Annotated in this window: 50 protein-coding genes and 2 pseudogenes (1 of these 52 running past the window's edge); 27 read left to right on the top strand and 25 right to left on the bottom strand. The window is 58.7% G+C overall.

What is annotated here, in order from left to right; genetic code table 11:
* The 5 genes in view from AC1DIH_RS26695 to AC1DIH_RS26675 are tightly spaced (at most 51 nt apart) and all read right to left on the bottom strand, a layout consistent with a single transcriptional unit that may run on beyond the window.
* On the bottom strand, positions 1 to 1,278 hold the 5' portion of the coding sequence (locus tag AC1DIH_RS26695) for a DUF2300 domain-containing protein (RefSeq protein ID WP_477773870.1). Its footprint begins 354 nt before the window's first position; only the first 1,278 of its 1,632 coding nucleotides appear in the window; its start codon is at positions 1,276 to 1,278; the stop codon falls past the left edge of the window.
* Between the two features lies 1 nt (position 1,279).
* The gene (locus AC1DIH_RS26690; protein WP_477773869.1) at positions 1,280 to 5,851 is read right to left on the bottom strand and encodes an alpha-2-macroglobulin family protein; all 4,572 of its coding nucleotides are present in this window, start codon (positions 5,849 to 5,851) and stop codon (positions 1,280 to 1,282) included.
* On the bottom strand, positions 5,848 to 6,498 hold the full coding sequence (locus AC1DIH_RS26685; RefSeq protein ID WP_477773879.1) for a DUF1175 domain-containing protein: 651 nt from the start codon (positions 6,496 to 6,498) through the stop codon (positions 5,848 to 5,850). Before AC1DIH_RS26685 ends, AC1DIH_RS26690 begins: the two co-directional genes overlap by 4 nt.
* On the bottom strand, positions 6,483 to 8,207 hold the full coding sequence (locus AC1DIH_RS26680; protein WP_477773868.1) for a DUF2138 domain-containing protein: 1,725 nt from the start codon (positions 8,205 to 8,207) through the stop codon (positions 6,483 to 6,485). The genes AC1DIH_RS26685 and AC1DIH_RS26680 overlap by 16 nt, the downstream gene beginning before the upstream one ends.
* A 51-nt stretch (positions 8,208 to 8,258) precedes the next feature.
* Positions 8,259 to 9,050 carry a YfaP family protein gene (locus AC1DIH_RS26675; RefSeq protein ID WP_427541695.1) on the bottom strand — a complete coding sequence of 264 codons (792 nt, stop codon included), beginning with the start codon at positions 9,048 to 9,050 and terminating at the stop codon, positions 8,259 to 8,261.
* Positions 9,051 to 9,392: 342 nt separating this feature from the next.
* Between AC1DIH_RS26675 and AC1DIH_RS26670 the strand changes: the two genes are divergently transcribed.
* The 4 genes from AC1DIH_RS26670 (at position 9,393) to AC1DIH_RS26655 (ending at position 14,551) form a co-directional block, all read left to right on the top strand.
* Positions 9,393 to 9,635: an exodeoxyribonuclease VII small subunit gene (locus tag AC1DIH_RS26670; RefSeq protein WP_027617730.1), complete on the top strand. Its 243-nt coding sequence runs from the start codon at positions 9,393 to 9,395 to the stop codon at positions 9,633 to 9,635.
* Positions 9,632 to 10,519, top strand: a complete 888-nt coding sequence (gene ispA, locus AC1DIH_RS26665; RefSeq protein WP_103318313.1) for a (2E,6E)-farnesyl diphosphate synthase — start codon at positions 9,632 to 9,634, stop codon at positions 10,517 to 10,519. The genes AC1DIH_RS26670 and ispA overlap by 4 nt, the downstream gene beginning before the upstream one ends.
* A 110-nt stretch (positions 10,520 to 10,629) precedes the next feature.
* On the top strand, positions 10,630 to 12,528 hold the full coding sequence (gene dxs / locus AC1DIH_RS26660; RefSeq protein WP_477773867.1) for a 1-deoxy-D-xylulose-5-phosphate synthase: 1,899 nt from the start codon (positions 10,630 to 10,632) through the stop codon (positions 12,526 to 12,528).
* Positions 12,529 to 12,667: 139 nt separating this feature from the next.
* Positions 12,668 to 14,551 carry a TonB-dependent receptor domain-containing protein gene (locus AC1DIH_RS26655; protein ID WP_477773866.1) on the top strand — a complete coding sequence of 628 codons (1,884 nt, stop codon included), beginning with the start codon at positions 12,668 to 12,670 and terminating at the stop codon, positions 14,549 to 14,551.
* A 151-nt stretch (positions 14,552 to 14,702) separates the two neighbouring features.
* On the opposite strand, the gene AC1DIH_RS26650 is transcribed toward AC1DIH_RS26655, so the two are convergent.
* The 12 genes from AC1DIH_RS26650 to nrdR all read right to left on the bottom strand — a co-directional run bounded on the left by AC1DIH_RS26650 (position 14,703) and on the right by nrdR (position 23,422).
* Positions 14,703 to 15,500 (bottom strand): cobalamin-binding protein, encoded by a 798-nt coding sequence (locus AC1DIH_RS26650; protein WP_477773865.1) that lies wholly within the window; start codon positions 15,498 to 15,500, stop codon positions 14,703 to 14,705.
* Positions 15,500 to 15,919: an MFS transporter gene (locus AC1DIH_RS26645; RefSeq protein ID WP_477773864.1), complete on the bottom strand. Its 420-nt coding sequence runs from the start codon at positions 15,917 to 15,919 to the stop codon at positions 15,500 to 15,502. The genes AC1DIH_RS26650 and AC1DIH_RS26645 overlap by 1 nt, the downstream gene beginning before the upstream one ends.
* Positions 15,916 to 16,533: a GTP cyclohydrolase II gene (ribA, locus tag AC1DIH_RS26640; RefSeq protein WP_019693842.1), complete on the bottom strand. Its 618-nt coding sequence runs from the start codon at positions 16,531 to 16,533 to the stop codon at positions 15,916 to 15,918. The genes AC1DIH_RS26645 and ribA overlap by 4 nt, the downstream gene beginning before the upstream one ends.
* A gap of 111 nt (positions 16,534 to 16,644) precedes the next feature.
* Complete coding sequence (locus AC1DIH_RS26635; protein WP_477773863.1) at positions 16,645 to 17,400, bottom strand: substrate-binding periplasmic protein; 756 nt, start codon at positions 17,398 to 17,400, stop codon at positions 16,645 to 16,647.
* A gap of 39 nt (positions 17,401 to 17,439) precedes the next feature.
* Positions 17,440 to 17,943: a phosphatidylglycerophosphatase A family protein gene (locus AC1DIH_RS26630; protein WP_477773862.1), complete on the bottom strand. Its 504-nt coding sequence runs from the start codon at positions 17,941 to 17,943 to the stop codon at positions 17,440 to 17,442.
* Entirely contained in the window at positions 17,940 to 18,905 is a 966-nt protein-coding gene (thiL, locus tag AC1DIH_RS26625; protein ID WP_477773861.1) for a thiamine-phosphate kinase, read from the bottom strand. The genes AC1DIH_RS26630 and thiL overlap by 4 nt, the downstream gene beginning before the upstream one ends.
* Positions 18,906 to 18,928: 23 nt before the next feature.
* Positions 18,929 to 19,429 carry a transcription antitermination factor NusB gene (nusB, locus tag AC1DIH_RS26620; RefSeq protein ID WP_477768674.1) on the bottom strand — a complete coding sequence of 167 codons (501 nt, stop codon included), beginning with the start codon at positions 19,427 to 19,429 and terminating at the stop codon, positions 18,929 to 18,931.
* Positions 19,426 to 19,902 (bottom strand): 6,7-dimethyl-8-ribityllumazine synthase, encoded by a 477-nt coding sequence (ribH, locus tag AC1DIH_RS26615; RefSeq protein WP_003228649.1) that lies wholly within the window; start codon positions 19,900 to 19,902, stop codon positions 19,426 to 19,428. The genes nusB and ribH overlap by 4 nt, the downstream gene beginning before the upstream one ends.
* Before the next feature lie 91 nt (positions 19,903 to 19,993).
* Positions 19,994 to 21,085: a bifunctional 3,4-dihydroxy-2-butanone-4-phosphate synthase/GTP cyclohydrolase II gene (gene ribBA, locus AC1DIH_RS26610; RefSeq protein ID WP_054594246.1), complete on the bottom strand. Its 1,092-nt coding sequence runs from the start codon at positions 21,083 to 21,085 to the stop codon at positions 19,994 to 19,996.
* Between the two features lie 31 nt (positions 21,086 to 21,116).
* Entirely contained in the window at positions 21,117 to 21,779 is a 663-nt protein-coding gene (locus AC1DIH_RS26605) for a riboflavin synthase (protein ID WP_477773860.1), read from the bottom strand.
* 48 nt (positions 21,780 to 21,827) lie between these two features.
* Positions 21,828 to 22,961, bottom strand: coding sequence for a bifunctional diaminohydroxyphosphoribosylaminopyrimidine deaminase/5-amino-6-(5-phosphoribosylamino)uracil reductase RibD (ribD, locus tag AC1DIH_RS26600; protein ID WP_477773859.1), 1,134 nt, complete (start codon positions 22,959 to 22,961; stop codon positions 21,828 to 21,830).
* Positions 22,958 to 23,422 (bottom strand): transcriptional regulator NrdR, encoded by a 465-nt coding sequence (gene nrdR / locus AC1DIH_RS26595; protein ID WP_054594249.1) that lies wholly within the window; start codon positions 23,420 to 23,422, stop codon positions 22,958 to 22,960. The genes ribD and nrdR overlap by 4 nt, the downstream gene beginning before the upstream one ends.
* A gap of 128 nt (positions 23,423 to 23,550) precedes the next feature.
* Here nrdR and AC1DIH_RS26590 point away from each other — a divergent pair, with 128 nt between their 5' ends.
* The 3 genes from AC1DIH_RS26590 (at position 23,551) to trxA (ending at position 25,725) form a co-directional block, all read left to right on the top strand.
* The gene (locus tag AC1DIH_RS26590; RefSeq protein WP_477773878.1) at positions 23,551 to 24,015 is read left to right on the top strand and encodes a hypothetical protein; all 465 of its coding nucleotides are present in this window, start codon (positions 23,551 to 23,553) and stop codon (positions 24,013 to 24,015) included.
* The gene (locus AC1DIH_RS26585) at positions 24,012 to 24,668 is read left to right on the top strand and encodes a class I SAM-dependent methyltransferase (protein WP_477773858.1); all 657 of its coding nucleotides are present in this window, start codon (positions 24,012 to 24,014) and stop codon (positions 24,666 to 24,668) included. The genes AC1DIH_RS26590 and AC1DIH_RS26585 overlap by 4 nt, the downstream gene beginning before the upstream one ends.
* A 184-nt stretch (positions 24,669 to 24,852) precedes the next feature.
* Positions 24,853 to 25,725 (top strand): thioredoxin, encoded by an 873-nt coding sequence (gene trxA / locus AC1DIH_RS26580; protein WP_477773857.1) that lies wholly within the window; start codon positions 24,853 to 24,855, stop codon positions 25,723 to 25,725.
* On the opposite strand, the gene AC1DIH_RS26575 is transcribed toward trxA, so the two are convergent.
* A complete protein-coding gene (locus AC1DIH_RS26575) occupies positions 25,722 to 26,081 on the bottom strand; it encodes a hypothetical protein (RefSeq protein WP_477773856.1) in 360 nt (119 codons plus the stop codon). The two genes, trxA and AC1DIH_RS26575, sit on opposite strands and share 4 nt — an antisense overlap.
* A gap of 133 nt (positions 26,082 to 26,214) precedes the next feature.
* Between AC1DIH_RS26575 and AC1DIH_RS26570 the strand changes: the two genes are divergently transcribed.
* The 5 genes and pseudogenes from AC1DIH_RS26570 to AC1DIH_RS26550 all read left to right on the top strand — a co-directional run.
* A complete protein-coding gene (locus AC1DIH_RS26570; protein ID WP_427528527.1) occupies positions 26,215 to 26,826 on the top strand; it encodes a DUF2796 domain-containing protein in 612 nt (203 codons plus the stop codon).
* Positions 26,827 to 26,959: 133 nt separating this feature from the next.
* Positions 26,960 to 27,670, top strand: coding sequence for an ABC transporter ATP-binding protein (locus tag AC1DIH_RS26565; protein WP_427528525.1), 711 nt, complete (start codon positions 26,960 to 26,962; stop codon positions 27,668 to 27,670).
* A gap of 1 nt (position 27,671) precedes the next feature.
* Positions 27,672 to 28,937: an ABC transporter permease gene (locus AC1DIH_RS26560; RefSeq protein WP_477773855.1), complete on the top strand. Its 1,266-nt coding sequence runs from the start codon at positions 27,672 to 27,674 to the stop codon at positions 28,935 to 28,937.
* Positions 28,938 to 28,948: 11 nt separating this feature from the next.
* Entirely contained in the window at positions 28,949 to 29,467 is a 519-nt protein-coding gene (locus AC1DIH_RS26555) for a DUF3299 domain-containing protein (RefSeq protein WP_427528521.1), read from the top strand.
* 230 nt (positions 29,468 to 29,697) lie between these two features.
* Positions 29,698 to 30,291: pseudogene (locus tag AC1DIH_RS26550) on the top strand (OmpW/AlkL family protein); the annotation flags it as partial.
* A 113-nt stretch (positions 30,292 to 30,404) separates the two neighbouring features.
* On the opposite strand, the gene AC1DIH_RS26545 reads toward AC1DIH_RS26550, so the two are convergent.
* The gene (locus AC1DIH_RS26545; protein WP_477773854.1) at positions 30,405 to 31,334 is read right to left on the bottom strand and encodes an NAD-dependent epimerase/dehydratase family protein; all 930 of its coding nucleotides are present in this window, start codon (positions 31,332 to 31,334) and stop codon (positions 30,405 to 30,407) included.
* Positions 31,327 to 32,211: a sugar nucleotide-binding protein gene (locus AC1DIH_RS26540; RefSeq protein ID WP_054594260.1), complete on the bottom strand. Its 885-nt coding sequence runs from the start codon at positions 32,209 to 32,211 to the stop codon at positions 31,327 to 31,329. Before AC1DIH_RS26540 ends, AC1DIH_RS26545 begins: the two co-directional genes overlap by 8 nt.
* A 327-nt stretch (positions 32,212 to 32,538) precedes the next feature.
* On the opposite strand from AC1DIH_RS26540, the gene AC1DIH_RS26535 reads away from it, so the two are divergent.
* Together AC1DIH_RS26535 and AC1DIH_RS26530 are read left to right on the top strand one after the other, a co-directional pair.
* Complete coding sequence (locus AC1DIH_RS26535; RefSeq protein ID WP_477773853.1) at positions 32,539 to 36,855, top strand: DEAD/DEAH box helicase; 4,317 nt, start codon at positions 32,539 to 32,541, stop codon at positions 36,853 to 36,855.
* A 127-nt stretch (positions 36,856 to 36,982) separates the two neighbouring features.
* Positions 36,983 to 38,194 (top strand): MFS transporter, encoded by a 1,212-nt coding sequence (locus AC1DIH_RS26530; protein ID WP_477773852.1) that lies wholly within the window; start codon positions 36,983 to 36,985, stop codon positions 38,192 to 38,194.
* 63 nt (positions 38,195 to 38,257) lie between these two features.
* Here AC1DIH_RS26530 and AC1DIH_RS26525 read toward each other — a convergent pair whose 3' ends face one another.
* On the bottom strand, positions 38,258 to 39,247 hold the full coding sequence (locus AC1DIH_RS26525; RefSeq protein ID WP_477773851.1) for a GlxA family transcriptional regulator: 990 nt from the start codon (positions 39,245 to 39,247) through the stop codon (positions 38,258 to 38,260).
* A 98-nt stretch (positions 39,248 to 39,345) separates the two neighbouring features.
* Between AC1DIH_RS26525 and AC1DIH_RS26520 the strand changes: the two genes are divergently transcribed.
* The 9 genes from AC1DIH_RS26520 (at position 39,346) to AC1DIH_RS26480 (ending at position 45,378) form a co-directional block, all read left to right on the top strand.
* Positions 39,346 to 39,900, top strand: coding sequence for a cysteine hydrolase family protein (locus AC1DIH_RS26520; protein ID WP_477773850.1), 555 nt, complete (start codon positions 39,346 to 39,348; stop codon positions 39,898 to 39,900).
* A gap of 165 nt (positions 39,901 to 40,065) precedes the next feature.
* Positions 40,066 to 40,743 (top strand): YjfI family protein, encoded by a 678-nt coding sequence (locus AC1DIH_RS26515; protein WP_019693866.1) that lies wholly within the window; start codon positions 40,066 to 40,068, stop codon positions 40,741 to 40,743.
* Positions 40,744 to 40,762: 19 nt separating this feature from the next.
* The gene (locus AC1DIH_RS26510; protein ID WP_477773849.1) at positions 40,763 to 41,464 is read left to right on the top strand and encodes a PspA/IM30 family protein; all 702 of its coding nucleotides are present in this window, start codon (positions 40,763 to 40,765) and stop codon (positions 41,462 to 41,464) included.
* 69 nt (positions 41,465 to 41,533) lie between these two features.
* Positions 41,534 to 42,097, top strand: a complete 564-nt coding sequence (locus tag AC1DIH_RS26505) for a rhomboid family intramembrane serine protease (RefSeq protein ID WP_477773848.1) — start codon at positions 41,534 to 41,536, stop codon at positions 42,095 to 42,097.
* A gap of 73 nt (positions 42,098 to 42,170) precedes the next feature.
* On the top strand, positions 42,171 to 42,383 hold the full coding sequence (locus tag AC1DIH_RS26500) for a hypothetical protein (protein ID WP_477773847.1): 213 nt from the start codon (positions 42,171 to 42,173) through the stop codon (positions 42,381 to 42,383).
* Positions 42,370 to 43,020 carry a DUF2491 family protein gene (locus tag AC1DIH_RS26495; protein WP_477773846.1) on the top strand — a complete coding sequence of 217 codons (651 nt, stop codon included), beginning with the start codon at positions 42,370 to 42,372 and terminating at the stop codon, positions 43,018 to 43,020. Before AC1DIH_RS26500 ends, AC1DIH_RS26495 begins: the two co-directional genes overlap by 14 nt.
* Before the next feature lie 13 nt (positions 43,021 to 43,033).
* On the top strand, positions 43,034 to 43,462 hold the full coding sequence (locus AC1DIH_RS26490; protein ID WP_054594270.1) for a DUF350 domain-containing protein: 429 nt from the start codon (positions 43,034 to 43,036) through the stop codon (positions 43,460 to 43,462).
* A 19-nt stretch (positions 43,463 to 43,481) separates the two neighbouring features.
* Complete coding sequence (locus tag AC1DIH_RS26485) at positions 43,482 to 44,210, top strand: DUF1190 domain-containing protein (protein WP_477773845.1); 729 nt, start codon at positions 43,482 to 43,484, stop codon at positions 44,208 to 44,210.
* Between the two features lie 10 nt (positions 44,211 to 44,220).
* Positions 44,221 to 45,378 carry a glutathionylspermidine synthase family protein gene (locus AC1DIH_RS26480; RefSeq protein WP_477773844.1) on the top strand — a complete coding sequence of 386 codons (1,158 nt, stop codon included), beginning with the start codon at positions 44,221 to 44,223 and terminating at the stop codon, positions 45,376 to 45,378.
* Positions 45,379 to 45,687: 309 nt separating this feature from the next.
* Here AC1DIH_RS26480 and AC1DIH_RS26475 read toward each other — a convergent pair whose 3' ends face one another.
* Both AC1DIH_RS26475 and AC1DIH_RS26470 read right to left on the bottom strand, forming a co-directional pair.
* Positions 45,688 to 46,443, bottom strand: a complete 756-nt coding sequence (locus tag AC1DIH_RS26475) for a restriction endonuclease (protein WP_477773843.1) — start codon at positions 46,441 to 46,443, stop codon at positions 45,688 to 45,690.
* Positions 46,443 to 47,249: a hypothetical protein gene (locus AC1DIH_RS26470; RefSeq protein WP_477773842.1), complete on the bottom strand. Its 807-nt coding sequence runs from the start codon at positions 47,247 to 47,249 to the stop codon at positions 46,443 to 46,445. Before AC1DIH_RS26470 ends, AC1DIH_RS26475 begins: the two co-directional genes overlap by 1 nt.
* Positions 47,250 to 48,041: 792 nt before the next feature.
* Between AC1DIH_RS26470 and AC1DIH_RS26465 the strand changes: the two genes are divergently transcribed.
* On the top strand, positions 48,042 to 50,408 hold the full coding sequence (locus AC1DIH_RS26465; protein WP_477773841.1) for an AAA family ATPase: 2,367 nt from the start codon (positions 48,042 to 48,044) through the stop codon (positions 50,406 to 50,408).
* Between the two features lie 11 nt (positions 50,409 to 50,419).
* Positions 50,420 to 52,300, top strand: coding sequence for a UvrD-helicase domain-containing protein (locus AC1DIH_RS26460; RefSeq protein WP_477773840.1), 1,881 nt, complete (start codon positions 50,420 to 50,422; stop codon positions 52,298 to 52,300).
* A gap of 586 nt (positions 52,301 to 52,886) precedes the next feature.
* Here AC1DIH_RS26460 and AC1DIH_RS26455 read toward each other — a convergent pair.
* On the bottom strand, positions 52,887 to 54,512 hold the full coding sequence (locus tag AC1DIH_RS26455) for an anti-phage dCTP deaminase (RefSeq protein ID WP_477773839.1): 1,626 nt from the start codon (positions 54,510 to 54,512) through the stop codon (positions 52,887 to 52,889).
* 544 nt (positions 54,513 to 55,056) lie between these two features.
* Here AC1DIH_RS26455 and istA point away from each other — a divergent pair.
* Together istA and istB are read left to right on the top strand one after the other, a co-directional pair.
* Complete coding sequence (gene istA / locus AC1DIH_RS26450) at positions 55,057 to 56,556, top strand: IS21 family transposase (protein WP_194939964.1); 1,500 nt, start codon at positions 55,057 to 55,059, stop codon at positions 56,554 to 56,556.
* Complete coding sequence (gene istB, locus AC1DIH_RS26445; RefSeq protein WP_130209155.1) at positions 56,549 to 57,352, top strand: IS21-like element helper ATPase IstB; 804 nt, start codon at positions 56,549 to 56,551, stop codon at positions 57,350 to 57,352. Before istA ends, istB begins: the two co-directional genes overlap by 8 nt.
* A gap of 169 nt (positions 57,353 to 57,521) precedes the next feature.
* Here the strand turns inward: istB and AC1DIH_RS26440 are convergent.
* Positions 57,522 to 57,671 (bottom strand): annotated as a pseudogene (locus tag AC1DIH_RS26440) (Mu transposase domain-containing protein); the annotation flags it as partial.

Genomic DNA, 57,671 nt, shown 5'->3' with positions numbered 1-57,671 from the left:
GATCGCGTCGTAGCGCTGGCCGGCACTGGCTTGTTCGACGGTTTGCTGCCAGGAGAGTTTGTCTGTGCCGGGCTGATCGGAGTGGTAGGTGACGGTGCTGCCGGCAAGCACCAGGTCGCTGGTCCAGGCGGCAATGTTGCGCGAGTCCGCCGCGGCCGGGCGTGGGGCGACGCGCTGACGGCTGCTGCTGTCGTCGATGCTCAGGCAGTCACCGCTGCGGGTGGCATTTTGCAGCAGGTAGGTGCGGATCGCGACGGCCAGGGCTTTGGCAGCTTCGGCGGGCTCGGGCCGGGCTTCGCGCTGGAGGACGCGAGCGACATATTCTTCGCGGTCCAGGCGGGCGACCAGCTTTTGTGAAGGGCCGTCCTTCAATAGAAACAGCTCGCCATCGCTGTGGATGTCGAGTTGGTTTCCGTTGAGGAACTCGACGCGGTAGTCGCCCTGCAAGGGGCCGGGGGGCGCCACGCGATCACCTGAGAGCACGCGTTGCAGTGGATAGCGGGAGAACAGGCTGACTTCGACGCATCGCCCCGCTTGCGCAGGCCAAGTGGACGGCAACACACTGGACAGCGCCTCTGCGTAGTTGCGCAGGACCCTCTGGCTGGTGCCCCGCCCGCCGGCCCAGATCGGTGTTCCGTCCGCCAGCCATCCGGCGAACCCGCCCTGACGCGACGATGGGTCCTGATCCCCCAGCCAGCTCCAGGTTTTCACTCGCAGGCGGCCACCGAGTTCACCCACGGCATTGCCATCAGCAGCGTTCAACACCACATCCAGCAACACTCGACGAGCCTGATCCTGCGCCGGCATCAGCGCCAGGGCCTTTAACAACTCAGCCACCGAAACCCGGGTTTGCGGCTGCAACGACGGCAAATCCAGCAACCACTCCGGCGCCTGACGCGCCTGCCAATATTCCCGCCAACCGGCGTCAGTAATACCCAACCGCTTCGGCTCGAAATACAGCCCGCAGGATTTCGCCAACGCCTGATCCCGCCCAATGCTCGCGCCAGCGGTGCAGCAATACACTTCTTCCTTCGACTGCCCGCGACACTCATAAACCGGCTCACGAGCGCCGGTATCGACCAGCCACCCGTAAACGAACAGCTTCCACACACTTCCCAGCGGCGTCTGCAATGTCTGCGGCAACGGCTCGCGCGCCATCACCTGAGTTCGGCTCAACTGCAGCAACTCACCCTTCAACGCCAGGCGCAGCGGCTCGTCCTGCGCCGTGGCCAGCGCAGGGATCAGACACAACAGCCACCAGACCAGAGGCCGGATCATGTCATTTAACCGTGATCTGGCCGAGGGCCGGCTTCTGTTCCAGGGCCTGGTGCTGTGGCGCATAGACCTGGGTAAAGCGTACCGGCGGCAGGTTGAACTGACCTTTTTGCGAGAAACGCACCAGATGACGCAAGCGCAACTCACCGCTCAGGGCATCGACCGGAATCGCGTAGGCCAATTGTCCCGGTTCAAAACGGGCCTTTTCCAGCGTGCTCGGCTCGCTGCCGGCCTTGCCCACGAGCTTGATGCCCCAGGTCGTACGCTCTACATCCGCACCGGGTGGCAGCGGCACTTCGAGCATGCCGTAGCGCAGTGGCTTCGCGGCGTTGCTGGCGATGATCACTTCGTCCAGGTACAGGCTGTCACTGGACAATGGCTGGGCGCCGACCGCTTCCAGCTTGAAGTTGAAGGCTTCGTCACCCGGCACCAGCCGCGACAGGCGACGAGTGATGGTCACGGCCATCGGATCGAATGCCGGTTGCTTGCTCTGGAAGCTCAACGCGGCCCGCAGCGGACGCTCCTGGGCGCCGGTCAGGGACAACACGCCAGGCACTTGCGCGCCTTGCCACTGCCAGTAGATTTCGCCGGTAGCGCCCTGCCCTTGCTTCCAGCCTTCACCCGGTGTCAATGCAACAGCGGGGGAAGCCTGTTCGATGCTGCGTTGCAACCAGGTCAGCGCCAAAGCACGCTCCAGGGTCGATTGCTGCGGCAACAGCCGTTGCAACAACGCTGTCGCGTGTGCCTGATCGAAGGGTTGCAGCGACAGGTTCAAGGCTTCGACAAATGGCTGGGAGCTGGCGGCCAAACGTTGCCGGGCATCCGCCAGCTGCCGATTGAAAGCGTCCGGCAGATTGACCTTCGCCTGTACAGCCATCGATGCGGTCAGCACGCGAGCACTGGCCAGACCCAGCGCCGAGTCCGGATCGCTCATGACGATGCTGTCCTGCCCCTCGTCCATCAGGTTTGCAGCATTGCCCTCGCCCGCTTTCGCCAGATCGTCCATCAAACCGGTGAGCAACGTATTCACCGGCAATTGCATCTGCCTGGCGAACGACACAATCAGCGCTCGCTGCAACAGCGGCGTGTCCTTCGCCTGTTTTGCGTAGATCTCCAGCACCTGCTGCCAGTGCTCCGGCGGCAGGCTCAGATCCAGCGCCTTGCTGGCGTACCAGTCGGCGTAATAAGCGTAAGCGGTGAGGAACGCATCCGGCTCGCCATCCTGGCCCCACCAGGTGAAGCACGCGGAAGGCCCGGCCATTTGCACCAGCCGCAGACGGCTGTTCTGCATGATCAGCCGCAAGCGGTCGCGAATCCGCGGGTTCGACGACAAGGTCGGGTAAGCGATGCTCAGCGGCAGCAAACGACTGGCGGTCTGCTCGACGCCCCCGTACGGGTAGCTCAACAGGTCGTCGAGGGCCGAACGGAACAGCGCTTGCGGGCTGTCATCCAGCCGCAGGCGGATGTCGCTGGCATCCGCCGGCAGGGTCAGCGGTGTATCGCCGCCGAGCACATCCAGACTTTGGCTTTGAGTCACTTGCCAACCTTCGCCGGTCGCGGTCAAGCGCACGGCCAGGGCGTCTGCGGTTTTGCCATCCTGCACCAGCTCGGCGGTCCACTCGCCACTGGCTAATGCGAAGGCGGGTAGCGCGATGTAGTTGATGCCGTTGTTCAGGGTCACCGGCACACGCTGATCAACGCCGCCGTAATGGCTCACCAGCTCGGCCTTGACCGGTTTCTCGGACTGGCTGAAAGCGAACACCCCGAGATCCGGTTTGTCGCCGCTGCGGAATTTGCCGGGCCCGCTCCATTTCAGGTACAGCGGTTTGTTCGAGCGCACGAATTGCTTCTTCTGACCGACCTGACCGTCATCGGCAATGGCCCGGGCGGTGATGCGCCAGCGGGTCAGGGAGTCGGGCATCTTGAAGGTGAAGCGGGTCTTGCCGTTGGCGTCGGTCATCAACTCGGGCTGCCACGCCGCCGTGTCGACGTCTTCGCGGCGTGGCCGCTCCAGCACTTTCACTCCGCGCTCGCTACGGTTGGCCTTGCCTGGCGCGCCAGGGCTGCCCGGCAAGGCCACGTCGTAGCTGATGAACGACAGGCTGGCGCTGGTGCGCACGTTGTTGCGCCGTGGGTGGTAGAAGAACTGGTCGATGGTCGGCGCGACTTCCGGTTGCAACGCGTAAATCATTTCATCCACCACGCTGACCGTCAGGTGCGCCGGAACCGGCTTGCCGGCGAACCGGGTGCTCAGGTCCACCGACACGGTGTCGCCCGGCTGGTAGCTGTCCTTGTCGGTGGCAATGGTCACGTCGATCTGCGGCGCGACGACTTTGATGCCGATGTTCTGGAAGCTGTACTGGCCGCCCTTGGTGTAAAGCACGGAGAAGGTCAGGTTCGGGGCGAACGTGTCCTTCACCGCAATCCTCGCGCGGTACTGCGTGGGGCTGAGTTTTTCCATTTTCAGCCAGTCGCCGCCCTTGGACAGCAATGCCGTGGCCTCGACTTTGTCGCGTTCCAGAGACAACAGCGCATCACTGACCGGCTCGGGGAAAGTGATCAGTGCCAGCGCTTCATCGCCCGCCTGGTACTCGGGTTTGTCGAGAACGATTTCCACAGTGCCTGGTACGGCTTTGACCCCGTCGCCGGTGACCGAATGGCCGGTGCCGCCCAGCGCACGACCGTGGTCATCCTTCAACGTCAGGTTATAGGTGCCAGGGCGATCGAACGTCAGTGCAAAACCTTTATCCGCGGCCGCGAGAGTACCCTCGCCCTTGCCCTGGTCTTCCAGGCGCACCCAGCTGTAGCTGCTGGGGCTCAGCGCTTTGCCCCGCTCGCTGCCACCCTCGTTGACGTAGCTGAATGTAACTTTGTCGCCTACCGCACTGAAGCGCTGCGGCGCGCTCAAGCGGAAACTTGCGGCGCCGCGGTCGATGAGGATTTCCTTGGTGGTCTTGACCCGATACGCCGCGCCGTCGCTGGCGAACACCGTGAGCATGTAGCGACTTGGTTTCTCGGCGGCCGGCAGGTCGAGTGTGGCGTTGCCCTTGGCATCGGTGGTCAGTTCGGTGCTGGTCAGCTCCACCGGGAATTGCCCGAGGTATTGCAGCTCGTTATCGACCATCGACAGTTGCTGGGCGCGCAGGCTCAGGCTCAACTTGGCGTTGGCCACGGGCTTGCCGTCCGGGTACAGCAGCACGAGGCTACCCTTGACCGGTTCGCCGGTGCGGTAATCCTGTTTGGCCAGATTCAGGGAAATTTCGAAGTGCGGCTTGATGTATTCAGCAACGCGAAAGGCACTGCTGTAGGCCTGATCCTTGTAGCTGAAGCGCAGCTCATAACCACCGGCCACAGCGTTTTCCGGCAACTGGAAGCGGCCCTGGGTACCAGCCTTGGAATCCAGCTTCAACGCCAACGATTGCAGCGCGGTGCCAGTGGCATCCAGCACGCTGACGTTGACGTCGGCAGCCGCTGGCAGCACCGAATCCCGGGCGTTCTTGAACTCGCGACCAACGATTTTCAGCGACACCCAATCCCCCGGCCGATAGAGCGGACGGTCGGTGAATGCATAGAGTTTGGTGTCGTAGATCTCACTGTCGTAATAGAAGTTCTCGGAGACAAACACCCCGCCCTCTTCGTCCTCGCCGATCACGAAGGAACGCTCCGGGCTGGCGTGTTTCAGACGCAGTAAACCATCGGCATCCGTGGCGCCACTGCTCATGACGCCCAGGCCATCGGTCCACAACACATTGACCTTGGGCACCGAACTGCCTTCATGTTTGCGTGCGGCCCAGACCAGTAGTTCATCGCCAGCAATCTTGCTCACGGCCACGGTGTTGGAGACGAACACCATAGTGGTTGCACGGTACTTGCCGATCAGCGCCTCCACCAGATACAACCCCGGCTTCAGGTTACCCAGCGGGATGTACACGTTACCCGGCGCGACACTGATGAACTCGCTGGAAGAACCCGCCAGGTTCACACCCGCAGGCGGCTGGATCGGCTTGGCCTCCCACAGCGGATAACGAAATTGGCTGACCACCGGCAAACCCGGAATCAAGGCAAATTGCGGCTGCGCGTCGTAAGGCGTTCGCGCGACGATGGCAGTGCCCATTTTCAGTTCCGGCACTTCCTCGGTGACCTGTTTGCGAGACTCGTAAGAAAACGCTCGCTGCATCACCCGACGGGATTTGCGGTACCAGCTGTCCCACAGGTAGGCGAGGGTGTTTGACAGGCCCTCACCCTTGAACTGGCCGTCGCTGACCACGCGATGCAGGTTCTTCTGACGCTTGAGGAAATCCAGCGGCTTGTCGATCCGATAGACCCGAATGTCCGCGCCACCGTACGGCTCCATGCGGTATCGGCGATAGTCGCGGCCCGGCGCTTCGAGGCGAACCATCGCCTGCTCGTCACTGGCAAAACTGCTGTCGGCCAACAGGAAAAAACTTTCACCGGCCACCGCCGTGTAGCCACTGGGCTCGACGGAATCGTCGGCATTGACCGTGGCCAAAGGGGCCAGCAAGGCCAACAACAGGGGCAGTCTTGAACAAATGCGCAACATGCGGGCACCGATCATTGGGAGAGAAAGTTCAGTCGATAGACGCCGATGAAGTTGGGGTTGGCTGCGTCGGGAATCCATCGGGTGTCCTTCCATGTCATGAGTTGCTGCAGGCTTGCGGAGCGCATGCCGTTATCGGTAGGGGTGGTGGTGCCGGTGTGATAGGCGATGTAGCGGCCCATCCAGATCATCAGGTGCTGGTCGTCGCCCTGATCGAAAAACATCAGATCGCCAGGCCGGGCCTGGGCCAGGTCGCGGCCCACCAGACGGCTGTTGAACTGGATCAGCTTGATGGCATTGACGTAAGGCCCGACCTTGCCACCGCCCTGCTGCCATTGCTGGGCGAGGCCGCGCTGGGCGTCGCTCAATGGCAGTTCCGGCGGCAGGTAGCGGTTGGACAGGCCATTGCTACGTAGCCATTTGTCATCGTGGACTTTCAGCGCTTCGTTGGCAGCGAAACGTACCAGCCCGGCGCAGTCCTGCTGATACCAGCGCGGGCTCGGGCCCTGGGTCAGTTGTTCCTGGGCGATGCGCACGAACCAGGCGCGAAAGACCTGGGATTGCTGCGGGTCAAGCGGCGCGGCTTCGCTGGCAAATGCCCGCGTGCCGAGCAGCAGCGCCAGCAGGCCAAGGCCTCGGATGAGTGCCGTCACAGGGCTTTCCATTCCAGCGGCAGCCATTGCCAGTGGCCATCGGGCTCGCTGCCTTTGGGCAACGTCAGGGCGTATTTGCCGTAGCCGCCGAGCGTGCGCAGTTTCGGAATCAGGTAGGTTTGCGCGGCGTTGTAGAAAACCGGCTCCATGTCTTGCGGCAGGCTATCCAGGGTTTCCCGCTGCATCAGCTGTGCCATGGAATCCGGGCCCAAGTAGAGCGGCGTCAGCTGATCTTTCGGCAACACGTCGGCCAGTGGCGGGAAACGTTTGTCGAGGGTGCCGAGGGCCTTGTCCACCAGTGTGTCGTCGAGGGAGAACAACAGCGTCGAGCCGTGGCGCGCCAGGCTCACCCGCAGGAACGCCTTGGCGGCGATTGCGGCAGGCTGCTCGGCTGACTTCGCCGGGTATTGGCCAAAGTTGGAGCTGACCTGGCGCTGCCACCGATGGGTTTCGCCTTCCTGTTTCTCTACCACCGCAAAGGCGTGCTCGGCAACGTTGCGTTCATAAGCGCCCACCATCGAGCCAAACAGCTTGCCCAGATCGCCATCGAGCTTGGCGCTGTCCTTGTCATTCAGGCTGGCGACCAGCAACGGCGTGTACAACCGTGAGTCGGCGTACCAGCAGAGGCCGGCGGCACCGGCCACATGATCGGTCAGGGCCTGGGCCACCGCTTCGTCGGCACCGAGTTTCACCAGCAGCGGTTTTTGTTGTTCGGCGGCCAGCGGCAGGGCCACGCAGGCGCTGGCGCCTATCGGCATGGCTTGCCAGATCGGTTTGAAATCGAAGTCCGGCTGGTTATCCAGTTCATCCATGGCCAGGAAACTGTGCCAGCCCTTGTCGTCCATGTCGAAACGCAGCCCGGCGAAGTTGGGGATGAAGCGCTGGTAACCCATGGCCAATACGCTGGAACTGACCGAGAGCCGTTGTTTGACCTCCGGGGCTTTAGGTTGCAGCCCAAAGGCTTCGGGGAAGAGTTTTTCGCCACCCAGCAGTGCTTCCAGCGCCTGGGTCGAGACCATGCCGTGCTCGTCGGTCGGACCATGGCCCATGTCATACAGCTTGCGCGGGTTGGACAGCACCACCAGTTTGTCGCCGTGAGAAGCAAACACCAGGGCTTTGCCGGCGTTGTAGGTGAGTTGATAAACCGGCACCACATCGCCGGCGACGTTCATCTCGCCGAGCTGGCTCAACTGCGAATCATCCAGCGCCACTTTAGCCAACGGCTCCAGCACCTTGGCCAGGCCACCGCGATCCATCACCAACAGGAAGTCCTTCAGGCGACCATCCGCCCCACGCCACAGCGCCACGTCTGCGGGCTGATCGAATAGCTGTTCGATCAGGCTGTCCTGCAACTTGAGGTCATGCTCGTAAATGATCCGGCGCAGACTGCCGATCAACCCGAGACGATCGGCATGGGCTTCATAATAGAAGACGAAATCTTCGGTCAGGGTTTCCTTGAGAAATGGCACCGTCAGCAAGTCCTTGGGCAACTGGCTCAAGGAACGGGTTTCCAGCAGACCGTCCGGCCGGCTCATGCCCAGTTTGTCACTGGCCAACTGCGCAGGCGGCGCCTTGGGCTTGTGCATGAACCACCCCAACCCGCCCGCCACGCCGACCACCAGGCACAGCCCGATCAGCAGCGCCGGCCAACGACGCGAGGTGTTGGCCGCAGGTGCGCCGGCGGCCGGGGAATCGGCCGATGAAATCGTGTTATCGCTCATGTTCACGCTCATGTTCCCAAAGCTCGGCAATTCATCCATGGTGCGGGATGTTCAATAGTTGAAAGTCTTGACCAGCAACAGATCACCGATGGCCCGCAAGGGCACGATGAACGTCTCGCGTTTTTCGTCGACGGTGTTTTCGTTGAGCACCAGATTGATCTGCGAGGTGATCACCTCGTTCTGGTTGCTGGACTCATCGAAGTTATAGCCGCCGCTGCCGAAGTTGCCCCAATAGTTCACGTAAACCAGATAGGTGCCATGCATCGGTGCAGTCATGGTGAACATTTCCGGGCCGGGGCCATCGACACCATCCGGGTCGAGGCCGCCGCCGTTGGTCAACGTCGTGTGGGCGAAAAATGCATGCTGGCCGTCGGGAGTAATGATGTGCAGATCGAGTTCGGCCTTCGGATCGTCCCAACCCAGCACCACGCGAATCCGCGCCGGGGTGCGCAGGTTATTCGCTTCATAGAACTGCACGCGCTTGAGCGACTTGCCTTCGGAACTGCGGACTTCGACGCTGTTGGAACCGGCGCCGAACGCATACGGGCGGGTGAAACGCCCGTTGTCATCGGTGTACAGATTCAGGGGATTGCCGTTGACCGCGAGGGTGTGAGGCCCGCGCAGCGTGCCAATGGCCTTGAGCTGGCCTTCGATCATCGTGCGATTGCGCTGCACGCCCCGATCGATGGGCGGTGTGGGATAGGCGACTTGAGGGTTTTCACTGCGGTCCAGCAGGCCGTTATAGCGCCAGCCGCCCACCGGTTCCGACACTTCGGCCGTGGGCCCTGCCCAGGCAGCCGATGCGCAGACCAGTGCGATCAGCAGTGAAAGAAAACAACGCATGTGACGCCTCCTGCCATGCATAACGAAACCTTGCGCCCGATCCTCGGCGCGTTACAGATCAAAAAACTGTGTTTCGTCAGAAAGACCCGTGGCTATTGGGTCGTAGAAAGCGCGAAGGTTAGCGATATGGACGACTTTTAACAATCAGATACAACTAAATTTGCGGCGAGGATCACGCCTGCGGCTGGACGACGGACCGAATAGTGGATCGATCGTCAGCAGGTTCTGACATCAACATGGTTTTTACCCCGCAACGGCTGCGCCAAATACCCCGCCCATTTGCCCCTCTCCCCCCTATCTGCTAGTGTCGCGCCGGTTTAACGTCTACCGGAAATCGCCGCCATGGCCCGCAAAAAAGCTGCACTGGATTTCGAACAATCCCTCGCCGACCTGCAAACGCTGGTCGAGCGCCTGGAGAACGGCGAGCTGTCGCTGGAAGACTCGTTGACCGCTTTCGAGCAAGGCATCGGTCTGACCCGTGATTGCCAGGCTGCGCTGGCGCAGGCCGAGCAGAAGGTTCAGGTGCTGCTTGAGCGTGATGGCGAGCTGTCCGAGGCTCCCTTTGACGCGGAACAGCCAGAATGATCGCGGCGTATTCGGCCAGCAGTCAGGCCCGGGTCAACGCGGCACTCGAAACCCTGTTCACCGCGCCGAGCCCTGAACTCGCACGTTTATATGAAGCCATGCGCTACAGCGTGATGAATGGCGGCAAACGCGTTCGTCCGTTGCTGGCCTATGCAGCCTGCGAAGCGCTGGGCGGTGAAGCTGAGCACGCCAACGGCGCGGCTTGTGCGGTGGAGCTGATCCACGCGTACTCGCTGGTGCACGACGATTTGCCGGCGATGGACGACGACGATCTGCGTCGCGGCCAACCGACCACTCACAAGAAATTCGATGAAGCCTGCGCGATTCTCGCCGGTGACGGCCTGCAAAGCCTGGCATTCAGCGCTTTGCTCGACCCGCGCCTGAATTCAGCCGATGCCGAAATCCGCCTGCAAATGGTCAGCGCCCTGGCGTTGGCGGCGGGCCCGGCCGGGATGGTCGGCGGTCAGGCCATCGACCTGGGGTCGGTCGGCTTGAAGCTTGATCAAAAAGCCCTCGAATACATGCACCGACACAAGACCGGCGCGCTGATCGAAGCCAGCGTCAAGCTTGGCGCCCTGGCCAGTGGCCGCGCCGAGAAAGACCAACTGAAATCCTTGCAGACCTATGCCCAGGCCATCGGCCTGGCGTTTCAGGTGCAGGACGACATYCTCGATGTCGAAAGCGATACCGAAACCCTCGGCAAGCGCCAGGGCGCGGATATTGCCCGGGACAAACCGACTTACCCGGCGCTGCTCGGCCTCGATGCAGCCAAGGCTTATGCCCTGGAGCTGCGCGATCAGGCCCTGCACGCACTGCGACCGTTTGACGCGTCGGCCGAGCCGCTGCGTGATCTGGCGCGCTATATCGTCGAACGCCGCAACTGATCCGGCGCCCGTTGCCCACCGTAAATCGGCCAAGTTCCGAGCTCTGCGTGGGCAGCGTGCGATGCATCAGGTAAACTGCCGCCTCTTTTATACCTATAACGATTCGCCTGATGCCCACGACGTTTCATGAGATTCCCCGCAAGCGCCCGACCACGCCCCTGCTCGACCGTGCCAACACGCCGGACGGCCTGCGCCGGTTAGGCGAAGCCGAGCTGGAAACCCTGGCGAATGAGTTGCGCCTGGAATTGCTCTACACGGTCGGTCAGACCGGCGGGCATTTCGGTGCCGGCCTGGGTGTTATCGAGCTGACTATCGCGTTGCATTACGTTTTCGACACCCCGGACGACCGGCTGGTGTGGGACGTAGGTCATCAGGCCTATCCGCACAAGATCCTCACCGGTCGCCGCGAACGCATGGCCACCCTGCGCCAGAAGGACGGCCTTGCGGCCTTCCCGCGTCGTTCCGAGAGCGAGTACGACACCTTTGGCGTCGGCCACTCCAGCACCTCGATCAGCGCAGCGCTGGGCATGGCGATTGCCGCCCGCCTGCAAAACAGCGATCGCAAGGCGATCGCAGTGATCGGCGACGGCGCACTGACCGCGGGCATGGCGTTCGAAGCGCTGAACCATGCGCCAGAAGTCGACGCCAACATGCTGGTGATCCTCAACGACAACGACATGTCGATCTCGCGCAACGTCGGCGGGCTGTCGAATTACCTGGCGAAAATCCTCTCCAGCCGCACTTACGCCAGCATGCGTGAAGGCAGCAAGAAGGTCCTGTCGCGCCTGCCCGGCGCCTGGGAAATCGCCCGTCGTACCGAAGAATACGCAAAAGGCATGCTGGTTCCCGGCACCCTGTTCGAAGAACTCGGCTGGAACTACATCGGCCCGATCGACGGCCACGACCTGCCGACCCTGATCGCCACCCTGCGCAACATGCGTGACCTCAAGGGCCCGCAGTTCCTGCACGTGGTGACCAAAAAAGGCAAAGGCTTCGCTCCGGCGGAAGTCGACCCGATCGGTTACCACGCGATCACCAAGCTCGAACCGTTGGACGCTCCAGCTGCCGCGCCGAAAAAAGCCGGCGGGCCGAAGTACTCCGGCGTATTTGGCGAGTGGCTGTGCGACATGGCCGCGGCTGACCCGCGCCTGGTCGGCATCACCCCGGCGATGAAAGAAGGCTCCGACCTGGTGGCCTTCAGCGAGCGTTTCCCGCTGCGCTATTTCGACGTGGCGATTGCCGAGCAACACGCAGTCACTTTCGCGGCCGGCATGGCCTGCGAAGGCGCCAAACCGGTGGTGGCGATCTATTCGACGTTCCTGCAACGCGGTTACGACCAACTGATCCRTGACGTCGCGGTGCAAAACCTCGACGTGTTGTTCGCCATCGACCGTGCAGGCCTGGTGGGTGAAGAYGGCCCGACTCACGCCGGCAGTTTCGACCTGTCGTTCCTGCGCTGCATCCCCGGCATGGTGGTGATGACCCCGAGCGACGAAAACGAATTGCGCAAGATGCTCAGCACCGGCCATCTGTACAACGGCCCGGCGGCAGTGCGTTACCCGCGCGGCACCGGCCCGAATGCTCCAATCGAGAAGAACCTCGAACCGATCGAAATCGGCAAGGGCGTGATTCGTCGCCAGGGCAGCACCGTTGCCCTGCTGGTGTTCGGCGTGCAACTGGCCGAAGCCCTGAAAGTCGCTGAAAAAATCGATGCGACCGTGGTCGACATGCGCTTCGTCAAACCGCTGGATGAAGCGTTGGTACGCGAGATCGCCGGCAGCCATGAGTTGCTGGTGACCATCGAAGAAAACGCCATCATGGGTGGTGCCGGTGGCGCGGTCAGCGAGTTCCTCGCCCGCGAGAACATCCTCAAGTCGATGCTGCACCTGGGCCTGCCGGACGTCTACGTCGAGCACGCCAAGCCAGCGCAAATGCTCGCCGAATGCGGTCTGGATGAAGCGGGTATCGAAGCGTCCATCCGCGAGCGTCTGCAACTGCTGGGCCTCTAAACGCAGGCCCCTGTGGGAGCGAGCCTGCTCGCGATAGCGGACTGACAGTCGACTCTAATGTTGACTGACACACCGTAATCGCGAGCAGGCTCGCTCCCACATTTGATTTGTGTTCGCTCAAAATGCCAATGGACTGCCCATGAAGTTCCCCCGCCTCGCCCTGACGCTGTCCCTTTTGCCTGCCGGTCAGCTTTTCGCCGACACCTTCGAGCGCGAGCAAGCCCTGAAACTGCCCGACGTACTGATCAGCGCCAACCGCCAGGTCGAAGCGCGCAACGACAGCAGCGCCGCCAACACGGTGTTTACCCGTGACGACATCGACCGCCTGCAACCGAGCAGCGTGACCGACCTGCTGAGCCGGGTGCCGGGCGTACAAGTCGCGCAAAGCGGTGGCCGTGGCAGCCTGCCCGGGATCTATATTCGCGGCACCAACTCAGCGCAAACGCTGGTATTGGTCGACGGCCAACGCATCGGCAACTCGACGTCCGGCGACAGTAATCTGCAGCACCTGAATATCCAGCAGATCGAGCGTGTGGAAGTGCTGCGGGGTTCACGCTCGGTGATTTACGGCAGCGACGCGATTGGCGGAGTGATTCAGATCTTTACCCGTCGCGGCGCCGAGTCAGGCCTGCAACCGCGCGTGCACATGGGTTTTGGCAGTCACCAGACCTGGGAGCGCAGCCTGGGCGTGTCCGGGGGCGACGCGCAAACCCGTTTCAACCTTGGTGCCAGCCTTGATGACACGACTGGGATCAATCGCACTCATACGTCCTACCCCAGCGATGACGACCATGATGCCTATCGCAACCAGTCCGTCAGCCTGAGCCTTAGCCATGCCGTCAATGACGATATCGAGGCCGGCCTGAACATCCTCGATAACCGTGGCAAAAACGAATTCGACAACCCGTTCGGTCGCTACGACATCAGCTCCGGCAACAGCGTCCAGCAAAAGCCCTACAACGATTTCACCGTGAGCAGCGTCAGCAGTTTTGTCGACGCACGCATCAACGATGCGTGGAAGTCCCGCGTGGAGCTGGGCCACAGCGAAAACCGCGAAGAAACCTTCGACAAACTCAGCGACGATCACAGCGTGTTCAACACTTACCGCAACTCGCTGAACTGGCAAAACGACCTGACGCTGAACCCGCAGAACAGCCTGATTCTCGGCGGCGATTGGTACGAAGACCGGGTCAACAGCAGCACAGCGTTTGCCGAAGACAGTCGCTGGAACCGCGCGGCGTTTATCCAGCATCGCTTCCAGGCTGAAAGTTTCTCCACCGAACTGGGTCTGCGTCGCGATCAGAACCAACAGTTTGGCGGCCAAAACAGTTGGAGCGGCACCTTCACCCTGCCATTGAACCCGGACAACGACGTGCTGCTGAGCTACAGCGAAGGCTTCCGCGCGCCGACTTTCAACGACCTCTACTACCCGGACTTCAGCAACCCGCACTTGAAACCCGAAACCTCGAAAAGCTACGAGGTGCAGTGGCGCAGTCAGTTGAGCGAAACCAGTCGACTGGAAACCTCGCTGTACCGCACCGACCTTGAAGACGCGATCATCTTCGGCAGCCATTCACGCCCGGAAAACATCGCGTCGGCGCGGATCAACGGTTTCGAGGCCGCCCTCAAGCAGGAGTGGTTCGGCTGGCAGAGCAACCTCGGCGTTGCGATCATCGACCCACGGGATCAAGACAGCGGCCACACCCTGGCCCGCCGTGCACGACGGACCTTGAGCCTGGATCTGGACCGTCAGTTTGATCGGCTCGGCCTCGGCGCCAGCTGGCAAGCGGTGAGTGGCAGCTATGACGACAAGGACAACCGTCAGCCGCTGGGCGGTTACGCCCTGCTCGGGTTACGCAGCCGTTGGGCGGCGAGTCACGAGGTCACGCTGGAAATGAAAGTCGATAACCTGCTGAACAAGAACTACAGCCGCGCGCTCTACGAGCATGACGGTAGCCAGTACGGGTATCGGGAAGAAGGCCGGGCGTTGATGTTTGGCGTGACGTGGATGCCGCAGCTCTAAAGACCGCCTCGGTCATTTGTGGCGAGGGGGCTTGCCCCCGTTGGGCTGCGAAGCAGCCCCAAATTCAGCAACCGGTTCTAATCAGGCACACCGCATCAACTGGATTACGGCTGCTACGCACCCGAACGGGGGCAAGCCCCCTCGCCACAGGTTAACGCTGTGGCGCGATCAACCGGCACAACTTGGCCGTCGCTTCGATCATCTGCCCGCTAGGCCGCTCCAGGCCTTTATCCGCCACCAACAGCAATTGCCCCTGAGCCACCGCGGTCATCTGCGGCCAGGCTTTCCAGGCGTCGAGCTGCGCCTGGCTGCTGGCGAGGATCACCTGGGGATTACGCGAAAGCACTGACTCCACACTGACCTGCGGCGCCGGCAAGGTCATGTCGGCGAACACGTTGCGCGCACCGCACACTTCAAGCGCATCGCTGATGATCTGCCCGCCGCCCACGGTGTAAAGCGGCTGATCCCAGACCTGATAAAACACCCGAAGCGGTTCTTTGCGCTGATAGCGCTGGCGTAAATCGTCGAGCTGCTTGCGCAAATCAACCGCAAGCATGTGCCCACGTTCAGGTCGGCCGAGCTGCTCGGCGATCGCTTCGATTTGGCGGGTCAGTTGTTTGAGGTTATGCGGTTCGGCGACGTAGGTCGGGATCCCCAATCGGCTCAGTTGTTCACGCTGCGCGGGGCCAACACTGCCAGGCCAGAGCAACAGCAAATCCGGCTTGAGACTGAGTAGGCGCTCCATATCCAACTGACCGTAACGGCCAACAGAAGGAATGGAGTTGAGTTCTGCAGGACGCTCGCCAGCATCGAGCACGCCCACCAGCAGGTCGGCCGAGCCCAGTTCAACGACGATTTCCGAGAGTGACGGCGCGAGGCTGACCACCCGCTCTACCGCGACCGCCGAGCCACTGACGGCCAGCAGCAGAACCGCCAGCCAACGGCACATCAGCCGAGTTGACGCGGAATACGGTAAAGGTAGAACAGCACCGTGGTCGACAGCGCCAGCAGGACCAAAGGTACCGCTTCGAGGCCGACGAATACCGCTAGAGCACCGATCCAGGCCGGCAAGGCCGCGACAAGCAGTGCAATCCGGCGTTTAGCCGCCAGGGCAACCCAGGCAGCAGGTTCTTCCGGGGTATCGAGGGCTTTCTGGGTGGCGATCAAGGCGTGTTTGTAGCCGCCGAAAAACCGCAGGCTGACAAACATCGAGGCCACCCCGGCAATGAAAAACGGCATCGCCAGCACCGGCAAAAACGCCTCGCTCTGACCGAACACGCCGTTGATCACCAGCAGCGGCAGCAAGGCCAGCGCCAGGTATTGCCACCAGTTGACGGACAGTCGCCGCCGGACCTGGCCGCGAGTCACGCCCGGTCTGCCTCGCCCTGATGCTCGTTGCCCATCATGTGGTCGAGCTTGCTGGCCTTGGTCGCCAGGTAGAGTTTGTTGTGCGGATTGTGGCCGGTGTGCAGCGGCACGCGCTCGGCAACCACGATACCCATGTCGGTCAAGGCCTTGACCTTGCGCGGGTTGTTGGTCATCAGGCGCAGGGATTTCACGCCCAGGTGCTCGAGCATCGGCAGGCACATGGCGTAGTCGCGCTGGTCGGCAGCAAAGCCCAGACGCTCGTTGGCTTCAACGGTGTCGGCGCCGCCATCTTGCAATTCATACGCGCGGATCTTGTTCAGCAGGCCAATGCCACGGCCTTCCTGACGCAGGTAAAGCAACACGCCGCGACCTTCGCGGGCGATCGCCTGCAACGCCGCCTCGAGTTGCGAACCGCAGTCGCAACGCTGACTGAACAAGGCGTCGCCGGTCAGGCATTCGGAGTGCAACCGGCCGAGTACCGGGGCACCGTCGGCGACATCACCCAGGCTCAGTACGACGTGCTCGCGGCCGGTGGCCTCATCGAGAAAGCCATGCATGGTGAATTGCGCAAAAGGCGTTGGCAGCTTGGAAGCGGCGACAAAAACGACAGGCACCGGTGTGCTCCTGATCTGTATGTACTGGAGATTCGCAGAGGCGGCATTGTAACAGCAGGTTCCTACAGACGCTTAGGCTGAATTATCGGCCATAACGATCAAAAAGTTTGATCACTGCCCTGCCGGCTTGGCACTCTCATCAAAGGGGTAAGGTTGTTTCCAATGCTCGAAAATCGGTTTCAACTGGCCGGTTTTGACCAGCAACGCCATGCGCTGGTCGTACAGCGCCATCAGGGCACGGGCCCGTGGTGTATCGGCGAAACCAAGGTACAACGGCAGTTCGGTCAAGTGTGTGCGCCGGTACAGGGACGGAGCCTCAGCTTCTGCGAGCACTTCATTGATTTCCGTCAGCGCGTCGATATAGAAGTCCGCCCGAGCCTGTTTGAGCATCGGCAAGATTCCGCTGCGGCGTTCGATCTGGTTATAGCGGTGGATGTTCGGCAGGTAACTTTCGTAGCGATAGCCACGAACCCAGGCCAGTCGGTACGTCCCCAGAGTCTCCAGAGTCGGTGCCGGGTCGCTCGCAAGGCCCAGGGCATAGATATGATCAGTATCGAAATTCCAATGGGGATACAGCACCTGATCGGCCTCATTGGAATAGGAGCCAACCAGCGCGTCCACTTCACGACGCTGCACCAGCCCCACCGAACGGGTGTAAGGCACGGTGCGAATATCCAGTGTCACTCCGGCCGGCTCGAACACGGCGCGCAAAATGTCCCAGGCCAGGCCATGGCCATCGGCGGCGGTGTAGTCATCCCAGTCCTCGCTGGCCAGATGAATCACGGCCGGTGTCGTCGGCACATCCGCCGCACGGGCGAGCGAACAGAACACCGCAAAAACCAGAACCCACAGCCAACGTCCGACCATCCCCCAGTCCCTCAATCCATCCGCCCCTCAATCAGCTCATCAGGCGAAATACCGGACCAGCCCCTGCAGCGCCAACCAGGCAAACACGCCTGCCAGCACGTCGTCGAGCATGATCCCGATACCGCCATGTACATGCCGGTCGATCCAGCGAATCGGCCATGGCTTGAGAATGTCGAAGAAACGGAACAGCAGGAACCCCGCCAATAGCCAGTACCAACCTGCCGGCACCAGCCACAGGGTGATCCACATCCCGACCATTTCGTCCCAGACGATGCCTTCGTGGTCGTGCACCCGCAAATCGTCGGCAACCTTACCGCACAGCCAGAAGCCGAACAGCATCGTGATGCCGAGCATCAGCCAGTAACCCCAGCCGGGCAACATCTGCCATAACGGGATAAAAGGTAGCGCAACCAGCGAGCCCCAGGTGCCTGGCGCCTTGGGCAAGGTGCCCGAGCCGAAACCGAACGCCAGGAAATGCCAGGGATTACGCCAGACCGATGGCGGCACGCGTCCTGCCGGGCTCTGCTTGGGATGATCTGTCACGGTGTCTCCCGAAAATGTTGATAACCCCGGGCTTGCGGGGTGATGTCTTGCCCGTTCGCGTCCAGCAGCGCCACTCCCTGCCCCACCACGACCTGCCCGATAACGTGAATAGGCCAACCGTCGGCGAGCAGTCCCGGTAATTGCGCAGGCGGCAAAGTGAACGCCAGCACGTAGTCGTCGCCGCCACTCAAGGCCGCCACGCGGGCAGCATTCTCACCGAGAAAGCTCACCAGTGCCGTGGACAGCGGCAGCTTTTCGCTTTCGATCAGCAAGCCGACAGCCGAGGCCTTGGCGATATGCCCGCAATCGGCGAGCAAACCGTCAGAGATATCCAGTGCCGAGGTGGCTTTGCCGCGCAACGCCATGCCCAATTCAAGCTGCGGCTGTGGCGACCAATAATGCGCCAACAACGGCACGGCAACTTCGGCGGGCGCGACGCGCTCACCCAACACCAACGACAATGCTCCGGCGGCGTTGCCCAGCTCACCGCCCACGCACACCAGATCACCGGGTTGCGCACCGCTACGGGTCAGCGCCTTGCCTGCCGGGACCCGACCGAACACGGTCATGGTCAGGCTCAGCGGGCCGCGTGTGGTGTCGCCGCCCACCAGCCGTACACTGCAGTGTTGCGCCATGGCGTTCAAGCCACGGGCGAAGGCGTCCAGCCAATCGGCGGTTACCGTCGGCAAAGTCAGGGCAAGGGTAAAGGCAATGGGGGTGGCGCCCATGGCAGCCAGATCGCTGACTGCCACAGCCAGCGAACGCTGACCGAGCAGAAACGGGTCGCAAGGGGCTGCGAAATGCACACCGGCCACGAGCGTGTCGGTGGAAATTGCCAGCTGCTCCCCTGCGGGAACAGCGAGCAAGGCGCAGTCGTCGCCGATCCCCAGGGCAACGCCCTCGCCGCCCTGCGCACAAGGCGCGGCGGCAAAGTAATTGCGGATCAGCTCAAACTCGCCCATGGCAATGGCAGTTCAAGCGCCGATCAGCGCTTGAACGCCTTCACTTCAGCTTCACGCAGGCGCGGGGCCAGCTTGTCGAGTACACCGTTGACGAACTTGTGGCCATCGGTGGAACCGAAGACTTTAGCCAGCTCGATGCCTTCGTTGATCACCACGCGGTAAGGCACGTCGACACGCTTGAGCAGTTCCCAGGTGGACAGACGCAGAACCGCCAGTTCAACCGGGTCCAGCTCTTCGATTTCGATGTCCAGGCATGGCTTGAGCGCGGTGTCGATTTCGGTCCTGTTCGCTGGAACCCCGTGGAGGATTTCGCGGAAGTAAGCACCATCGACATCGGTGAAATCGTTATCGACCCGGAACTGCGCTTCGATCTCGTTCAGCGATTGCTTGGCCATGTGCCATTGATACAGCGCCTGGGTCGCGAGCTGACGGGCTTCGCGACGCTTGACGCTTTTCGATGGTTTGCCAGCATCCGCAGGCTTTGGATCGCGCGGGTTGAAACGATCGCTTTCGTCGCTAATCACTTGGCCTCCAACTGCGCCAGCAGGCTGACCATTTCCAGAGCGGACAAGGCAGCTTCAGCACCTTTGTTGCCGGCCTTGGTGCCGGAACGTTCGATGGCTTGTTCGATCGAGTCGACGGTCAGTACGCCGAAAGCGACCGGTACGCCGAATTCCATGGACACCTGGGCCAGGCCCTTGGTGCATTCGCCAGCCACGTATTCGAAGTGCGGAGTACCGCCACGAATGACCGCGCCCAGCGCGATGATTGCCGCGAACTCGCCCTTCTGAGCGACTTTCTGCGCAACCAGCGGGATTTCGAAGGCGCCAGGGGCACGGATGATGGTGATGTCGCTTTCGCTCACGCCATGGCGAACCAGGGCATCAACAGCACCGCTTACCAGGCTTTCAACAACGAAGCTGTTGAAGCGGCCAACAACCAAAGCGTAGCGGCCTTTGGGGGCGATGAAGGTACCTTCGATGGTCTTCAGGGTCATTCGACAAATCTCTTAAAGAGCCGGGACGCGTTCAGTACGCGTCCCTCAGTGATATTTGAACCGCGAACAAGGGGGTGAAAAACACCGGTCTTTATTCGGAGGGCACGTATTCTACAACTTCCAGATCGAAACCGGATATCGCATTAAATTTCATTGGCGCACTCATCAGGCGCATTTTGCGTACACCCAGGTCACGCAGGATCTGCGAACCGGCACCGACGATGCTGTAGGTGGTCGGTTTTTTCGGCTGTGCGTGGTCGGCGGTTTCGCGGATATGCGCCAGCAACACATCGCCATCGAGCGGGTGACCGAGCAACAGCACCACACCGCTGCCGGCCTCGGCAACCGCGGCCATGGCGGCGCGCAGGCTCCAGCGGCCTGGCTGCTTGACCATCAACAGGTCGCGCAGCGGGTCCATGTTGTGCACGCGAACCAGGGTCGGTTCTTCGGCGCAAATGGTGCCCAGGGTCAGTGCCATGTGCACGTCGCCTTCTACCGAATCACGATAGGTCACCAGATTGAACTGGCCCAGTTCGCTGTCCAGCGGCTGCTCGGCAATCCGCTGAACGGTACGTTCGTGGATCATCCGGTAGTGAATCAGGTCGGCGATGGTGCCGATCTTGATGTTGTGTTCGGCAGCGAAGGTTTCCAGCTCGGCGCGACGGGACATGGTGCCGTCGTCGTTCATCACTTCGCAGATCACCCCGCTCGGCTCGAAACCGGCCATGCGCGCCAGGTCGCAAGCGGCTTCGGTGTGGCCGGCACGGGCCAGGGTGCCGCCGGCCTGGGCCATCAGCGGGAAGATGTGGCCCGGGCTGACGATGTCTTCGGCCTTGGCGTCCTTGGCAGCGGCCGCTTGCACGGTGCGCGCACGGTCAGCCGCAGAGATACCGGTGGTGACACCGACAGCGGCTTCGATGGACACGGTGAACTTGGTGCCGAAACCGGAGCCGTTGCGCGGCGCCATCAAGGGCAGCTTGAGCAGTTCGCAGCGCTCGCGGCTCATCGGCATGCAGATCAGGCCACGGGCATGCTTGGCCATGAAGTTGATGTGTTCAGGCTGGCAGCACTCGGCGGCCATGATCAGGTCGCCTTCGTTCTCGCGGTCTTCGTCATCCATGAGGATGACCATCTTGCCTTGGCGGATGTCTTCAACCAGTTCTTCGATGCTATTGAGCGCCACGCGGCACCCCCCTTCTTTCAAAAATTGAGTGTCAGGAATTGAGGTAGCCGTTCTCGGCCAGAAAGCTTTCGGTAATGTTGCCCTTCGAGGATTCTGCAGCCTTGTCACCCAGCAGCAGGCGTTCCAGGTAACGGGCCAGCAGATCGACCTCAAGGTTGACCCGGCGACCTGGCTGGTAAGACGCCATGATGGTTTCGCTCAGGGTGTGAGGAATGATCGTCAGCATGAACTCGACGCCGTCGACCGCGTTCACCGTCAGGCTGGTGCCGTCGACCGTGATCGAGCCTTTATGGGCGATGTATTTGGCCAGGTCTTTCGGCGCACGAATGCGGAACTCCACGGCACGGGCATTCTCGGTACGCGCAACGACTTCGCCGACACCGTCGACGTGACCGCTGACCAGGTGCCCACCAAGACGGGTGGTCGGGGTCAGGGCTTTTTCCAGGTTGACCGGGCTGCCGCTTTTCAGGTCATTCATGGCGGTGCAGTCGAGGGTTTCGCGACTGACGTCCGCTGCAAAGCCATTGCCCGGCAGTTCAACGGCGGTCAGGCAGACGCCGTTGACCGCAATGCTGTCGCCGAGTTTGACGTCGCTCAGGTCGAGCTTGCCGGTTTCTACGTGAACCCGCACATCGCCACCTTTTGGGGTCAATGCACGGATGCTGCCGATGGATTCGATGATGCCGGTAAACATGGAGTCCTCCTCGAGAACAAAACCTTCGCTTGTGGCGCAGGTCGGGAATTATACGCTCGCCGATGGCATAGGGATGGCAGTGACTCGCCAGTCATCGCCCACCGCGCGAATTTCTGTGATTTTCAGCTCCGGCGCATCCTTCATTTGCGCGAGTGGCCAGTCCAGCAATGGTCGCGCCGTGGAGCCGAGGAACTTGCCCGCAATGAATATCTGGAACTCGTCCACCAACCCTTGTTGGGCAAACGCTCCAGCCAGACGCGGACCAGCTTCCACCAGCACTTCGTTGACGCCCCGGGCGGCGAGTTCAACCAGCAGCTTGCGCAGGTCGACCTGGCCATCGTCACCGGGCACGATCAGGCATTCGGGGCCGTTGGCGTATTGCTCTTCCACCGCGACACAGGTGGCGACCAGCGCCGGGCCGGCCTTGAAGAACGGCGCGTCGAGCGGCACGCGCAGGCGGCCGTCGATCAGCACGCGAAGCGGCGGGCGGCTCATGGCGAGCGCAGTTTGCTCGGCATCCAGGCCCAACTCATCGGCGCGCACGGTCAAGCGCGCGTCATCGGCCAGTACCGTATCGGCACCGGTCAACACGACGCTGGCCTGCGCCCGCAGACGCTGCACCGCCGAGCGGGCGGCGGGACCGGTGATCCATTGGCTTTCGCCGCTGGCCATCGCGGTGCGACCGTCGAGGCTCATCGCCAACTTGACCCGCACGAACGGCAAGCCGTGTTCCATGCGCTTGAGAAAACCTTCATTGAGCTTGCGCGCCTCGCCTTCGAGCACGCCGCTGCGGGTCTCGATGCCCGCCTGCTCCAGACGCTGCAGGCCGCGACCGGCAACTTCCGGGTTCGGGTCCTGCATCGCCGCAACCACTCGCGCCAGGCCGGCGTTCACCAGCGCATCGGCGCACGGCGGCGTGCGGCCATGATGGCTGCACGGTTCCAGCGTGACGTAGGCGGTGGCGCCCCGGGCGTTTTCACCAGCGGCGCGCAGGGCGTGGACTTCGGCATGCGGTTCGCCGGCACGCACATGCCAGCCTTCGCCGACAATCTGCCCGTCACGCACGATCACGCAACCCACTCGAGGGTTGGGATGGGTGGTGTAGTGACCTTTGCGCGCCAGTTCCAGCGCACGCGCCATGTAATGGGCGTCGAGGACCTGTTGTTCCGGGGAGATGCTCATTCTTTTACCGGCTCACGGGCCAGGCGATCGATCTCTTCGCGGAACTCGTTGAGGTCCTGGAAGCGGCGATACACCGAAGCGAAACGAATGTAGGCGACTTCATCGAGCTTTTGCAGCTCGGCCATCACCAGCTCACCGACCACGAGGGATTTGACCTCGCGCTCGCCGGTCGCCCGCAGTTTGTGTTTGATATGGGCCAGCGCCGCTTCCAGGCGCTCGACGCTCACCGGGCGCTTCTCCAGCGCACGCTGCATGCCGGCGCGAAGTTTTTCTTCGTCGAATGGCTGACGGCTGCCGTCGGTTTTGATCAGGCGCGGCAACACCAGTTCGGCGGTTTCGAACGTCGTGAAACGTTCGCCGCAGGCCAGGCATTCGCGCCGGCGGCGCACCTGTTCGCCCTCGGCGACCAGACGCGAGTCGATGACCTTGGTGTCGTTGGCACCGCAGAAGGGACAGTGCATGGTGGCAGGCAACAAAAAAAGGGAGGGCCATGGTAGCGCATCCCACTGGCAAGACAAGCCATAGGGTTTGCGGTATACAGACGGGCTACACTGACTGATCGATGGATTTCATTTTGCTGGAGCTGCAAATGCCGCTACGACCGCTTGTTTTACTCAGTCTCGCCGGCCTGTTGGTCGCGTGTAGCAGTAGCGCACCCAAACCGGCGGCACCGACCCCAGGCCCTGCGCCGGAGATGGCCCAGAAGAAAGCCCAGGCCTCGGCCGACCTCGGACCGCTGCCTGCGTATCAACGGGAATTGAGCGGCACCTTGCAGGGCGTGCCGGCCGGCGCCGAGGTTGAACTGGCGTTGCTGGTGATCGACGAACGCTCCCGGCCGCAACAGCTGCTCGCCAGTGCCAACCTGATCGGTAACAACAAGGCTCTGCCGTTCCATCTGAGATTCAATCCGGACTCGTTCCCGGTCGGTGCTCGCGTCGAACTGCGGGGTCGTGCCAGCCAGTCCGGACAGTTGATTTTGCACCTGCCGGCGCAACGCATCTTTGAGCCGAAGACCCAGGCCCTGGGCCAATTGCAGTTCCTCAAAGCGCCATGAATGCGCCGCTCGACCTGCAACTGGCATTAACTGAACTGCTCGGCGATGCCCAGCTTGTTCCATGCCCGCTGCCTGAGACCACGCTCAAACTCTGGCTGATCGACGGCGACAACATGGACCGCGCCTTCAGCCCGGAAGAAACCCGGCGCATTCTGCACGAGCCACCGTACTGGAGCTTTTGCTGGGCCAGCGGCCTGGCGATAGCCCGTTACCTGGCGGAGCATCCGCAGTGGGTTGCCGGCAAACGCGTGCTGGATTTCGGTGCCGGCTCCGGGGTGGCGGGGATTGCGGCGGTCAAGGCCGGGGCGCTGGAAGTGGTGGCCTGCGACCTTGACCCACTGGCGATTGCGGCCTGCCGGGCGAATGCCGAACTCAATGACGTCACGCTCAGCTACTCGACAGACTTTTTTGCCGAAGCCGATCGTTTTGATCTGATTCTGGTGGCCGACGTGTTGTACGACCGGGCCAACCTGCCGTTGCTCGATGAGTTTCTCAGTCGTGGCCGCGAGGCGTTGGTGGCGGATTCGCGGGTTCGGGATTTCCGTCATCCGTTGTATCAGCGGCTGGAAATGCTTGAGGCGATGACCTTGCCGGACCTGGCCGAGCCAGAAGAATTTCGGCATGTGAGCCTGTACCACGCGCAGCGCAGCTAGCTAAAAGCATCGCGAGCAGGCTCGCTCCCACATTGGTTTTGTGTCGAGTACAGATTTTGTGGCAGGCATTGGTCCCTGTGGGAGCGAGCCTGCTCGCGATGACGGTTTATCAGACACCTGAGGACTTACTGCCGTCCCCACCAAGCCTTATAGTTCCCCCATTCACGTTTCTTCGAGATACCTCATGAGTCAAGACACGCCGTATATCTTCGACGCCACTACTGCCGATTTCGACCAGTCGGTGATCGAGAACTCGTTCCACAAGCCGGTGCTGGTGGATTTCTGGGCTGAATGGTGTGCGCCGTGCAAGGCGCTGATGCCGATGCTGCAATCCATCGCCGAGAGCTATCAGGGCGAGTTGCTGCTGGCCAAGGTCAACTGCGACGTCGAGCCGGACATCGTTTCGCGCTTCGGCATTCGCAGCCTGCCGACCGTGGTGCTGTTCAAGGACGGCCAGCCGGTGGACGGCTTTGCCGGCGCACAGCCCGAGTCCGCTGTCCGCGCACTGCTTGAGCCACACGTGAAAATGCCACCGCCGGCCGCTGCCGACCCGATCGAACAGGCTCAGGCGCTGTTCGACGAAGGTCGTTTCGCAGACGCCGAGGCCACCCTGAAAGTGCTGCTGGGTGAGGACAATACCAACGCCCGCGCGCTGATCCTTTACGCGCGCTGCCTGACCGAACGCGGCGAATTGGGTGAAGCCCAGGCCGTGCTCGATGCGGTGAAAAGCGATGAACACAAAGCGGCACTGGCCGGCGCCAAGGCGCAGATCAAGTTTCTCGGCCAGGCCGCTGACTTGCCGGATGTCGCCGACCTGAAATCCCGTCTGGCGCAAAACCCGCAGGACGATGAAGCCGTCTATCAGTTGGCGATCCAGCAACTGGCCCGTCAACAATACGAGCCGGCACTGGACTCCCTGCTCAAGCTGTTCATCCGCAATCGCAGCTACAGCGAAGGGTTGCCGCACAAGACCCTGCTGCAAGTGTTCGAACTGCTGGGCAACGATCACCCGCTGGTGACCGTTTACCGCCGCAAGCTGTTTGCAGCACTCTACTAGGCCTGCTCGATCCAGCTATAGAGCGGCGTATCCCCGCCGCTCACGACCTTGACCTCGGCACTGTGGCGCAAGCGCACCAGCAAGCGTTTGCCGGCGACGGTGTTGCCGGTCAAACCCTGCAGTTGCTCCAGCAGGTCCGGCCCCGTGAGTTGCCCGGACTGGCGCAGCAAATCCTTGGCAAGCTGCCACAGCACCTCATCCTGATTGACCGGTTTGACCACCGGATCGGCCACTGCTGCGCTGTTTTCCGATTTGCTCACCTGCAACTGCGCGCCAAGCCGCGCCCAATCTCCATCATCCAGTTCCAGGGTCAAATCCACCGGCCAATCGCCGATGCTTCCACGAATGCGCAACATTGGGGTTTCCTCAGGTTTATGACGAACATGCTCCCACGCGTCTTGCGCAACGCCAAGCAGACAGTCAAACTCTCGCCACTCTTGTTATAAGATTACATAACAAAATTTTCATCTTCCTTCCCGGAGAGAGTCCATGCGTCGTCTGTTACTCGCTTTGCCGTTTGCCCTGTTGCCGCTGGCTATCGCTCAGGCCGCCGAAGTTCATGATCACGAGCATGAACACGGCAGCCTGGGCGCCCACGAACATGGCGTCGGGCGTTTGAACGCGGCGCTGGACGGTCAGACGCTGGAACTGGAGCTGGAAAGCCCGGCGATGAACCTGGTGGGTTTTGAACACGTTGCCAGCACTGATGCAGACAAGGCCAAAGTCGCCGCCACCCGTGCGCAACTGGAGAAACCGCTGGTGCTGTTCAGCCTGCCAAAAGCCGCCAACTGTGTGGTCAGCCAGCAAGAACTGAAGAGCCCGCTGTTCGGTGACAAACCGGATGCCGATGATCATGACGACGATGACGACCACGCGACCGACGGTAAAGGCGCAGCCGCTGAAGAGCATCATCACGATCACAGCGAAATCCACGCGCACTACCAATTCACCTGCGCCGCCCCGGGTGCGCTGAAGAACCTGGACTTGTCGCAAGTGTTCACGACCTTCCCCGCGACGCAGAAAATTCAGGTACAACTCATCAGCCCAAGCGGCCAGCAAGGGGTTGAAGTGACCTCCAAAGCTGCGGCACTGAAATTCTGATCCACCGCAATCCCCCTGTGGGAGCGAGCCTGCTCGCGATGAGGCCCGCACACTCAACATTGATGCGACTGTAAGACCGCTATCGCGAGCAGGCTCGCTCCCACAGGTGATCAACACTCATGAAATCGGCGCTATGACCCAAGCACTCATCGAACTCTCAGACCTGGGCTTCAACTGGCCCGGTCATCCGCCTTTACTGGATATCCCGGCGTTTCGCCTGGAGCCTGGTGAAACGCTATTTCTCAAAGGTCCCAGCGGCAGTGGCAAGACCACCCTGCTCGGCCTGCTCGGTGGCGTGCAGAAACCCAATCGCGGGAGCATTCGCCTGCTCGGCCAGGAGCTGACCGAGCTGTCGGCCGGCGCCCGCGATCACTTTCGGGTCGACCACACGGGCTACATCTTCCAGCAGTTCAACCTGCTGCCGTTTCTCTCGGTGCGCGAGAACGTCGAGCTGCCGTGCCACTTCTCCAAACTGCGCGCCAGCCGCGCGATTCAGCGCCACGGCAGCATTGATCAGGCGGCGGCGACCTTACTCGCACACCTGGGGCTCAAGGATGAAAACATACTCGGCCGCCGTGCCGATTCACTGTCCATCGGCCAACAACAGCGGGTCGCCGCTGCCCGTGCGCTGATCGGCCAGCCGGAACTGGTGATCGCCGACGAACCGACCTCGGCGCTGGATTACGACGCCCGCGAGGCATTTATCCGTTTGCTGTTCGCCGAGTGCCGCGAAGCCGGTTCCAGCCTGCTGTTCGTCAGCCACGATCAGAGCCTCGCGCCGCTGTTCGATCGTCACCTGTCGCTGGCCGAACTCAATCGCGCCGCCACGCCGCTCGAGGTCTGAAATGTATTTGTTTCGTCTAGCCATGGCCAGCCTGGCTAACCGCCGCTTCACCGCGATCCTCACCGCATTCGCCATCGCCCTGTCGGTCTGCCTGTTGCTGGCGGTGGAGCGTGTGCGCACCGAAGCCAAGGCCAGCTTCGCCAGCACCATCAGCGGCACCGACCTGATTGTCGGCGCGCGCTCAGGCTCGGTGAACCTGTTGCTGTATTCAGTGTTTCGCATTGGCAACGCCACCAACAACATCCGTTGGGACAGCTTCGAGCACTTTGCCAACAACCCGAAAGTGAAATGGGCGATCCCGATTTCCCTCGGTGACTCGCATCGCGGTTATCGAGTGATGGGCACCACCGACGCCTACTTCCAGCATTACCAGTACGGCCGTCAGCAAAACCTGCAACTGGCCAGCGGTCGGGCGTTTGCCACGGATCCGTTTGAAGTGGTGCTGGGCGCCGAAGTGGCCGATGCGCTGCATTACAAGCTCGGCGACAAACTGGTGCTGGCTCACGGCGTGGCGGTGATCAGCCTGGTCAAGCATGACGACAAGCCGTTCACCGTGGTCGGCATCCTCAAACGCACCGGCACCCCGGTCGACCGCACGTTGCACATCAGTCTCGGCGGCATGGAGGCGATTCACATCGATTGGCACAACGGTGTGCCAGCCCAGGGCAGCGGTCGGATCAGCGCCGATCAGGCGCGCAACATGGACCTCACGCCGCAAGCCATCACCGCGTTCATGCTCGGCCTCAACAACAAGATTTCGACCTTCGCCGTGCAACGCGAGATCAATGAGTTCCGTGGCGAGCCGATGCTGGCGATCTTGCCGGGCGTCGCCTTGCAGGAACTCTGGAGCCTGATGGGCACCGCCGAAAAAGCGCTGTTCGTGGTGTCGCTGTTTGTGGTGCTGACCGGGTTGATCGGCATGCTCACGGCGATTCTCACCAGCCTCAATGAACGTCGCCGCGAGATGGCGATCCTGCGTTCGGTCGGCGCCCGGCCGTGGCACATTGCAACGCTGCTGGTGCTGGAAGCCTTTGCGTTGGCGCTGTCCGGGGTGGTTGCGGGCCTGGCGCTGCTGTATGTATGCATCGCCGCCGCCCAAGGCTACGTGCAATCGACCTACGGCTTGTACCTGCCGCTGGCCTGGCCAAGCGAGTATGAATGGACGCTGCTCGGTGGCATCCTGATCGCCGCGTTGCTGATGGGCAGCGTGCCGGCCTGGCGCGCCTATCGCCAATCGTTGGCCGATGGTCTGTCGATCCGTTTATGAGGACACTGAAGATGCTCCGCGCTCTGCCTGCGCTGTTGATGCTGGTCGCCCTGCCCCTGTGGGCGGCCGCACCGAAAGACCTGACCTGGGCGGAAATGATCCCGCCCGACGCGCCGGCAGAAGTGCCGAACATGAAACCGCTGCACGACCTGTCGCAGATGAGCAGCGCGTTGTCCGCCGAGTCCGCGCCAGCGGCCAAGCAAGACATGCCCAATGCGCCGGTGGTGAAGAGCCTCGACGGCAAGAATATTCGCCTGCCGGGTTACATCGTGCCGCTGGAAGTCAGCGAGGAAGGTCGCACCACCGATTTTCTGCTGGTGCCGTATTTCGGCGCATGCATCCACGTGCCGCCTCCACCGTCAAACCAGATCGTCCATGTCAAAAGCAAGGGTGGAGTGAAGCTCGACGAGCTGTATCAGCCGTACTGGATTGAAGGAGCAATGCAGGTCAAGGCGTCGACCAGCGAATTGGCAGATGCCGGGTATCAGATGGATGCGGACAAGATCTACGTGTACGAATTGCCGGAGTGAAACCGCTAGTTATTCGTCGCCAGAAAGATAGACATCGCGAGCAGGCTCGCTCCCACAAGGGCACCGCTGAACCTGTGGGAGCGAGCCTGCTCGCGATGGCGGCACCGCTATAGCAAAGGATTCCCCCGATTCAAACCCCATCACCCTTTCATTGAGCTGAGTCAAAAGCGCCGTTCCTGACGCTTCGTACCATTGGAGATACAGAATTTGAATCTTCCTTTGGAGCCCCCATGCACAAGTCATTGCTCAGCGCGTCCCTCATTGCATTCGCGCTTGCAACCCCCCTCGCCCAAGCCCATGAAGCCGGTGACATCATCGTTCGGGCCGGTGCAATCACCGTAAACCCGACAGCCGGCAGTTCCAGCGTCAAGGTTGATCGCGGTCCATTGGCGGGTGCCGATCTGGGTGGCAAGGCGACCATGGACAGCAGCACGCAGCTGGGCCTGAACTTCGCGTACATGCTCACCCCCGATATCGGCATCGAGCTGCTCGCCGCCTCGCCGTTCCAGCATGACGTGAACCTCAAAGGCACCTCCCTGGGCGCGGCCAACGGTAAGCTCGGCACCCTCAAACACCTGCCGCCGACCCTGAGCGTGGTTTACTACCCGCTCAACAACAAGTCTGCATTCCAGCCGTATGTGGGCGCCGGTATCAACTACACCTGGATCTACGACGAAAAGCTCAGTAACGAAGCGCAAGCCAACGGCTTCAGCAACTTCAAGACGAAAAACTCCTGGGGCCTCGCATGGCAGGTCGGTGCCGATTACATGCTGACCGACCACATCATGCTCAACGGCCAGGTGCGCTACATCGACATCGACACCACCGGCTCGCGATAGCTGAGTGACATTCAACATCGATGTTGACTGACACACTGCTATCGCGAGCAGGCTCGCTCCCACATGGGTTTAGCTAGGTTTTCATGACTGCGAAAAGCTTAGCGCCCCAACAACCGCGCCAATCCGACGCTCATCGGCGTCTGCTCGGGAAAGGTGAAGCGCTGCAACAGACGCTGGTTGTTCGCCCGCGAATGGCGGATGTCGCCAGAACGTGCCGGGCCGTAAGTGATCGGTGGCAACTGCCCCACCACTTCCTCCAACGCCTGGAGCATTTGCTTGAGGGTCGTCGCCTGGTTCCAGCCGACATTCACCGCACCCACTTCAAGCGTCGGCATTTCAATCGCCTGCACCAGCAGGTCGACCAGGTCTTCGACATAGACAAAATCGCGGGTCTGTTCGCCGTCACCGAACACGGTGATCGGCAGGCCTTTGCGCGCACGCTCGCTGAAAATGCTGATCACCCCGGAGTACGGCGACGAGGGATCCTGGCGCGGGCCGAAGATGTTGAAGAACCGGAAAATCGCCGGTTCCAGACCGTGCTGACGACGGTAGAAGTCGAGGTAGTACTCGCCTGCCAGCTTGTCTGAGGCGTACGGCGTGAGCGGCGCCTTGGCGGTCTCTTCGTCGATCGACTCGCCTTCACCGTTATTGCCGTAGACCGCTGCGCTTGAAGCGAACAGCACGCGCTTGACGCCGGCCTGACGCATCGCTTCGCAGACGTTCAAGGTGCCGATGAAATTGCTCTGGTGAGTGCGCACCGGATCATCCACCGACGCCTGAACCGACGCCACGGCGGCCAAATGTGCAACCGCGCTGCAACCGGCCATCACCGTTGCCACCAGCGCAGCATCGGCGACGTCACCTTCGATCAGTTCGACCCGTGGATTGTCCAGCGGCAGGTTGCTGCGTTTACCGGTGGACAGGTCGTCGAGGATGCGCACCGAATGCCCCTTGGCGAGCAAGGCGTCAGCAAGGTGCGAACCAATGAAACCGGCACCGCCGGTGATCAAAACAGGGCCATCAGCCATGACGATAAAACCTATCCAGTAAGCCCGGGAGTGCTGCGCGCCAGGCGCGCGGCTTGATCCCGAAGGTGTGCAGAATTTTCTTGCAGGCGAGCACCGCGTGCTGCGGTTCTTCGGCGGCATCCGGCCGTGCGGCGTGAGCCTGCGCGGTCGGTGCTTCAATCGCCAGCGGGTGCAGAGTGCGCGCTTCGGCGAGGATCGCCTGCCCCAGCGCCAGCGGCGTGGTCGCCTCATGCCCGGCGTAGTGGTAAGTGCCCCACAGTGGCGCTGCGCAATCGAGTTGCTTGAGCACCGAAATGATCACCCGCGCAGCATCGTCCACCGGTGTCGGGTTGCCACGCCGGTCATCGGCCATCAGCAGTTCTTCAGGCAGCTCGGCACGCGCGAGGAAACGCCCCAGGGTGCCGTCGACGCTGTCATCGAGCAGCCAGCCAAAACGCAGCATCACGTGTTGCGGGCAGGTCGCGCGCACGCTTTGCTCGATACGCCACAAAGCCTGGCCACGCAGCCCCAGCGGCACCGGTTCGTCTTTTTCGCTGTAGGCCGTCGCCCGCGAGCCATCGAATACCCGGTAGCTGGAAGGCTGCACCAGGACAATATTGTGATGCTGGCACAGTTCGGCCAGCCGCTCGACCGCCCGCTCCTGGGCAGCCAAGCGCGCCTCGGCCACGCTCTCCGCCTGAAACCAGTCGAAGTAGTAGGCGAGATTGATCAGAGCGTCGGGACGAGTGTCGTCGAGCAGCTGCGTCAGGCTTGCGGCGTCCCAGCCGTCTTGCGGTGGACGGGGGGCGAGGAAACCGATGTCTTCCTCTGCACCGAGGCGAATCAGCGCCTGCCCAAGGGCATTTCCGCCACCCAGTAACATAAGGCGCATTCGCATAGAGTCAGCAGGCCCAGTCTGTTTGGAACGATGATTTGATCGGCACAGCCCGCAGGCGTTGCCGTTGAGAATTGCCAGAATCGTTGCATTTTGCGGGTTTAAAGCGCAACCGTCACTCGTAAAGTGTAGATACCTTGGACACAGGGTGCTGCTACTGGCCCCATCGCGAGCAGGCTCGCTCCCACATGGGGTCTGCGGTGGGCCGGGATTTTGTGATCTACACACATCCCCTGTGGGAGCGAGCCTGCTCGCGATGGGGCACCAAGGATCGCGGGAGATCTTGAGCGGTACTTGCATCTTCAGCCACCCAGCCGCATAAATTACCCCATGAACCTCCCCGTATCAGCCGAAAGCGCCCTGGCTGGCTTTCACCCTGCCGTCAGCGCCTGGTTCAACAGCACCTTCCCGGCGGTCACCGCCGCGCAAGCCGGCGCGTGGCCGTTGATTCGCCAGCGTCGTTCGACGCTGGTCGCCGCGCCGACCGGCTTCGGCAAAACCCTCACGGCGTTTCTTGCGGTCATTGACGATCTGGTCCATCAAGGCCTGGCCCACGGTGGCGAATTACCTGACGAAACCCTGGTGGTTTACGTCTCGCCCCTCAAGGCGCTGTCCAACGACATTCAGATCAACCTGCAAACCCCGCTGGCCGGTATCACCGAGCAACTGCGACAACTGGGCTTCCCCGAACTTCAGATCAACACCGCCGTGCGCACTGGCGACACTCCGCAAAAGGACCGTTCGGCAATGCGCAAAAGCGCGCCGCACATTCTGGTCACCACCCCGGAATCGCTGTACGTGCTGCTCGGCTCCGACTCCGGCCGGCGCATGCTCGCCAGCACCCGCACAGTGATCGTCGACGAAATCCACGCCATCGCCGGCAGCAAGCGCGGCAGCCACCTGGCCCTGAGCCTGGAGCGCTTGCAGGCTTTGTGTCTGGAACCGCTGATGCGCATCGGCCTGTCTGCCACGCAAAAACCCATCGAAGCAGTTTCGCGCTTTCTGGTGGGCACCGGCCGCCCCTGCGAGATCGTCGATATCGGCCACGCCCGCCGACGGGACCTGGGCATCGAAGTGCCGCCGGTGCCGCTGTCGGCGGTGATGGCCAACGATGTCTGGGAACTGGTCTACGACCGTATCGCAGAGCTTGCACGCGAGCACCGGACCACGCTGATTTTCGTCAACACCCGACGCTTGGCCGAGCGCCTGAGCCGTCACCTTAGCGAGCGCTTGGGCAAAGACGCCGTCGCCGCCCACCACGGCAGCCTGGCCAAGGAGTTTCGCCTCGATGCCGAACAGCGGCTCAAGCGTGGCGACCTGCAAGTACTGATCGCCACCGCCTCGCTGGAACTGGGCATCGACATCGGCGACGTCGACCTGGTCTGCCAGATCGCCTCACCGCGCTCGATCGCCGGGTTTCTGCAACGGGTCGGACGCTCCGGGCACCAGGTCGGCGGCACGCCCAAGGGCCGTCTATTCGCCACCACCCGCGACGACCTGATCGAATGCGCCGCCCTGCTCGACTGCGTGCGCCGGGGCGAACTCGACACCTTGCTGATCCCCCACGCGCCGCTGGACGTACTGGCGCAGCAGATCGTCGCCGAGGTCAGTTGCCAGGAATGGCAGGAGCAGGCCCTGCTCGAAATGGTACATCGCGCATCGCCCTATACCGAACTCGACGACACACACTATCAAGCGCTGCTGCAGATGCTCGCCGAAGGCTATAACGGTCGTCAGGGAATCCGCAGCGCCTACCTGCACCGCGACGCGGTGACTCGCACATTACGTGGCCGGCGCGGCGCCAAACTGACGGCGGTGACCAGTGGCGGGACGATTCCCGACAACGCCGATTACAGCGTGCTGCTGGAGCCACAAGGGCTGAACATCGGCAGCGTCAACGAAGACTTCGCGGTGGAAAGCATTGCTGGCGACGTCTTTCAGTTGGGCAACACTTCATACCGGATCCTGCGGGTCGAAACCGGCAAGATCCGCGTCGAGGACGCCCAGGGCCAGCCGCCGACCATCCCCTTCTGGCTTGGTGAAGCGCCGGGACGCAGTGCCGAATTGTCGCTCGCCGTGGCGCGCCTGCACGCGCACCTCGATGAGCTGCTGAGCGCCACGCCCGGTGATCTACAGCCGAGCATCGACTGGCTGACCGAAACCCTCGGCCTCAACCTCGCCAGCGCCGAACAACTGGTGGACTACCTCGCCCGCGCCCGGCTGACGCTCGGCGCCCTGCCGTCTCAGGACACGCTGCTGATGGAGCGCTTTTTCGACGAGTCCGGCGGCACTCAGTTGATCATTCACTCGCTGTTCGGCAGCCGCATCAACCGCGCCTGGGGCCTGGCCTTGCGCAAGCGCTTTTGCCGCACCTTCAACTTCGAATTGCAGGCCGCCGCCAGCGAAGACGCCATCGTCTTGTCGCTGTCCACCAGCCACAGTTTCGAGCTGGATGAGGTCTGGCGTTATCTGCACAGCAACAGCTCCGAACAGATCCTGATTCAAGCGGTACTCGACGCGCCACTATTCGGTGTGCGCTGGCGCTGGAACGCCGGTGTCGCCCTCGCGTTGCCGCGGTACAGCGGCGGCCGCAAAGTACCGCCGCAGATCCAGCGGATGAAAAGCGAAGACCTGATCGCCAGCGTGTTTCCCGACCAGATCGCCTGCCTGGAAAACCTCGTCGGCGAGCGCGAAATCCCCGATCACCCGCTGGTCGAGCAAACCCTCGACGATTGCCTGCACGAAGCCATGGACTGCGATGGCTGGCTGGCGCTGTTGCGGCGCATGGAACGCGGTGAAGTGCGCTTGATCAGCCGCGACTTGCCCGCGCCCTCGCCGCTGGCGGCGGAAATTCTCAGCGCCCGGCCCTACACCTTTCTCGACGATGCGCCACTGGAAGAACGCCGTACTCAAGCGGTGCTCAACCGCCGCTGGAGCGATCCGCAATCGACCGACGACCTCGGTGCGCTGGATGCCGAGGCCATTCAATCGGTGCGCGATGAGGCCTGGCCGCAGCCCACCAGCGCCGATGAAATGCATGAAGCGCTGATGAGCCTGGCCGCGATCAGCGACGCCGAAGCGCAGGCCAATCCGCAGTGGCCGCACTGGCTGCAAACCCTGACGAATGGAGGGCGCGCCAGCCGTTTGCAGATCAACCCGGATCAAGCGATATGGCTGGCACTGGAGCGCCTGACTTGCCTGCAAGCGATTTATCCACACACCGCGTTGTTACCGCCGCTGCAGGCCTTGCCGGGTTTCGATGAAACCTGGGACGTCGACGAAGCGCTGGTCGAACTGATCCGCGCGCGCCTCGGCGCATTTGGTCCGCTGCCGATTCATGCGATTGCTCAACCGTTGGGGCTTTCGACGGCTCACGTCACTCAAGCGCTGGCGCAACTGGAGCGCGAAGGCTACGTGTTGCGCGGACGCTTCAGCCCGGCGGCCACGCAGGAAGAATGGTGCGAGCGGCATTTGCTGGCGCGCATTCATCGCTACACGGTCAAACGCCTGCGGCGGGAAATCGAGCCCGTGGCATTGCAGGACTTCATGCGTTTCCTGTTTGACTGGCAGCATCTGTCGCCAGCCACCCAAGGCCAGGGCAGCGCGGTGTTGCCGGCGATTGTCAGTCAGCTCGAAGGCTACCCGGCGGCCGCGTCTGCCTGGGACAGCGATCTGCTGCCGGCGCGGCTCAAGAACTATTCATCAACGTGGCTGGATGAGCTGTGCCGCAGCGGCAAACTGGTCTGGACCCGGCTGACGGTGCGCAACAAAGCCACCAGCGCTGCGCTGCGCAGCACGCCGATTGTCTTGTTGCCACGGGCGCAGGTCCCGCTCTGGAGCAGCCTGACCGAGCCACCGGAGGTCAGCGAGCTGTCGCCCAAAACCCAGAAAGCCCATCAAGCGCTGAGCCAACGCGGCGCGTTGTTTTTCGATGAGCTGCTGCACGAAGCTCATCTGCTGCGCAGTGAGCTGGAGATCGCCTTGCAGGAACTGGTCGGTGCCGGGCTGGTCAACGCCGACAGCTTCGCCGGGCTGCGCGCGTTGATTACACCCGCCAGCAAACGCCAGGCGCGCAGCAGCCGACGGGGACGCGGGGCGTTTGTCGGCGGAATGGACGATGCCGGGCGCTGGGCATTGTTGCGCCGTCAATCGACGCCGCCGGTTGTGGATAACCGTGGCCCCCCGAGCGAAACCCTCGAACACATCGCCCTGACCTTGCTCAGGCGTTACGGCGTGGTGTTCTGGCGACTGCTGGAACGCGAGGCCGACTGGCTGCCGAGCTGGCGCGAATTGCTGCGCACTTTTCACCGGCTGGAGGCGCGTGGAGAGATTCGCGGCGGACGTTTTGTCAGCGGTCTGGCGGGCGAACAATTCGCCTTGCCCGAAGCGATCCCGCTGCTGCGCGAAGTGCGCCGCCGCCCGCATGACGGCAGCCTGATCAGTGTTTGCGGCGTCGACCCGCTGAACCTCGCCGGCACTCTGCTGCCGGGGCACAAAGTCCCGGCCCTCGCCAGCAACCGGTTGGTGTACCGCGATGGTTTGCCAGCCGCGGCCGAAATCGCCGGTACTCAGCATTACTGGCTGGAACTGGATCAGCCCAATACCGCTGAGCTGCACAAAAAACTGACCCAATACCGAACCCTGTAAACGGTTTTGGGTTACGCGCCTTTGATCTTTGCTTGAAGGTCAAATATCAAATGCCCGTCTCGCTATTTTTCCGCAAGAACCCAACCCCGACACTGCGCTCCTGAATCAAACCACCGGAGTTGCAGCCATGCCCATTGCCTTGCTCGCGCTGACCCTTAGCGCTTTTGCCATCGGGACGACCGAGTTCGTCATCGTTGGCCTGTTACCCACCATCGGTGCCGACCTTGGCGTCAGCCTGCCGTCGGCCGGCCTGCTGGTCAGCCTTTACGCACTGGGTGTCGCCATTGGCGCGCCCGTGCTCACCGCCCTGACGGGCAAAGTCCCACGCAAATTGTTGCTGCTGTCGCTGATGGTGCTGTTCACCCTCGGCAACCTGCTGGCCTGGAAAGCCCCGAGTTACGAGTCGCTGGTCATTGCGCGAATCGTCACCGGCCTGGCCCACGGGGTGTTCTTCTCGATTGGCTCGACCATCGCCACCAGCCTGGTGCCGAAAGAAAAAGCCGCCAGCGCGATTGCCATCATGTTCACCGGCCTGACCGTGGCCCTGGTAACCGGCGTACCGTTGGGGACCTTTATCGGTCAACATTTCGGCTGGCGCGAAACCTTCCTCGCCGTGTCGGCGCTGGGTGTGATTGCGTTCATCGGCAGCCTGATCTACGTGCCAAAAAACATCGCCCACAGCAAACCCGCGTCGTTGTTGCAGCAATTGCAGGTACTGAAACAACCGCGTTTGCTGCTGGTGTACGCCATGACGGCAGTCGGTTACGGCGGTTCGTTTATCGCCTTCACGTTCCTGGCACCGATTCTTCAGGATATTTCCGGCTTCAGCGCCAGCACCGTCAGCCTGGTGCTGCTGGTCTACGGAGTCTCGGTGGCCATCGGCAACATCTGGGGCGGCAAACTGGCTGATAAACGCGGCCCGATCAGTGCGCTGAAACTGATCTTTGCCCTGCTCGCCGCGGTGCTGTTCGTACTGACCTTCAGCGCCGGTAATCCTTGGCTGGCACTGGCCACCGTACTGGTCTGGGGCGCCGTGGCGTTCGGCAACGTGCCCGGCCTGCAAGTGTATGTGGTGCGTCAGGCTGAGCATCACACACCGAACGCGGTGGACGTTGCGTCCGGCCTGAACATCGCCGCCTTCAACCTCGGCATCGCTGGCGGTGCCTGGGGTGGCGGGTTGATCGTCGCTCACATGGGCTTGATCCATACCGCGTGGATCGGTGGCCTGGTGGTGCTGGTCGCGTTGGCGCTGACCGCCTGGAGCGGTCGACTTGATCGCCTCGGCCCGGTGTATGCCGAGCCGGTGCAGGGTTCGGCACAGATTGTCGCCGGGCACTGATCCTTCAAACCAACGCAGCCTTCGGGCTGCGTTTTTGTATGCTTCACGTAGGGGCTGTGTTGCTTATTGCCGCGTGGGGGGCGTCACCCCGAATCGTGCGCGATAATCGCTTGGCGCCAGGCCGGTGATTTTCTTGAACGTGGCGCGAAACGCACTCGGGTCCGAGTAGCCGACGTTCCAGGCGATGTGATCGATGGTGCCGTTGGTGAACTCGAGCATTTCCCGGGCCTTACCGACTCGCAGGTGCTGGCAGTATTCGGTCGGTTTCAAACCGGTCGCGGCTCGAAAGCGCCGCAGGAACGTCCGCTCCTCCAGTCCGGCCTGCTGCGACATGACGCTCAGCGACACCTCCACCGCCCCATTGGCTTGCAGCCAATGCTGGACCTTGAGAATCGCTGCATCGCCATGGCTCAGAATCGGTGCGAAGTTGCTCCCGCATTCGCTCGCACTGTCGCTGTGTTCGATCACCAGAAAGCGCGCAGTGCTGGTGGCGATGCTCGGACCCATCAGACGATTGACCAGCCGCAACCCCAGTTCCGACCAGGCCATTAATCCGGCAGTGGTGATCAGGTCGCCATCGTCGACGATGGGTTTGTCGGCGTTGAGCGTGACCTTCGGGTAACGCTCGGCAAATTTTTTCGCCGAGGTCCAGTGAGTGGTGGCGCGGCGACCGTCGAGCAGACCGCTTTCAGCCAACAGGATAGAGCCTACGCACACCCCGCCGAGGGTCGCACCGGCCGCGTGTTGCTGGCGAATCCACTGGATCAACGCTAGCGATGCCTGGCCTTCCGAAAATCCACCAATCGAGGGCGGGATCAACAGCGCTATCAGCGCACCGTCGGCAGCGGGATGACTGTCGTAAATGCGCTGAGGCGCATGCTCGGCATCCGCCTGCCAGTGGCTGATCCTCAACAACGGTAACTGCACACTCTGATGCTCGGCGGCGATGCGATTCGCCACACCGAACAAATCCGTCAAACCATGCACCGCCGCCATCTGCGCGCCGGGATAGATCAGCACGCCCAACTCGGCGACTGCGCGTTCTACGCCCATTGTCAGTTTTCCCCCTTCTATTGTCGGTGCGGCCAATCCTCGAACGGCCGGTGAAACCCAATACTTCGTTCCACACCAACCCTTCCGAGGAAACACYCATGGCCAAGCAAGCACTCATCGTAGTCGATATCCAGAATGACTACTTCCCCCAAGGCAAATGGCCGCTGGTCGGCGCCGACGCGGCTGCCGACAACGCCGCGCGGGTGATCCAGGCCTTCCGTGATGCCGGTGATCAGGTGGTGCATATCCGCCACGAATTCACCTCTGACGCCGCGCCGTTTTTCACACCGGGCTCGGAGGGCGCGCAATTGCACCCAAAAGTCCGCAACCATAGCCATGAACCGGTGGTGCTCAAACACTTCGTCAACGCATTCCGCGAAACCGAACTGGAGGCGATCCTTGACCAACACGGCATCGACAACCTGGTAATCGTCGGCAGCATGAGCCACATGTGCATCGATGGCGCCGCACGTGCCGCGGCCGACCTTGGCTACGGCGTCACAGTGATCCACGACGCCTGCGCCACCCGAGACCTGGAGTTCAACGGCGTGACCGTCCCGGCCGCCCAGGTGCATGCCGCGTTCATGTCGGCCCTGGGTTTTGCCTACGCAACGGTGGTGTCCACTGATGACTACCTGGCGGCCAATCACTGAATCTGCCCCCGGCAAGACCCGAAGGCCCGTAGCGCTGACACGCTACGGGCCTTTTTTCGTGATGAAAATCAGTCGATTAAAAATCTCACGCGTGAGTTGTTGAGAGTGCTTGAATTTATCTGTAGTGTTCTCACGCGTGATACAAAAAAAAGCGGAGCCACTGCAATGAAACGTCGCTCTCCAGCAGCCTCAGACACAACACCCGCGAGCAGCCAGGGAGAGCGCTCGAAACCCTCCGCAAAAAAACCGTCGAGCTTCTACATGAAGCAGATGCGTGGAGGACTTAGCGCCGCCGGCTATGTGAAACATGAAACTTGGGTGCTTCCCGAAAACCGGAGCCTGCTCAAGCAAATGGAGAAACAGCTACGCCAGCCGATCCTGGCTGGTTCATTCATGTTGGAGGATTACATGAGCGCAGGTAACAACTGGAACATCGATCGCCTCTTCAGCGCCCTGCAGGCCCTGGATGAGGTGGTCTCCAACGAAATCACCCTGACGTTGATTCAAGGCTCCGAGCAGAGCATCAAGCTTGAAATGAACGAGTTTGGCGGGCTGCCGATTTACATCGCCGTCGTCGGCGAGCAAATCATCGTCGACACGGTGCTGGTCGATCTCGAATCCATCAAGGACGTGCAGCGTTTCAACGATGCCGTGCTGCGCAGCCGGGAAATGTTCCCGCTGTCGTCGATCGGTATCGAATCGATGCCCAACGGCCAGACTGTCTACAGCATGTTCGGTGCACTCAGTTCCGAGTCCAGCCTGACCAACGTCGTGACCGAAATCAAAACCCTCGTCGACAACGTTCAGCGCGCCAGCGAAGCCTTCGAAGGCTTCTTCAACTAATTTCAGGGAGTACCGAGTCATGCAAAACCAATCGATCTGGAGCAAGTTGTTCACCGCACTGCGTGGCGGCGCCAGCGAAGTCGGCGAAGCCATTGCCGACCAACAGGCCCTGCGCATCCTCGATCAGGAAATCCGCGACGCCGACAGCGCCCTGGCAAACGCCAAGCGCGAACTGGTCACCATCATGGCCAAGCACAAACTCTCGGCTGAACGCGTGGCGCAGTACAACGCCAAGATCAAGGACCTGGAATCCAAGGCCATGGCCGCGCTCCAGGCCAACCGTGAAGACCTGGCACTGGAAGTGGCCGAAGCCATTTCGACCCTGACCAACGAACACGACGCCGAACAGAAGCAAACCACCGAGTTCGGTGCCTACGCCGACAAAATGCGCAAGGACATCACCAAGGCCGAAGCCCGCATCAAGAGCCTGCGCCAACAAGTAGACATGGCCAAGGCCCGTGAAAGCGTACAGAAAGCGCAGGTCAGCGCCTCCATCGCCAGTGGCGGCGCCAACGGCAAACTGGAAACCGCCGTCGGCACCTTGAATCGCCTGCAAGCCAAGCAGGAACAACGGGCTGCCGAGCTGGAAGCGAGCGACGAACTGGYGGACGCGTCCACCGGCAACGACCTGGAGCGCAAGCTGCGCGAAGCCGGCATCACCCCTGACCAGGGTAGTGCGAACTCGATTCTGGACCGACTGAAAAAACAATCGGCCGAGTAACCGGCTTACGCAAGCACTCAAAAGCAAGGGCACCGACGTGCCCTTCTTTTTGTCGACTCGAGGACAAGGATGGACAGGGTAACCGGCTTCAAGATCATCACAGGCCTGGCCATGCTGATGGTCGCGATCCACCTGCTGAACGTGCTGACAGGCTACGGCCTGACGATGTTCGGCCTGGTCCCCCGAACCGCCCACGGCCTCGTCGGAATCGTGACCTCACCGTTTCTACACACATCCTTTGCCCACTTGATCGCCAACCTGGTGCCATTCCTGGTGCTGGGAACCCTGGTAATCGCCGAGGGCTTCAAACGCTTTGCGGCCGTCAGCGCAATCATCATTCTGCTCGGTGGCTCGCTGGTCTGGCTGTTCGGTTTCAACGGCGTTCATGTGGGCGCCAGCGCCTGGGTCTTTGGCCTCTGGGCGTACCTTCTGGCGCGGGCCTGGTTCCACCGCAGTTGGAGCAACGTACTGATTGCCGGCATTGTCGCCCTCCTCTACGCAAGCCTGATTCTCGGCTTTATTCCGCGCCAGGGCAGCTCATTTGAAGGGCATATTGGCGGCGCATTCGCCGGATTTATTGCAGCATGGCTACTTCTCTCCAGGCCGCGCAGCAGGTCTAATGCAGCCCGGTAAACACGCAGGCACCAAAAACGTCCGCAGCGGGTTTATTCGTCAAGGACGCGTCACCCCAGGGAGCCAGGGACGAATGTCGACATTCCTCTTTTTACGCATGTACGCAGCGTCGCTCTTCCACACGTTTGGACGGGGCGGCCTTGCCATCGCCTTGCGCGTACGCGTTGCCAGCGCCAGCCTGGGCGAGTTGGCGCTCCTCATCGGCCATCGCGCCAAGGGCCCACAACAGCCTTCGATCAATACCCCTTCCACCCGCCTGAAGGAAATCACCCATGGGATGGTTTAAACAGTTGATGGGCCTTGAGGCCCCGACACCCAAGGACAGTGCACCGGTTGCCGGCCCCCTCGGGCTCGGCCAGGGCAAAGCGCTGGTGTTCGACACCACCCTCAAGCTGTTGCTTGACGAAAAAACCAGCGTGGTCATTCCCGGCACCCAGCAGATCTGGAGCGTCGGCACTGTTGACCTCGGCCAGTCGACCTGGCTTTCGCGCTACTACATGGACGACGAAGACTTCTGGCTGCAGGTCCACACCACCGGTGCCGTCGCCGGCCAGGTCGAGTCGGTGATCCTGTTCAATTACCAAAGCTACGTCACCCTCAACAGTGAATCCGAGCTGCGCAGGCTCGCAGGGCCGAACAGCCTGATCGGTCTGCCGACCTACACCCATGAAGGCGTCGAATACAGCCGCGAATGGGGCACCGAGGCCGGGCAGACCGAATTGGTGGCCTTTACCGAGCAGGTCAGCAATCCGGATCAGTCCTACGTCGTGGAACATCGTTCGATGCTCTACGCCCGCGAGACCGGTCTGACCGACCGCCGCGAATTCCTGCTGTTCTCGGTCGAAGAAGACGCCGAAGGCAGCATCAGCTTGAGCACCTCACTGGGTATCTCGCTGTACACCACCGACCTCACCACAATTTAAAAAGGAACAGCCCATGCTAGAAGCACTCTCCGTCTCGTTGAACAAAGCCGCCGTCCTGGGATTTGTTTCGTACATCATCGGTGCCGCCCTGCTGTTCGCGATTTTCCAGTTCGTCTATACCCGCATCACGCCGCACAAAGAGTTCGAACTGATTCGCTCCGGCAACACCGCGGCCGCCATCGCCCTGTCCGGTGCCATCATCGGTTTCGCGATCCCGGCGAGCAATGTGATTGCCTACTCGGTCAACCTGCTGGACTTCGCGGTATGGGCACTGATTGCCGCAGTGGTGCAACTGCTGGCGTTCCTGATGACCAGCCTGGTGCTTAAAGGCACCTCCGAACGCATTCGTAACGGTGAAATCGCAGCCGCGATCTACGTCGCAGCCGTCGCCATCAGCGTTGGCCTGCTCAATGCCGCATGCATGACCCCTTCCCAGAACTGATCGCGACACGGAGACGTCGATGAAACGAAGCAAGTACGTTCAACTGTCCCTGGCGGCATCGGTCGCCGTCGCGATATCAGGTTGCGGGCCGACAGAAAAAACCTACACAGTGAATCAGAAGTTCAACTTTCAATCCGTGCAGCAGTGCGTGGATCAAAAGATTCCGGTGAGTGTCTGCTCCAATGCCTACATGACCGCCCTCACCGAACACCGTCGCATTGCGCCGCTGTACGACAGCCAGGCCGATTGCGACGCCGACTTTGTCGCCGACTGGTGCCAACAGGACTCCACCGGCAAGTTCATTCCAAAACTCGGCGGCTTCGAGCTGGCAGCCAATGGCGAAGTCACCCAGACCCAGCTGGACGCCGCCAAAGCCCAACTGCCCGCCTCCGAGGCGAGCTCAGGCGGTTCAGGAGGAATGGTCAACGGCCTTCTGGCCGGCATGCTGATCAGCAACATGTTGAACAGCAACCGGGGCAGCTACAACGCCGAACCGGTTTACCGCTACCGCGACTCACGTGGCGATTACTCATCGTCGACGCTCAGCCAGCGCATCGCCACCGGCTCGAGTTTCACCAAGTCCGACCAGGCGAAATACGGTAGTGGCTACAGCAGCTCTACGTTCAAGTCGAGCAGTTCCAAGCCAATCTCGGTGGCATCGTCCACTTCCCGGGGCGGCTTTGGCAGCCAGGCCAGCGCCCGCAGCGGCTGGGGTGGCTCGAGCAGTTTCGGTCGATCGAGCAGTTAAGGAGCGCGCCATGAAGAAAATCCTCTGCCAGGAACGTCACGACTGGAAGCAGACCGCCGAAAACCTCGGCTTCATGTTTCACACTATCGATGACGAACCCTACTGGAACGAGAGCGCGTATTACCAATTCACGCTCAAGCAGATCGAGAACGATCTCGAAGACCCGACTACCGAGATCCATGAGATGTGCATGGACCTGGTCGACCGGGTAGTGCAGAGCGAAGAACTGCTGGAGCGCCTGAGCATTCCGGCGCCCTTCTTCGACATGATTCGCACTTCATGGCGCGAAGGCCATCCGCACCTTTACGGTCGCCTGGACTTCTCCTACAACGGCACCAGCCCCGCCAAATTGCTGGAACTCAACTACGACACGCCCACCAGTTTGTACGAGGCCTCGGCGTTTCAATGGGGCTGGCTGGAACAATGCATCGAGCGCGGCTTGCTGCCCAGCCATGCCGATCAGTTCAACAGCATCGACACCAAGCTGCATCAGGCCTTTGCGCAGCTGCAGATCAAACAGCCTTTCTACTTCGCCTCGATGAAAGCCTCGGTCGAAGACAAAGGCACTACCGACTACTTGCGCCTGATTGCGGAAAAAGTCGGGATCGAGTCACGCCACATCGATATCGAAGACATCGGCCTCAACAGCGAAGGACGCTTCGTCGATCTCGAAGAACGCTGGATCCCTCACCTGTTCAAACTGCACGCCTGGGAATTCATTTTCCACGAGCCGTTTGGTGAGGCCATCGCCCAGAGTGACACACAGTTTTTCGAGCCCGCCTGGAAATCGATCATCTCGAACAAAGGCATCCTGCCCCTGCTGTGGGAGTTCAACAAAGGGCATCCGAACCTGCTCGCCACGCACCTGGACCCCGAGCCCGGCAAAGCGGTGCCGAAAGGGTGGGTGCGCAAGCCGTTCTTCTCCCGCGAAGGCGCCAACATCGAGCTGCACACCCCGGATGGCCTGGTCGTAAAGGAAGACGGGCCGTACACCGATGCGCCGTTCATCCTCCAGGAGTTCGCCCCGCTGCCGAAGTTCGGTGACAGCTACACGCTGATCGGCTCCTGGGTGATCGGCGATCAGGCCGCCGGCATTGGTGTGCGCGAAGACAACAGCTTGATCACCAAGGATTCGAGCCGGTTTTTGCCGCACCTGATACTGGACTGAACGACTTATCCCCCGGAAAGCGCCCAAAGAAAAAGGCCCGTAGCGTTAGCTACGGGCCTTTTGTCTATATCCGGCGGATCTGATGATCAGAACGGTTGTGTATACCTATCCACTGTAAATAAATAAAAATCCGATAAATATCAAATATCTAACACGGCATACGCTAAAAATCCAACCTGCTACTGTAAACAACCTAGGGCTTTGGTCGAACTTGTTTACATTTACGGTACAGCTGCCAATTAAAGGCAGAGGTGGTTAGCACTCAAGCGTCCAAGATAGCTAGGTCGCTCGATGCATTTTTGGAGGAGCTCAATCCATTGGATAAATCATCTGATGGACAATTTCTAAGAATGCATTGTACTCCTCATCAAACTCCGGCGAAGTTTCTGTCTTGATATCCAAAACCAGCTCGTGCTCATCTATAAGCCTGTTTAACCCGACCAAGGAAAAGCAGTCATTGATCGTTGTAAAACTCGAGACACTTCTGCCCCTATCATAAACATGCCCATTAATTTGCCATACCACTCCCACCCCGTCTTCTGCAGACGTTAAATATACCGAGGAATTTTCGGAATTTTCAATGCTAAGCAGGTCGTTGCCGCAGCCACACTTGCAGAGTAGCGGTCGATATGCCTCACCAAAAATCTTTGGCTTAATACTTTTAACTTTTCTAAATAAACTTTGATGCACAGAAAATGAGACATCCGCCATGCTATCAAAGATAGCCTGCCCTTCTAATATCAAATACTCAATGTTATTTTCTTCCAAATATTCTCGCAGTGAATTACTTCCACTAGTAGAGTAGAAGCCAATAAATTTCTGAGCATCATGCTGAACCAGTCTATCTAGAACGGAGCGTTCGTCCCCAGCCAAAACCGGTCGCTGCGATCGTGAAAAATGCTTACAACTGACCAAATACTTGAGCCCCCCCAGCTCGACCATTAAGTCTTTTCCTTGATCTTGGCCGACTGATGGCTGCTCCAAAATGGTATACCCAAAACTGCTTAAGTAGTAGCCTGCGAAATACTCCCACTGATGTGGGCTGAGCTGGTCGAAAATATTCATCAGAATTCCTCGCCGCTTAAAAAGAATCCTGCATTTACTGATCGCATACGCTGCAGAATTCTTGACGTAAAAATCCTTTTTGGGCCGTGATACTCCGTCAGATCAAGGTCAATATTATCGCTCAAATAACTGTTCAGCATTCCATTCCAAATATTAAACTGATCAGGATGCAAAATCTGATTAATCTCAACCCAACCGCATGGTGTGTTTTCATCACAAGCTGCGAATATGCAGTTTTTTAGACCATAAATAAAGTACAGCTTATCATCAGCGCGGTGAATAAAAGCCGCTGAATGACCTATAGCAAGACCATTATCCAAGATATCTCGCCCGCATCCACACATGCAATGAAGAGGCTTGTAGTCATCGGGGTCAACCTTGTTTAGATAATAGTTCCAAGTCCACGAAAGCCCAGCCGTATTACCGCCAAAGTAGCGATCAATAAATGACGAGCGGGAATATGGTAACAACACCGATATCTGAACACCACTAACCAGTACTACCTGAACTTTTAATCGACTCAAGCGATCACACAAACTAGTTGTATAGTCCCCTGAGTAAAACCCGATAAAACCGTCAGCTCCGGCACGTTTCAAGCGTGGAATTAGATCCTTTTCGATGTCAGTACCAATAGGACCTAGATTTATGTTGTGCCTAAAACTAGCAACGAATCGCTTCCCATCGATACTAAAAACATCTAAGTCTGTCTTCCAATCACGATCCCATCCTGCCTGCTCAAGAAACTCTAATCCAAAATCGCGCCACTGCTCGGCGGACCAACTCTCGAAACGCTTTAGGTAGTTCATTTACCTGCCCCTAACCCTAACCAGACTCATCGTATTCTTACTGGTAACACTAAGGTCGCCAGTGCCCCAACAGCACCCACTACAATTCCCAGGGGCTGCATTTTACATCTATCATTCCGCGTCTAACGCTTGGTCCTACGCTAACGGCGCCCGGATGACTAGCCCAAAACCATCGCTATGCCTCGAGCAAAATGAGCCTTGCAAATTTAGGCAGCCGAGGATGCCGGCAGGGGGCCGATACAGAAGTCAGATTTATCCGTGCAAGCACTCCCAAAAAACCCGGTACGCATAGACCTTACCACGTTGTTGTTTACATAATATGAGCAGGTTTGAATTATGTAACTTACGTGCAGCGCTTAAGAAACGAACAGATAAATTCTTTAAAATCAATTATTTACGCTACTATCACCAAGCATTGTGCCCATTGCGTAAGCTTTTTTAAGTCAGTTGTTTACACTTTCTCGCGTTTAGCACCTTTCCACTAGCTCGCCCAGACGAGGCAATAACCGTCAAGCGCCCACGGGGATTTAAGTGTCTTAGGGCGCCGCCCGGCTGATGAGGATCAGCCTTAGATCACGGGTCTCACAGCCTGTGAATGAGCCAATCTCAGCGTTCATTCAAAAGTCTACTAGACAGCTGCATAGAGAATTGAATACAACGGAGCTTATTGTGGCGACTCTCGGCCGTACTGAACTTTCTTTCGGAACGTCTACCCCGAGTAGCCAAAATAGGTACGATTCAAGCGGCCGCGATAATCTAATTTAATCATTGGTTACAAGGACAGGAAGCCGGATGAAAATTGTATACATAGACATTCAAAACTATCGAAAACTGAAGAGCTGTAGAATTAGCCTAACGGAAGAAGAGACACTACTCGTTGGCGCCAATAATAGCGGAAAAACATCCGCCATGGATGCGTTGATTTTTTTCCTTGATCAAAAGGGGAGGAGCGCCGCGAGCATCGCGTCAGGGGATGCGCCAGCCTCTAGAAAGCTAAGCGCAACTGATTTTACGCTTTCAAACTGGCATGAGCTCAATGAGTTTGGCAAGGCATGGACATCTGCCGAAATTGGTGCAGGCGGCCAACTCCATGACTGGCAACCTCTATGCCCAACTGTAGATATCTGGCTACAAGTTGAAAAGGATGAAATACACCGGGTAAGTCATCTGATTCCGACACTAAAATGGGATGGCGGCCTACTGGGTGTGAGGATGATTTACCAGCCCAAAGATATTGATTATTTAAAATCTGATTTTGTCACACACTTTAAAGCGGCGGAGCAACTGAAACAAACAGCGCGAGAAAACGCATCCAAGAAACGAAAGGAACAAGGCTCAGAGGAAAAGCAATTTGTGCTTTCTATCTGGCCAAGCTCATTGCGAGAATACCTAGATCGGGAAGCTGGCAGAGCATTTGAACTAAAGTCGTACATACTGGACCCATCCAAAGTCGAAGAGGCGCCAACATCTAATTACAAACCCCAACAACTCGCTGAAGGACAACTTCCACTTGACGTCTATCCGTTTAACGGGTTGTTTAAGGTCGATATAATAGACGCGACTCGAGGTTTCTCTGACCCGAATGCGGCAACAGCATCTCAAGCGAATGCATCGAATTTATCTGGGCAAATCAACAAATACTATAACAGGCACCTCAACCCTAACGACCTTCCCGGCGACGAAGACTTAGAAGCCCTTGAAGCTATAGCGTTGGCACAACACTCATTCGATGGAAGGCTCAATGAAGTTTTCACCAAGCCACTTGATGAAATCAAAACATTAGGTTACCCAGGATTTAATGACCCAAACATCAGATTATCAAGCAAAGTCAACCCAATTGACAACTTAGATCATGAAGCAGCGATCCTCTTCGAAATTCAGAAAGCAAGCCTGAATTCAGGAGTACCAGTTCTAAGCCTCTCAGAAAAGTACAACGGCCTTGGATATAAAAACCTTATAGCAATGGTTTTCAAGCTCATGAGCTATAGAGACCAATGGATGCGCGTTGGAAAGGCAGGCAAGCGAAAACCAGAAGAAGACTCTTTTATAGAGCCGCTGCATCTTGTCCTTATTGAAGAGCCTGAAGCCCACCTTCATGCTCAAGTCCAGCAAGTTTTTATAAAAAAAGCTCACTCAGTTCTAAGGAACCATAAGGAGCTGCTAGATTCGAAGCGCTTTTCCAGCCAGCTGGTCGTAAGTACTCACTCTAGTTACTTAGCCCATGAAGTCGGATTCGAAAAACTACGATACTTCAAGCGAAAGCCCGCTACAGGAGGACTCCAAGTACCCACGGCAGAAGTAATCGACTTATCAGCGACTTTTGGAAGCGCCAAAACTCGCTCCGAAGATGTGCTACAAACTGCTCAGTTTGTGGCTAGGTATCTAAAAACGACTCACTGCGATCTATTTTTTGCCAATGGGATAATCTTGGTAGAGGGAGCCGCGGAGCGGTTGCTAATCCCACATTTCATAAGAAACAATCCCAATAAAGACACTAGTTTAGATAATAGCTATATATCAATTCTCGAGGTTGGGGGCGCCCACGCACACAGGCTACGGGCCCTAATCGACAAACTTGGTCTTCCTACACTTGTCATAACCGACACGGACGCTTTGGCTCCGCCTGCGGCAGGGGCGCCCCCTAAAGCGAAGGCGAAAGCTGTACGACCAGAGCTTGGTAAAGGGTATACAACTGGCAGTCATACTCTCACGAAATGGCTAGGGATCCAGGATGATACATTAGATGTAGTACTTACGATGAAAGCTGAGGATAAAACAACGGGCAAGGTGAGAATTGCCTTCCAATATGGGATACAAATCGACTTTGACGGGAAGGGAGAAATCCAGGCAATCCCATACACATTTGAGGATGCCATCGCGTTGACAAATCCGGTTTTTTTTAGAAGCTTACAAAAACCAACTGGAATGATTAGGAAAATGCAGGCTGCTCTCAAACTGGGGTCTCTTGACCTATGTTGCGATGCCCTTTTTGAGGCTTTGGAAGATGACAAGGCTGAGATGGCCCTCGATCTTATGTTCTGTGCTGACCCCAGTAAATTAGCTGCTCCCAAATACATACAAGAAGGACTGGACTGGTTAAAAAAAGAGCTAGAGGTTGCTAGCGAGGATCTGGTACCAGGCGTAACCGAGCCTGTATGAAGGAGGTATCAATGAGTTTAGTAACCAAGAACCATAATCCAGTCGCTACCGAAATTTTCGGATATATGAACCTAGATGACCCGAAAAGCTTCTTGCTTTTCGCTGGGGCTGGATCAGGCAAAACCCGAACCCTCGTCGAAGCTTTAGAGTTGATGAAAGAAGGATTCGCGAACCGTCTTTCAATGTCGGGGCAGAAAGTAGGAATTATCACATATACGAACGCAGCTTGCGAAGAAATCAAAAGGCGTCTTTTTTACGACGCCAACTTCATGGTGTCGACCATACACAGCTTCTGCTGGGATTTAATAAATCCTTTTAGTAGCGATATTAAAGCTTGGCTAAAAACAAAGCTGGCGGAAGACATTCAAAAACTATCGCTCGCACTCGCGAAAAGCAAGTCGCCAAATGGTGTGACTGCAATAAGAAATCGCCGGAGCATGATCAGCAAACAAAMACGACTCGACAGCCTGGACATCGTCAAAAACTTCACGTACTCCCCGACAAGCAACAGAGCGGAGAAGGGATCTTTAAATCATGCAGAGGTGGTTGGATTAGCAGCGCATCTATTAGCTAACGAATCTCTACTTAGAAGAATACTCTGGAATAAATTCCCAACACTGCTAATTGATGAAAGCCAGGATACAAACAAAGAACTGCTAGAAGCTCTAATCACAACTCAACAAGAAGCACCAAGCCAGTTCTGTGTTGGACTTTTTGGCGATATGATGCAGCGAATTTATACCGGGGGTAAATCCGACTTAGCTTCGCCATTACCAGATGGTTGGAGATCGCCAGCGATAACTGTAAATTATCGCTGTCCAATACGAATAGTTGATTTAATAAACAATATCAGACGTACGGATGACCAGCACCAGCAGACCCCTGCAGCAGGCGCGAAAGCAGGAACGGCACGATTATTTTTAGTAGATACGAGCATTACAAAAGACAAAGCGGAAGTGGAGCGAGCAGTTTCTGAACACATGGCTGAATGTGCGCAGGATACTGCTTGGAGAGACAGCGCTTCAGTGATTTCGCTTACATTGGAGCACCACATGGCCGCAAAACGTGGTGATTTTGCAGATTTCTTTTTCCCGTTTATGGACTTTGACAGACTGAGAGACGCCGCAATTAACGGAGAGAGCCAGGAGATTAAGTTTCTGACACTCCAATTTGCACCACTAATCGCCGCGATTACACAGGATAATGACTTTGAAATAACCAACTTGATGCGAAAGTACTCTCCTATCTTACAGAGCTCAAGTTTGGCACTGGCGGACGACCCGATCAGGGTCCTACACGATGCGCAAGATCATATTGATAAGATAAAAGTCGCACTTGAGACCGCTCCTCCCCCATCCATAGTACAAATATGTGGCCTCATGCATACCGGAAAAATTCTTCGACTACCAGAGACATTCATTTTGCATCTGAATTCAGACGAGACACTCGTGTCGTCAGGTGAAGAGGAATTTGAAAAGGATAGCTTTGAGGCTGAACAAGGCGCGTGGAGAGAATCCTTAAATGCTTCGACCCAACAACTTTCTAATTATGTTAGTTACGTTTCATCGTCCTCAGCATACGACACCCATCAGGGAGTTAAGGGCCTCGAATTTGAGCGGGTAATGGTGATTCTGGATGATGAAGAAGCAAGGGGATTTATGTTCAGCTACGGTAAGCTCTTAGGAGCAGAGCCACTCTCCGACACCGATAGGGCAAACGACCGAACAGGGTCTGATTCAACACCAAAGAGATCAAGACGCCTTTTCTATGTCACCTGCAGCAGGGCGAAAGAAAGTTTAGCAGTGGTTGCCTACACAAAATCTCCTAATCTTGTAGTACAGAGCGTGACAACATCAGGATGGTTTCAAGAGCATGAAATAGTAATTATGTGACAACCGTTAAGCTCGTGAGCTATCGACCTAGTGGCTTTTCCTACATAGCCACTAGGAAATACTTACAGCAGCCTGATCCGGAACAGCAGCGAATATATTAAAAGTTAGCCAGCGTACATATTCTTGAAAAGGCTCTAGCCAAAACCTAACAAAATAATTAGACCTTCTTTATAAAAAGCGGATTATACACGCCACGCTATCAACATACCGCCATCTATTTATGACATATCAATTACGCGCATTGATTCATCATAATGATCAACTCGCACTGTCGATAACAAGAATTGGGATTAGCACTAGTAGCTCGGATAGATCGCAGAAAACGCACTAACGAGTCAGGGAGCGGAGAGATGCTCTACGAGAAGATCCGTGCCCAGGCTCACCGATCTTCTCGCTATTACTAAACCGATCTATTTAGTGATTACTCGTCTTTTATTATTTGCATCTTGGTTTCGGTTCTCTTCCGTACCCCGCGCTATAAAACTCTCGGAACTCTCGAGCATCAACCCTGACTTAAGCGAATCAGGCCATCCTTCTATAGCTTTTTGAGCCTTGATTACTTGCTGCGCCAAGCCGCTTGACTTTTTCATTTTCCTCCACTCCGTTTTGGATCTAAAGATAGTTTAACACCAAGCTTCACCAGTAGACGTGGAATTTCGCTACCGACTATCGCCTCCTCCAGTTGCAGATAACTGTTGATGAACCGTACTACCCTCGGCTGATCGCTTGCCTCCCTCCAATCTACGGCACGCCCATCATCATCCTTCCGAGGATTTTTAGGATCAAAGATTTCCTGGTACTGGCGGGGTGCTATCCCTTGAAACGGTTCGAAATTTACTTGTGTTCTGGATGGCGCGGGAGCGTCCACACTGATCGAGTCTTGATGCAGCTGCTTAGCCTTGCTTTTCGGGTATGGCTCTACGTAAACAACCCGCTTAATACCACTGGCAACTATATGTCTAGCACACATATGACATGGAAAAGTTGTACAATAAAGTGTAGCACCGGAGACCGACACACCCAATCTAGCCGCAGACATAAGAGCGGCCATCTCAGCATGTACGCTCCGCCCAAACTCTAACAAGTTCATTATCCGGCTGCTCTTCAATACCTTCTTTTTTTCTCCAGATATCAAGCTTTTTACAAGACCTCCTATATCTTTACTTGCAATTTTACTTGAGAGCAAGCCCCCTGAGCTCAGCTTTTCAAGCATTTCCCCTAAAACTTGAATTCGCTCATCCGCCATGGAGTCCACGCCTTTTTGAAAATCACGTGCATCACCGGAATCGCCTGGCCAGTATAAATCTCCACCAGATTTAGGAACGTCATTACATCCTACAGCGATAATGTCGCCCTCTGGCTTTAGAATCGCGGCTCCAACTTGTCGATTTAAGTCAGCCGATCGCAAAGCCGCCGATTTCGCATGGTATATTCCATGCTCGTCGCGGGTGGGAGTTAAAAAAATATTCCCAAATAAAAGCTGTAAAAATCGCCCTACTTGAGAGTCAGTAGTAGTTCTATTTCTACCATCAACAAATAAGTCCGCTAACGGGAATGCATCCTTCACATCTTGACCAAGAGGAGTACTTTCTTCCTGCTCATCTTTCTGAACAAGGCTTTCCGCTTTGGAGCGCGCATTAATGCTACTTCCAAACTGCGATCTACTTATTTTTTCAGAAAGCGCTGTCACCCTCACATCTCTAGGAGAGTACACCGAAATAAGGAAAAAACCTTTACCGTAAACCGCCCTTAACATCTCAATCTCTTTGGGATGTTTTAAAGAACGTAAAATAAACGCTTGCCTAGCAGGCTCCCCACCACTCTTGTCATCTCTGATCTGCCTAATTGCAGCCAATCCTAAGATGGCAACAGCTGCCCCTTGCTCTCCTTTTACCCTTAATTTAGTCCCCTCTTTCATTAGCGCACTTATACGTTGATCTTCCGGCTTATCGCCGTGTGAAGAACTAAAAAAAGCTTCGATTTGCTCACTCAATCGGACAACATGCGCTGAATAGTTAAAAGCTTTTAGCTGACTTTTAAGCGCATCAATAACTAGATCCAAATTCACGCCAATTGGGCCTACGAGCCCAAAAACAAGTTCTGGGTTTTGCAGGGGGGTTAATACAGAGGAGCGTGGAGGGCTCTGAAGCTCCTCGCCCGGCAATGAACGCCTATCTACTTCGGCTATTTTTTTATTTTTGGCCTTTGTCATATCTAGATCCTTGTGCGCTGCGCTGAGCAGGAGCCAAGCTGGAAGCGAAGCTGCTCCTCATCCCCTTAGACATTAGCTATACATCAAAGAAATAACACTGTTTTAACAAAAAAAGTCACGTGGATAGAATCGTGCCTGACCTACTTCAATTTGGAATGGCCTCTGCTTCCAAACGCAGAGAAGCAAAAAAGCCCTACCCCGAAAAGCGCTTACCCTCTGCTTACCCCCGCACTGCTGAAGACCTTCAGCGCAAGGCAGGCAAATGCGAGAAAACTGGTGCTTCGCCCACAAGAAAAACAAAATGATGCATTTTGCAGTCAATTTGCACTAGGATTGAATTCCATCTCGTCTGCCGGTGCCTATGATGTTCAAGAGCGATGCTCCCGCTGGGAAAATAACGGTTCGGAATCTGCCAACAGAGGTATTAAATGTTGCCGCTGACCGAAAACTGACCCAGTAAAGGCTGTTCTGCCGACTGAAAACTGACCCAGGTGTTCAACTGCTTCTGCTCACTTTCCGAGCAGGAGAACACAGGGTGATCAGCATGGAAATGTTGGGAAAAATCCGGCGGATGTACTTCCGCGACAAGCTCTCGCTGCACCAGATAGCCAAGCGTACCGGGCTGTCGAGAAACACCATCCGAAAATGGGTCAGAGCGCCCGAAGCCACTCAGCCGGCGTACCAGCGGTGCGCGACCTTCAACAAACTCAGCCCATTCCACGACACGTTGGAACAGGCGCTGAAAGCCGATTCGTTTCGGGCAAAGCACAATCGCAGAAGCGCCAAAGCACTTTTCGAGCAGATCAAGGCCGAGGGTTATGACGGCGGCTACAGCCAGCTCACAGCGTTTGTACGCTCGTGGCGAGGTGAGCAAGGCAAGTCTTTACGCGCTTTTGTACCGCTGACGTTTGCGCTCGGTGAAGCCTTTCAATTTGACTGGAGCGAAGAAGGGCTGCTGATCGGCGGCCTGTTTCGACGCATCCAGGTCTCCCACATGAAGCTGTGTGCCAGTCGCGCATTCTGGTTGGTTGCGTACCCCAGCCAAGGTCACGAGATGCTATTCGATGCCCATACCCGCTCGTTCGGAGCGTTAGGTGGCGTGCCGCGTCGCGGCATCTACGACAACATGAAAACGGCTGTCGACAAGGTCAACAAAGGCAAGGGCCGCACGGTCAATGCCCGGTTTTCCGTGATGTGTGCGCACTACCTGTTCGATCCGGATTTCTGCAACGTAGCCTCTGGCTGGGAAAAGGGCATCGTTGAAAAGAACGTTCAAGACAGTCGACGGCGCATCTGGATCGACGCTCAAAACTGCATGTTCCACACCTTCGAAGAACTGAATGCCTGGCTCGGCCAACGCTGCCGGTCGCTCTGGAGCGAGCTGCCGCATCCGCATTACAGCGGGCTAACGGTGGCAGAGGTCTTGGAACTGGAGCGAGTTGAAATGATGCCGATGCCGACGGCCTTTGATGGCTACGTCGAGCGTACCTTGCGGGTCTCCAGCACCTGCCTGATCAGTGTGGCGCGAAATCGCTATTCGGTGCCTTGTGAGCGAGTCGGCCAGTGGGTCAGCAGCCGTCTGTATCCTTCTCGGATCGTGGTCATCGCCGACGAAACGGTGATCGCCAGCCACGAGCGCCTCTTTGATCGAGATCAGGTCAGTTTTGACTGGCAGCATTACATCCCACTCATCGAACGCAAGCCGGGTGCACTGCGCAATGGCGCACCGTTTGCCGATCTGCCCAAGCCGTTACAACTTCTCAAACGGGGCCTAAGACGTCACAGCAACGGTGATCGAATCATGACGCAGGTGCTCGCTGCCGTGCCCATCGCCGGTCTCGACCCGGTGCTGGTAGCGGTAGAACTGGTGCTTGAGTCGGGAAGTCTGAGCGCCGATCACATCTTAAATGTTCTCGCCCGGCTCACCGCTACTGCACCACCGCCTTCCGTAGAAACCAGCCTGCAACTCAAGGTGGCTCCCGTTGCCAACACGGCCCGATATGACCAACTCCGTACAACAGATGAGGAGAGCCGCAATGCGTGACTTGATGGCAGAACTTAAAGAACTGCGTCTGCATGGCATGGCGCAGGCTTGGGAAGAACTGGCGGCCCAGGGAGAAGCTTCGACGGCATCCTCGAAATGGCTGCTTGAGCATCTGCTCCAACAGGAGCAGGCAGATCGCGCCGTGCGCTCTGTGAATCATCAGATGAACATGGCAAAGCTCCCCATGCACCGTGATTTAGCTGGCTTTGACTTCAGCGCTTCCAGCGCTGATGCCCGTCTGGTCAAGGAATTATCCAGCCTTGAGTTTACGGAGACTGCGCAAAATGTCGTGTTCATCGGTGGGCCTGGAACCGGAAAAACACACCTGGCCAGTGCCTTGGCCGTGTCCGGAATCACCACTCATAACAAACGAGTACGGTTCTTCTCCACGGTCGATCTCGTCAACCTGCTGGAGCGTGAAAAGTACGATGGTAAGGCAGGCCGAATCGCCCAGGGACTGCTTCGAACAGACCTGGTGATACTCGATGAGCTTGGGTATTTGCCCTTCAGTCAGAGCGGTGGCGCGCTGTTATTTCACCTGCTTTCAAAACTGTACGAGCACACCAGCGTGGTCATCACCACCAACCTCAGCTTCTCGGAATGGTCGAGTGTGTTTGGCGACGCCAAGATGACCACTGCGTTGCTGGATCGGCTGACACACCACTGCCACATCGTCGAAACGGGCAACGAGTCCTACCGCCTGCAACACAGCACATTGGCCGCCCAGACAAAGATCAAATCGCGTGAACGAAAGCGCAAGGACGAAGATGGTATCGAGGACGATGAACCGTTTTGATCTGCACCATAAACACCCTGCCGCATGCCTGCATGCGGTGGGGCCCGATGCGACTTCAACCAGAACACTACTGCTAAGCTTATCCACAATTGCTGGGTGAAAAATCAGCAATCCGCCCTGGGTCAATTTTCAATCGGCAGGGTGGGTCAGTTTTCAATCAGCGCCAACACATGTGCTCGGTTTGGGTGGTGTGACGGCCTTTGTGCGGTGAGCGCAGATGGCTGGCCACGCGCTGGTTGGCGTGGAAGCACTCGACGGTCTTAGCGGTTAGCCGCACTTCGAGTTGGTGCTTCACCAACTGGTACGGCACCGAGTAGTT

The sequence above is a fragment of the Pseudomonas sp. 05N36 genome (assembly GCF_056397385.1).
This window is presented reverse-complemented; position numbering and strand designations above follow the sequence as displayed.

Bases quoted from the DNA above. Each gene is read 5' to 3' on its own strand.
- AC1DIH_RS26690 (WP_477773869.1), bottom strand. From the start codon at position 5,851: ATGATCGGTGCCCGCATGTTGCGCATTTGTTCAAGACTGCCCCTGTTG.
- AC1DIH_RS26685 (WP_477773879.1), bottom strand. From the start codon at position 6,498: ATGGAAAGCCCTGTGACGGCACTCATCCGAGGCCTTGGCCTGCTGGCG.
- AC1DIH_RS26680 (WP_477773868.1), bottom strand. From the start codon at position 8,207: ATGAGCGATAACACGATTTCATCGGCCGATTCCCCGGCCGCCGGCGCA.
- AC1DIH_RS26675 (WP_427541695.1), bottom strand. From the start codon at position 9,050: ATGCGTTGTTTTCTTTCACTGCTGATCGCACTGGTCTGCGCATCGGCT.
- AC1DIH_RS26670 (WP_027617730.1), top strand. From the start codon at position 9,393: ATGGCCCGCAAAAAAGCTGCACTGGATTTCGAACAATCCCTCGCCGAC.
- AC1DIH_RS26655 (WP_477773866.1), top strand. From the start codon at position 12,668: ATGAAGTTCCCCCGCCTCGCCCTGACGCTGTCCCTTTTGCCTGCCGGT.
- AC1DIH_RS26650 (WP_477773865.1), bottom strand. From the start codon at position 15,500: ATGTGCCGTTGGCTGGCGGTTCTGCTGCTGGCCGTCAGTGGCTCGGCG.
- AC1DIH_RS26635 (WP_477773863.1), bottom strand. From the start codon at position 17,400: ATGGTCGGACGTTGGCTGTGGGTTCTGGTTTTTGCGGTGTTCTGTTCG.
- thiL (WP_477773861.1), bottom strand. From the start codon at position 18,905: ATGGGCGAGTTTGAGCTGATCCGCAATTACTTTGCCGCCGCGCCTTGT.
- ribH (WP_003228649.1), bottom strand. From the start codon at position 19,902: ATGACCCTGAAGACCATCGAAGGTACCTTCATCGCCCCCAAAGGCCGC.
- AC1DIH_RS26605 (WP_477773860.1), bottom strand. From the start codon at position 21,779: ATGTTTACCGGCATCATCGAATCCATCGGCAGCATCCGTGCATTGACC.
- ribD (WP_477773859.1), bottom strand. From the start codon at position 22,961: ATGAGCATCTCCCCGGAACAACAGGTCCTCGACGCCCATTACATGGCG.
- nrdR (WP_054594249.1), bottom strand. From the start codon at position 23,422: ATGCACTGTCCCTTCTGCGGTGCCAACGACACCAAGGTCATCGACTCG.
- AC1DIH_RS26590 (WP_477773878.1), top strand. From the start codon at position 23,551: ATGCCGCTACGACCGCTTGTTTTACTCAGTCTCGCCGGCCTGTTGGTC.
- AC1DIH_RS26585 (WP_477773858.1), top strand. From the start codon at position 24,012: ATGAATGCGCCGCTCGACCTGCAACTGGCATTAACTGAACTGCTCGGC.
- trxA (WP_477773857.1), top strand. From the start codon at position 24,853: ATGAGTCAAGACACGCCGTATATCTTCGACGCCACTACTGCCGATTTC.
- AC1DIH_RS26575 (WP_477773856.1), bottom strand. From the start codon at position 26,081: ATGTTGCGCATTCGTGGAAGCATCGGCGATTGGCCGGTGGATTTGACC.
- AC1DIH_RS26570 (WP_427528527.1), top strand. From the start codon at position 26,215: ATGCGTCGTCTGTTACTCGCTTTGCCGTTTGCCCTGTTGCCGCTGGCT.
- AC1DIH_RS26565 (WP_427528525.1), top strand. From the start codon at position 26,960: ATGACCCAAGCACTCATCGAACTCTCAGACCTGGGCTTCAACTGGCCC.
- AC1DIH_RS26560 (WP_477773855.1), top strand. From the start codon at position 27,672: ATGTATTTGTTTCGTCTAGCCATGGCCAGCCTGGCTAACCGCCGCTTC.
- AC1DIH_RS26555 (WP_427528521.1), top strand. From the start codon at position 28,949: ATGCTCCGCGCTCTGCCTGCGCTGTTGATGCTGGTCGCCCTGCCCCTG.
- AC1DIH_RS26545 (WP_477773854.1), bottom strand. From the start codon at position 31,334: ATGGCTGATGGCCCTGTTTTGATCACCGGCGGTGCCGGTTTCATTGGT.
- AC1DIH_RS26540 (WP_054594260.1), bottom strand. From the start codon at position 32,211: ATGCGAATGCGCCTTATGTTACTGGGTGGCGGAAATGCCCTTGGGCAG.
- AC1DIH_RS26535 (WP_477773853.1), top strand. From the start codon at position 32,539: ATGAACCTCCCCGTATCAGCCGAAAGCGCCCTGGCTGGCTTTCACCCT.
- AC1DIH_RS26530 (WP_477773852.1), top strand. From the start codon at position 36,983: ATGCCCATTGCCTTGCTCGCGCTGACCCTTAGCGCTTTTGCCATCGGG.
- AC1DIH_RS26525 (WP_477773851.1), bottom strand. From the start codon at position 39,247: ATGGGCGTAGAACGCGCAGTCGCCGAGTTGGGCGTGCTGATCTATCCC.
- AC1DIH_RS26520 (WP_477773850.1), top strand. From the start codon at position 39,346: ATGGCCAAGCAAGCACTCATCGTAGTCGATATCCAGAATGACTACTTC.
- AC1DIH_RS26515 (WP_019693866.1), top strand. From the start codon at position 40,066: ATGAAACGTCGCTCTCCAGCAGCCTCAGACACAACACCCGCGAGCAGC.
- AC1DIH_RS26505 (WP_477773848.1), top strand. From the start codon at position 41,534: ATGGACAGGGTAACCGGCTTCAAGATCATCACAGGCCTGGCCATGCTG.
- AC1DIH_RS26500 (WP_477773847.1), top strand. From the start codon at position 42,171: ATGTCGACATTCCTCTTTTTACGCATGTACGCAGCGTCGCTCTTCCAC.
- AC1DIH_RS26495 (WP_477773846.1), top strand. From the start codon at position 42,370: ATGGGATGGTTTAAACAGTTGATGGGCCTTGAGGCCCCGACACCCAAG.
- AC1DIH_RS26490 (WP_054594270.1), top strand. From the start codon at position 43,034: ATGCTAGAAGCACTCTCCGTCTCGTTGAACAAAGCCGCCGTCCTGGGA.
- AC1DIH_RS26485 (WP_477773845.1), top strand. From the start codon at position 43,482: ATGAAACGAAGCAAGTACGTTCAACTGTCCCTGGCGGCATCGGTCGCC.
- AC1DIH_RS26480 (WP_477773844.1), top strand. From the start codon at position 44,221: ATGAAGAAAATCCTCTGCCAGGAACGTCACGACTGGAAGCAGACCGCC.
- AC1DIH_RS26475 (WP_477773843.1), bottom strand. From the start codon at position 46,443: ATGAATATTTTCGACCAGCTCAGCCCACATCAGTGGGAGTATTTCGCA.
- AC1DIH_RS26470 (WP_477773842.1), bottom strand. From the start codon at position 47,249: ATGAACTACCTAAAGCGTTTCGAGAGTTGGTCCGCCGAGCAGTGGCGC.
- AC1DIH_RS26465 (WP_477773841.1), top strand. From the start codon at position 48,042: ATGAAAATTGTATACATAGACATTCAAAACTATCGAAAACTGAAGAGC.
- AC1DIH_RS26455 (WP_477773839.1), bottom strand. From the start codon at position 54,512: ATGACAAAGGCCAAAAATAAAAAAATAGCCGAAGTAGATAGGCGTTCA.
- istA (WP_194939964.1), top strand. From the start codon at position 55,057: ATGGAAATGTTGGGAAAAATCCGGCGGATGTACTTCCGCGACAAGCTC.
- istB (WP_130209155.1), top strand. From the start codon at position 56,549: ATGCGTGACTTGATGGCAGAACTTAAAGAACTGCGTCTGCATGGCATG.